This window comes from Seonamhaeicola aphaedonensis (assembly GCF_003386195.1).
In the GTDB taxonomy this organism is placed as follows: domain Bacteria; phylum Bacteroidota; class Bacteroidia; order Flavobacteriales; family Flavobacteriaceae; genus Seonamhaeicola; species Seonamhaeicola aphaedonensis.
Genome location: NZ_QRDX01000001.1, coordinates 576715 through 634385, shown reverse-complemented (window position 1 = coordinate 634385; position 57671 = coordinate 576715). Strand labels below are relative to the sequence as shown.

General features: G+C 34.2%; 45 protein-coding genes and 1 tRNA gene (2 of these 46 only partly in view). 22 read left to right on the top strand and 24 right to left on the bottom strand.

The genetic code is table 11. The features are described 5' to 3' along the window. The 11 genes from DFQ02_RS02755 to DFQ02_RS02705 form a co-directional block, all read right to left on the bottom strand. Nucleotides 1-1608: the 5' portion of an efflux RND transporter permease subunit gene (locus DFQ02_RS02755; RefSeq protein ID WP_116039441.1), read on the bottom strand. Its footprint begins 780 nt before the window's first position; the window shows 1608 of its 2388 coding nt (coding positions 1-1608); the start codon lies at nt 1606-1608; its stop codon lies off the left edge, out of view. A gap of 47 nt (nt 1609-1655) precedes the next feature. Next, entirely contained in the window at nt 1656-2927 is a 1272-nt protein-coding gene (locus DFQ02_RS02750) for a DUF5686 family protein (protein ID WP_220340187.1), read from the bottom strand. A 62-nt stretch (nt 2928-2989) separates the two neighbouring features. After that, on the bottom strand, nt 2990-3547 hold the full coding sequence (frr, locus tag DFQ02_RS02745; protein ID WP_116039440.1) for a ribosome recycling factor: 558 nt from the start codon (nt 3545-3547) through the stop codon (nt 2990-2992). A gap of 48 nt (nt 3548-3595) precedes the next feature. Then, entirely contained in the window at nt 3596-4303 is a 708-nt protein-coding gene (gene pyrH / locus DFQ02_RS02740) for a UMP kinase (protein ID WP_116039439.1), read from the bottom strand. Nucleotides 4304-4473: 170 nt separating this feature from the next. Further along, nucleotides 4474-5448 carry a translation elongation factor Ts gene (gene tsf / locus DFQ02_RS02735; RefSeq protein WP_116039438.1) on the bottom strand — a complete coding sequence of 325 codons (975 nt, stop codon included), beginning with the start codon at nt 5446-5448 and terminating at the stop codon, nt 4474-4476. Nucleotides 5449-5537: 89 nt separating this feature from the next. After that, nucleotides 5538-6311 (bottom strand): 30S ribosomal protein S2, encoded by a 774-nt coding sequence (gene rpsB / locus DFQ02_RS02730; RefSeq protein WP_116039437.1) that lies wholly within the window; start codon nt 6309-6311, stop codon nt 5538-5540. 230 nt (nt 6312-6541) lie between these two features. Continuing rightward, nucleotides 6542-6928 (bottom strand): 30S ribosomal protein S9, encoded by a 387-nt coding sequence (gene rpsI / locus DFQ02_RS02725; protein WP_116039436.1) that lies wholly within the window; start codon nt 6926-6928, stop codon nt 6542-6544. After that, nucleotides 6928-7383 carry a 50S ribosomal protein L13 gene (rplM, locus tag DFQ02_RS02720; RefSeq protein ID WP_116039435.1) on the bottom strand — a complete coding sequence of 152 codons (456 nt, stop codon included), beginning with the start codon at nt 7381-7383 and terminating at the stop codon, nt 6928-6930. The genes rpsI and rplM overlap by 1 nt, the downstream gene beginning before the upstream one ends. Nucleotides 7384-7535: 152 nt before the next feature. Further along, nucleotides 7536-8591: a DUF3179 domain-containing protein gene (locus DFQ02_RS02715; RefSeq protein WP_116039434.1), complete on the bottom strand. Its 1056-nt coding sequence runs from the start codon at nt 8589-8591 to the stop codon at nt 7536-7538. Nucleotides 8592-8597: 6 nt separating this feature from the next. After that, nucleotides 8598-9569: a transporter gene (locus tag DFQ02_RS02710; RefSeq protein ID WP_116039433.1), complete on the bottom strand. Its 972-nt coding sequence runs from the start codon at nt 9567-9569 to the stop codon at nt 8598-8600. A gap of 109 nt (nt 9570-9678) precedes the next feature. Then, on the bottom strand, nt 9679-10641 hold the full coding sequence (locus DFQ02_RS02705) for an L-threonylcarbamoyladenylate synthase (RefSeq protein ID WP_116039432.1): 963 nt from the start codon (nt 10639-10641) through the stop codon (nt 9679-9681). Between the two features lie 130 nt (nt 10642-10771). Between DFQ02_RS02705 and DFQ02_RS02700 the strand changes: the two genes are divergently transcribed. Next, complete coding sequence (locus DFQ02_RS02700) at nt 10772-12715, top strand: YgiQ family radical SAM protein (RefSeq protein WP_116039431.1); 1944 nt, start codon at nt 10772-10774, stop codon at nt 12713-12715. Between the two features lie 182 nt (nt 12716-12897). Here DFQ02_RS02700 and polA read toward each other — a convergent pair whose 3' ends face one another. Continuing rightward, nucleotides 12898-15750: a DNA polymerase I gene (polA, locus tag DFQ02_RS02695; protein WP_116039430.1), complete on the bottom strand. Its 2853-nt coding sequence runs from the start codon at nt 15748-15750 to the stop codon at nt 12898-12900. A 230-nt stretch (nt 15751-15980) separates the two neighbouring features. Here polA and DFQ02_RS02690 point away from each other — a divergent pair, with 230 nt between their 5' ends. Then, nucleotides 15981-17213 carry a metallophosphoesterase gene (locus DFQ02_RS02690; RefSeq protein ID WP_116039429.1) on the top strand — a complete coding sequence of 411 codons (1233 nt, stop codon included), beginning with the start codon at nt 15981-15983 and terminating at the stop codon, nt 17211-17213. Between the two features lie 155 nt (nt 17214-17368). After that, nucleotides 17369-17665: a thioredoxin family protein gene (locus tag DFQ02_RS02685; RefSeq protein WP_116039428.1), complete on the top strand. Its 297-nt coding sequence runs from the start codon at nt 17369-17371 to the stop codon at nt 17663-17665. Here the strand turns inward: DFQ02_RS02685 and DFQ02_RS02680 are convergent. Together DFQ02_RS02680 and DFQ02_RS02675 are read right to left on the bottom strand one after the other, a co-directional pair. Then, nucleotides 17662-18327: a polysaccharide deacetylase family protein gene (locus tag DFQ02_RS02680; protein ID WP_116039427.1), complete on the bottom strand. Its 666-nt coding sequence runs from the start codon at nt 18325-18327 to the stop codon at nt 17662-17664. The two genes, DFQ02_RS02685 and DFQ02_RS02680, sit on opposite strands and share 4 nt — an antisense overlap. A 3-nt stretch (nt 18328-18330) precedes the next feature. Continuing rightward, complete coding sequence (locus tag DFQ02_RS02675; RefSeq protein WP_116039426.1) at nt 18331-21636, bottom strand: glycosyltransferase family 117 protein; 3306 nt, start codon at nt 21634-21636, stop codon at nt 18331-18333. Between the two features lie 154 nt (nt 21637-21790). Here DFQ02_RS02675 and DFQ02_RS02670 point away from each other — a divergent pair. The 4 genes from DFQ02_RS02670 to infB all read left to right on the top strand — a co-directional run bounded on the left by DFQ02_RS02670 (nt 21791) and on the right by infB (nt 26485). Further along, nucleotides 21791-21863, top strand: a tRNA-Gln gene (locus tag DFQ02_RS02670). A gap of 147 nt (nt 21864-22010) precedes the next feature. Then, entirely contained in the window at nt 22011-22472 is a 462-nt protein-coding gene (gene rimP, locus DFQ02_RS02665) for a ribosome assembly cofactor RimP (RefSeq protein WP_116039425.1), read from the top strand. A 13-nt stretch (nt 22473-22485) separates the two neighbouring features. After that, a complete protein-coding gene (gene nusA / locus DFQ02_RS02660; protein WP_116039424.1) occupies nt 22486-23718 on the top strand; it encodes a transcription termination factor NusA in 1233 nt (410 codons plus the stop codon). A 31-nt stretch (nt 23719-23749) separates the two neighbouring features. Then, entirely contained in the window at nt 23750-26485 is a 2736-nt protein-coding gene (gene infB / locus DFQ02_RS02655; protein WP_116039423.1) for a translation initiation factor IF-2, read from the top strand. Between the two features lie 130 nt (nt 26486-26615). Here the strand turns inward: infB and DFQ02_RS02650 are convergent, their stop codons facing one another. From DFQ02_RS02650 to DFQ02_RS02625, 6 genes are all read right to left on the bottom strand, one after another. Beyond that, entirely contained in the window at nt 26616-26891 is a 276-nt protein-coding gene (locus DFQ02_RS02650; RefSeq protein WP_116039422.1) for a F0F1 ATP synthase subunit epsilon, read from the bottom strand. A 42-nt stretch (nt 26892-26933) separates the two neighbouring features. Further along, entirely contained in the window at nt 26934-28442 is a 1509-nt protein-coding gene (gene atpD / locus DFQ02_RS02645; protein WP_116039421.1) for a F0F1 ATP synthase subunit beta, read from the bottom strand. A gap of 169 nt (nt 28443-28611) precedes the next feature. Beyond that, the gene (locus DFQ02_RS02640; protein ID WP_116039420.1) at nt 28612-31425 is read right to left on the bottom strand and encodes a TonB-dependent receptor; all 2814 of its coding nucleotides are present in this window, start codon (nt 31423-31425) and stop codon (nt 28612-28614) included. Between the two features lie 315 nt (nt 31426-31740). Then, the gene (glmS, locus tag DFQ02_RS02635) at nt 31741-33588 is read right to left on the bottom strand and encodes a glutamine--fructose-6-phosphate transaminase (isomerizing) (RefSeq protein WP_116039419.1); all 1848 of its coding nucleotides are present in this window, start codon (nt 33586-33588) and stop codon (nt 31741-31743) included. A 14-nt stretch (nt 33589-33602) separates the two neighbouring features. Further along, entirely contained in the window at nt 33603-35285 is a 1683-nt protein-coding gene (locus DFQ02_RS02630) for a DUF4270 domain-containing protein (RefSeq protein WP_116039418.1), read from the bottom strand. A gap of 71 nt (nt 35286-35356) precedes the next feature. Beyond that, a complete protein-coding gene (locus DFQ02_RS02625) occupies nt 35357-36166 on the bottom strand; it encodes a glycogen/starch synthase (protein ID WP_116039417.1) in 810 nt (269 codons plus the stop codon). 197 nt (nt 36167-36363) lie between these two features. On the opposite strand from DFQ02_RS02625, the gene panC reads away from it, so the two are divergent. The 8 genes from panC to DFQ02_RS02585 all read left to right on the top strand — a co-directional run bounded on the left by panC (nt 36364) and on the right by DFQ02_RS02585 (nt 45767). Continuing rightward, entirely contained in the window at nt 36364-37215 is an 852-nt protein-coding gene (gene panC, locus DFQ02_RS02620) for a pantoate--beta-alanine ligase (protein ID WP_116039416.1), read from the top strand. Nucleotides 37216-37228: 13 nt separating this feature from the next. Continuing rightward, nucleotides 37229-37579 carry an aspartate 1-decarboxylase gene (gene panD, locus DFQ02_RS02615; protein WP_116039415.1) on the top strand — a complete coding sequence of 117 codons (351 nt, stop codon included), beginning with the start codon at nt 37229-37231 and terminating at the stop codon, nt 37577-37579. Between the two features lie 3 nt (nt 37580-37582). Beyond that, nucleotides 37583-38542 (top strand): lysylphosphatidylglycerol synthase transmembrane domain-containing protein, encoded by a 960-nt coding sequence (locus DFQ02_RS02610; protein ID WP_116039414.1) that lies wholly within the window; start codon nt 37583-37585, stop codon nt 38540-38542. Between the two features lie 86 nt (nt 38543-38628). Continuing rightward, nucleotides 38629-39774 (top strand): alpha/beta hydrolase, encoded by a 1146-nt coding sequence (locus tag DFQ02_RS02605; RefSeq protein ID WP_116039413.1) that lies wholly within the window; start codon nt 38629-38631, stop codon nt 39772-39774. After that, complete coding sequence (gene radA, locus DFQ02_RS02600) at nt 39775-41133, top strand: DNA repair protein RadA (protein WP_116039412.1); 1359 nt, start codon at nt 39775-39777, stop codon at nt 41131-41133. A 71-nt stretch (nt 41134-41204) separates the two neighbouring features. Then, a complete protein-coding gene (ileS, locus tag DFQ02_RS02595) occupies nt 41205-44609 on the top strand; it encodes an isoleucine--tRNA ligase (protein WP_116039411.1) in 3405 nt (1134 codons plus the stop codon). A 4-nt stretch (nt 44610-44613) separates the two neighbouring features. Then, nucleotides 44614-44994, top strand: a complete 381-nt coding sequence (locus DFQ02_RS02590) for a TraR/DksA family transcriptional regulator (protein ID WP_116039673.1) — start codon at nt 44614-44616, stop codon at nt 44992-44994. A 140-nt stretch (nt 44995-45134) separates the two neighbouring features. Next, the gene (locus tag DFQ02_RS02585) at nt 45135-45767 is read left to right on the top strand and encodes a lipoprotein signal peptidase (RefSeq protein ID WP_116039410.1); all 633 of its coding nucleotides are present in this window, start codon (nt 45135-45137) and stop codon (nt 45765-45767) included. Here DFQ02_RS02585 and DFQ02_RS02580 read toward each other — a convergent pair. Genes DFQ02_RS02580 through DFQ02_RS02565 form a run of 4 tightly spaced genes read right to left on the bottom strand, consistent with a single transcriptional unit; the run spans nt 45764 to nt 48605 of the window. Continuing rightward, the gene (locus DFQ02_RS02580; RefSeq protein ID WP_116039409.1) at nt 45764-46327 is read right to left on the bottom strand and encodes a 5-formyltetrahydrofolate cyclo-ligase; all 564 of its coding nucleotides are present in this window, start codon (nt 46325-46327) and stop codon (nt 45764-45766) included. The genes DFQ02_RS02585 and DFQ02_RS02580 overlap by 4 nt on opposite strands. After that, nucleotides 46314-47291: a succinylglutamate desuccinylase/aspartoacylase family protein gene (locus DFQ02_RS02575; protein ID WP_116039672.1), complete on the bottom strand. Its 978-nt coding sequence runs from the start codon at nt 47289-47291 to the stop codon at nt 46314-46316. The genes DFQ02_RS02580 and DFQ02_RS02575 overlap by 14 nt, the downstream gene beginning before the upstream one ends. A 16-nt stretch (nt 47292-47307) precedes the next feature. Beyond that, nucleotides 47308-48183 (bottom strand): 30S ribosomal protein S6--L-glutamate ligase, encoded by an 876-nt coding sequence (rimK, locus tag DFQ02_RS02570; protein ID WP_116039408.1) that lies wholly within the window; start codon nt 48181-48183, stop codon nt 47308-47310. Then, nucleotides 48180-48605: an ATP-dependent zinc protease family protein gene (locus DFQ02_RS02565; RefSeq protein WP_116039407.1), complete on the bottom strand. Its 426-nt coding sequence runs from the start codon at nt 48603-48605 to the stop codon at nt 48180-48182. Before DFQ02_RS02565 ends, rimK begins: the two co-directional genes overlap by 4 nt. Nucleotides 48606-48706: 101 nt before the next feature. Here DFQ02_RS02565 and uvrC point away from each other — a divergent pair, with 101 nt between their 5' ends. The 7 genes from uvrC to DFQ02_RS02530 all read left to right on the top strand — a co-directional run. After that, nucleotides 48707-50497, top strand: a complete 1791-nt coding sequence (gene uvrC, locus DFQ02_RS02560) for an excinuclease ABC subunit UvrC (RefSeq protein ID WP_116039406.1) — start codon at nt 48707-48709, stop codon at nt 50495-50497. A 96-nt stretch (nt 50498-50593) separates the two neighbouring features. Continuing rightward, complete coding sequence (locus tag DFQ02_RS02555) at nt 50594-52762, top strand: patatin-like phospholipase family protein (protein ID WP_245940191.1); 2169 nt, start codon at nt 50594-50596, stop codon at nt 52760-52762. 220 nt (nt 52763-52982) lie between these two features. Next, nucleotides 52983-54137: a homogentisate 1,2-dioxygenase gene (locus tag DFQ02_RS02550; protein ID WP_116039404.1), complete on the top strand. Its 1155-nt coding sequence runs from the start codon at nt 52983-52985 to the stop codon at nt 54135-54137. Nucleotides 54138-54254: 117 nt separating this feature from the next. Beyond that, nucleotides 54255-55412 (top strand): 4-hydroxyphenylpyruvate dioxygenase, encoded by a 1158-nt coding sequence (gene hppD / locus DFQ02_RS02545; protein ID WP_116039403.1) that lies wholly within the window; start codon nt 54255-54257, stop codon nt 55410-55412. A gap of 187 nt (nt 55413-55599) precedes the next feature. Further along, nucleotides 55600-56385, top strand: coding sequence for a DUF3108 domain-containing protein (locus DFQ02_RS02540; protein WP_116039402.1), 786 nt, complete (start codon nt 55600-55602; stop codon nt 56383-56385). Then, on the top strand, nt 56385-57308 hold the full coding sequence (locus tag DFQ02_RS02535; protein ID WP_116039401.1) for a tryptophan 2,3-dioxygenase family protein: 924 nt from the start codon (nt 56385-56387) through the stop codon (nt 57306-57308). Before DFQ02_RS02540 ends, DFQ02_RS02535 begins: the two co-directional genes overlap by 1 nt. Beyond that, nucleotides 57266-57671, top strand: the beginning of a protein-coding gene (locus DFQ02_RS02530; RefSeq protein ID WP_116039400.1) for a peptidoglycan DD-metalloendopeptidase family protein. The gene runs 914 nt beyond the window's last position; only the first 406 of its 1320 coding nucleotides appear in the window; the start codon lies at nt 57266-57268; its stop codon lies off the right edge, out of view. The genes DFQ02_RS02535 and DFQ02_RS02530 overlap by 43 nt, the downstream gene beginning before the upstream one ends.

Here is a 57671-nt window from a genome sequence, read left to right as displayed (position 1 = left end):
AATGAAGTTGTTTTCTTGCGATGTAGGTAGTTGATAATATTTAGGGTTTCCGTTATAGTAAGCTTGTTTTGAATATTTAACTAGACTAACTACTGAAATAGGCTTTGATAGTTCAGGGATTTCAATAATGAGATCTTCTAACTCATCCATACGTTTGAGCGTGGCGAGTTTCATAACCCCCTTTTTGCGCTTTGTATCTACAATAAATTCTAAAGGCATGATACCGTTAAACTCTTCTTCAAAAAAGCGGATATCTTTAAAAAAATCTGCTTCTTTGGGCATGTCTTCAACTAAACTACCAGAGATTTTAATCTGATAAATCCCTATAATACTTACAATAAGCAAAACAACCGATGTGGTATATATGGCAATTCGTTTTTGCTTAACCATGCGTTCCATCCAATCTACAAAACCACCAATCCAACGCTTGTTTAAATGCTCTAAGTGTCGGTCTTTAGGGTGAGGTAAGAAGGTATAGATAATTGGGATTATAAGTAGACATAAAATAAAAATAGCTAAAATACTTAAGGATGCTACTACCCCAAATTCTTTTAAGAGTTGACTTTCAGTAAGTATAAAAGTAGCAAACCCAGAAGCAGTGGTTACGTTAGTCATTAAGGTAGCATTACCAATTTTGGTAATAACACGTTGTAATGATTTTACTTTATTACCATGAAGTTTTACCTCATGTTGGTACTTGTTAATTAAAAAGATACAATTAGGGATACCAATAACTATAATTAAAGGAGGGATTAATGCTGTTAAAACAGTTATTTCGTAATTAAATAATCCAATAATGCCAAGCGTCCACATGACCCCAATACAAACTACAATAAGCGAAATGAAAGTAGCTCTAAATGACCTAAAAAAGAAAAAGAAAATAATAGATGTAACCAGTAATGCAGCAATCACAAAAAGGTTAATTTCATCAATGATGTTTTGAGAATTTAGGGTGCGTATGTATGGCATCCCAGATACCCTAATATCTAGATCATGGGCTTTCTCAAAAGACTCTATTTTATCTGTTAAGATATCAATTACAAAATCTTTTCTTGCCGATGTATTTACAATATCCTTTTTTAAATAAATAGCAGTCCTAACCGTTTGAGTTTCTTTGTTAAACAAAAAGTTATCATAAAACGGATACTTGTGAAACAATTCGTTTTGTAAAGTTTCAATTTGTTGAACTGTTGCAATAGAATCCTTAATAAAAGGTTCTAAATCAAACTTTTCATTGCTTGTGTCTTTTACAAGTTTTTGGAGGTCTTTAATAGAAACTACCGTCTCAACTTCTTTGTAGTTTTTAAAACTATTAGAAAGTTTATTCCAAGCGTTAAGTTTTTCAATAGTAAATAAAGAACTGTCTCTTACTCCTAAAACAATAAGATTTCCTTCTTCACCAAAGGTTTTTAAGAAGTTATTGTAGGTAATATTAACCTCGTGTTCATCTGGTAATAAGTTCGCTTCGGTATAGGTAAAGCGCATGTTGTCCCACTGTTTGCTAAATAACAACGTAGTAACAATAATACCAATAAGAATAATGATTTTATTACGTAAAATCAATCTTGCGGTAACATCCCAAAAGTCTTTGCTAAACAGTTTAAACATACCTTTTATGAAAGCAGCGCAAAGGTAGAAAAAACCCTTGTATTACCTCATAAAGTCACGTTAAATGTAAACTTTAAAGCAAGATTGTCTGTAAATTCAGGTAAATGATATCCGCCGTAACGGTAGGTGAAGCTTAAACCAAAACCAAAGAGTAGTTTATTAATTTCGAATCCAGATTCTGTGTATCCTTTTTTTAGAGTTTTGAAACTAATATTTTCATGTTGTTCTGGAGATTCCATATCACCAATGGCGAATCTTGAAATTAAAACTAATTGTGGTTTGAGACGTTCTGAAATATTAAAAGGTTTAAAAAAATGTTTCGCTTGAATGGTTGTAAACTTATCAGAAAAGAACTCGTTAAAATACATGGTTTCAAAACTATTTAACCCAGCTACAGAGAAGCGTTGCATAACCGTTTCTTTTGTTATGTTATTTGGGTAAGCATGATACAAATGTGTTATGGGAGTATCACCGATTGCTAGACCAGAAACCAATGTTAATTCAGAATAACTGTCTTTGTTAACAATGATTTTGTGAATGGTTCTAAAATCAATTTTAGAAAAATTGAAATCACTTTTAAAGACATTTTTAATACTTTTTGAGTACTGAAGTGTGAATTTGGGATATCCTTGTTTAGTTTCTTTTACACCGTTTTCAGTTAGATTAAACTCACTAAAAGGATTCCATTGAAAAGCCATTTTAGCTACGCTTAGTCTAAAGTTATTTAATGATGTACTATTAGTATTGAAACTATATTGGTAAGTTGGGTTAATATTGCTAACTGAAAATTCAGTTTTGGTATTTAACTCATCAAATAATTGATGCTCTATTCCAATAGATTTTGTAATATGTCGATGAAACAAATCGATATTCAATAATCTGGGTTCAAAAAAGTGAAAGAACCTACCGTCTGTTAGAAATTTAGTGCTTCCAGTTTCTTGTAAATCATCGGTATAAGAAAGACTTAACCAGGTATTGGTTTTAGGCGCTAACCTGAACGCTCCACCTAAACTAAATTTGAATTCATCATCTCTAAAGCCATAAACTGTATACCCATTAACTTTGAATTTTTTTGAGAAGTTTTCATTGGTGGTACCACCAATACCAGTACGGATGCCTTCGTATTGATTGAATTTTATTAAATACCTTAAATCGAAATTGAAATATTTGCTAGGTAAATAACCATTCCCTAAATGCTTAATGAAGGTTTCTTTTTTAACAGAATCTCTTGTGATTTCCTTAAAGCTACTAAAAGAAGCCTGACTGTTTAATAAGTTAAAACAAAAAATAATTACAAAAAGAAGACAATGCTTAAGCATATTATTAAACAGAACTAATTGTTGAAAAAAAAAGCGACATAATCGTCGCTTTAGTTAAATTTTTAAACGGTCATAATTTCCTTTTCTTTTATATGGAAAATATCATCTGCTTTCTTAACGTAAGAATCTGTCATTTCTTGTATGTCTATTTCTGCGTTACCCTTAAGGTCTTCAGAAGCATCATCTAATTTTTTAATATCATTCATGGCATCTTTACGAGCATTTCTAATACCAATTTTGGCATCTTCACCTTCTGCTTTAGCTTGTTTGGAAAGATCTCGTCTGCGTTCCTCTGTTAAAGGAGGAACATTAATAATAATACTTTCACCATTATTCATTGGGTTAAAACCTAAGTTAGCTATCATAATAGCACGTTCAATTTCTTGAAGCATAGACTTTTCCCATGGCTGAACGGTGATAGTTCTTCCGTCAGGTGTATTAACATTGGCTACTTGGTTAAGTGGTGTTTGAGAGCCGTAATAATCTACCATGACACTCCCTAGCATCGCAGGACTTGCTTTTCCTGCTCTAATATTAGAAAGTTGTTTTTCTAAATGCTTAATGGCATTATCCATAGCTTCTTTTGCTGTATCTAATATAAATTGTATGTCTTCGTTCATAGTTTTAAAATTTTACTTGGTATTGAGAATCAAAAATTACACCAAATTTTATACGTTAACTACAGTTCCAATTTCTTCACCAGAAACTACTTTAAGCAAATTACCTTTTTTATTCATATCGAAAACAATGATTGGTAATTCATTTTCTTGACTTAAAGTGAACGCTGTAGTATCCATAACTTTGAGTCCCTTACTTAAAACTTCATCAAATGAAATATGATTAAACTTAATAGCCTTTTTGTCTTTTTCTGGATCTGCGGTGTAAATACCATCTACACGCGTTCCTTTTAAAATAACATCAGCTTCAATTTCAATAGCTCTTAATACCGCAGCTGAATCTGTTGTAAAATAAGGATTTCCAGTACCACCTCCAAAAATAACTACACGGCCTTTTTCTAGATGTCGCATGGCTCTTCTTCTAATAAATGGTTCTGCAACTTCATTAATTTTAATTGCGGTTTGAAGTCTGGTTTCAATATTTGCATCTTCCAAGGCTCCTTGTAAAGCCAAACCATTAATAACGGTTGCAAGCATTCCCATATGATCTCCCTGTACTCTGTCCATGCCTTTACTAGCACCTGCAACACCTCTAAAAATGTTGCCACCACCAATAACAATGGCAACTTCAACACCTTTATCTGTAATCTCTTTTATGTCTTTTGCATATTCTGATAATCGATCAGGGTCTATGCCATATTGACGATTTCCCATTAGAGCTTCGCCTGATAGTTTGAGGAGTATTCTTTTATATTTCATTAGTTGTTAATACTGAAGTTGTGCAAAACTACGCAAAATTTTATTCTATATAATGATTAAATTAATGCAATTACTATATATGATTTGGATTAAGGAAACAAAAAAACCACCACTCCAAAGTAGAGCGGTGGTTTATAAATATTTAAAATTCCCTTGTTAAAGACTTCTGATTACCCTAAGGTAACTCTCTTAAATCCTGTGATTTCAACTTCACCATATGAAGCAACATACTGTTCAACAGTTTTCTTCTCATCCTTGATGAAGTTTTGATTTAATAAGCACTGCTCTTGATCTAGCGTCGTGTTATCAGAAATAAAACGTTGCATTTTACCTGGTAAAATTCTGTCCCAAATTTGCTCTGGCTTACCTTCAGCTTTTAATTCAGCTTTTGCAGCTTCTTCAGCTTCGGCAATCACTTCAGGAGTTAATTGCGCTTGTGAAATGTATTTAGGAACATTTTTAAGAGTTTTACCTAAACGTGCTAGTTCTTCGTTGTCTTTTTCTATGGCAGCTATTCTAGCTTCAGTTTCAGAAGCTACATAAGCAGGATCAAAATCTTTGTAAGATAGTGTAGTAGCTCCCATAGAAGCGATTTGCATTGCTACATCTTTAGCTAAAGTTTCAACATTATTTACAACACTAGAAAAACCTACTATTGCTGCAATTTTGTTAATATGAACGTAAGAACCAACATAAGCGGCTTCTACTTTTTCAAATGCTTTAATGTCTAGTTTTTCACCAATTACGCCTGTTTGCTCAACTAACTTATCGGCAACAGTCATCCCACCAAAATCCGCAGCTAAAAATTCTTCTTTAGAAGACGTGTTTAATGCAATTTCTCCAAGCTCACTAGCTAGCGCTAAAAAGTTTTCGTTTTTACCAACAAAATCTGTTTCGCAGCCCAGTACAATTGCTACACCAACAGTGTTGTCTGCATTTACTTTTGCCACAGCCGCACCTTCAGTAGATTCTCTGTCGGCTCTTTTTGCCGCTACTTTTTGTCCCTTTTTACGTAAAACTTCAATAGCTTTATCAAAATCTCCTTCTGCTTCAACTAAAGCTTTTTTGCAGTCCATCATACCTGCACCAGTAGCTTGTCTTAGTTTGTTAACCTCTTGGGCTGTTATTTTTACTGTAGTACTCATTGTATTTTTAATTTAAAAAAGCCGTTCAATTTGTTTTACAAGAAAAGAATTAAACGACTTATAAATATTACTTAATTATTATATAAATTTTATTCTTCTTCTTCAGCAACTGCTACTTTTTTTGAAGTTTTTGCCTTTTTTGGAGCATCTTTTTCATCTTTAGTAGCATCTTTTTCAGCTTTACGTTCTGCTAAACCACCTGCAATAGCATCAGTTACGTATGATAAAATTTTATCTATTGATTTAGAAGCATCATCATTTGAAGGTATTACATAATCAACTTGACGTGGGTCTGAGTTGGTATCTACCATTGCAAAAATAGGAATGTTTAATTTTTGAGCTTCTTTAATAGCAATGTGCTCACGCTTAATATCAACTACAAATAAAGCTCCTGGTAAGCGAGTCATATCAGAGATTGAACCTAAGTTTTTCTCTAATTTCGCTCTCAAACGATCTACTTGTAAACGTTCTTTTTTAGAAAGTGTGTTAAAGGTACCATCTTTCTTCATTCTATCAATTGAAGCCATTTTTTTAACAGCTTTTCTAATAGTAACAAAGTTTGTTAACATACCACCTGGCCATCTTTCAGTGATGTAAGGCATGTTGATAGCTCCTGCTTTTTCAGCAACAATATCTTTTGCTTGTTTTTTTGTTGCAACAAATAAAATTTTTCTTCCTGATGCTGCAATTTTAGCTAATGCTGCATTTGCTTCATCAATTTTTGCTGCTGTTTTGTAAAGGTTGATAATATGGATGCCGTTACGCTCCATGTAAACGTAAGGAGCCATGTTTGGATCCCACTTACGTGTTAGGTGACCAAAGTGTACACCTGCTTCAAGTAATTCTTTTACTTCTACTGCCATTTTTGTAATAGTTTACGTTCTGTTGAATTAGCAATGATTAAGTGGTCATTTATAAAAATTGCCTTAATCATTTAGATGCTAAACTGTTTACACCCTGAACTCGTTTCAGGGCCTTTATAATTATTTAATTTGATGATGAAATGCTTTGACTACGCTCAACATGACATCGAAAAAAATTTTGAACTTGTTTCAAGGTCTTTTTCAAAATTTGAAACAAGTTCAAAAAGGTTCTAACGTTTAGAGAACTGGAATTTTTTACGCGCTTTCTTCTGACCGAATTTTTTACGCTCTACCATTCTTGGATCTCTGGTTAATAAACCTTCAGGTTTTAAGATAGCTCTGTTTTCAGCATCCACCTCGCATAAAGCACGAGAAATTGCTAAACGAACAGCTTCAGCTTGACCAGTAATGCCACCTCCATATACATTTACTGTAATATCAAAGTTGCCATCATTGTTAGTCAAAGCTAATGGTTGCTTTACTTTGTACTGTAAAGTAGCTGTAGTAAAGTAATCCGCTAAGTCTTTTTTGTTAATCGTAATGTTTCCCTTTCCTTGGGCAACATATACACGTGCAACAGCCGTCTTTCTACGGCCAATTTTGTGAATTACGTCCATTAATTGAATTCGTTTAAGTTAATTGCTTTAGGTTTTTGAGCTTCATGTTTGTGCTCAGGACCTACAACAACTGTTAGATTACGGAATAAAGTTGCTCCTAATTTGTTTTTAGGCAACATTCCTTTTACTGATTTTTCTACTATTCTTGCAGGATCTTTTCCATACAATTCTGTAGCAGATAAACTTCTTTGACCACCAGGGTAACCTGTGTGACGGATATATGATTTATCTGTCCACTTGTTTCCTGTTAAGTTGATTTTTTCTGCGTTTATAATAACAACGTTATCTCCGCAATCAACGTGTGGTGTGAAGTTTGGCTTGTGTTTACCTCTTAAAAGTTTCGCAACTTTAGAAGCTAAACGACCAAGCGTCTGACCTTCAGCATCAACTAAAACCCACTGCTTGTTTACAGTAGCTTTGTTTGCTGAAATCGTTTTGTAGCTTAATGTGTCCACACTAATTAATTTTATTTATTAAACATTCCTCTTCAAAAAAGAGTTTGCAAATTTACGATTAAATATTTGATTAACAAACAGTGATGTAAGATAATTTTTTGTTGAATTTTAATATATGTAATTCGTTAATCTTCATGAAATTAATTAGAAAATTACTGGGTAGAATAAATTTCTGGGTTTGGGTAAAAAACAGCAATAGCAAACCAGTAACTCATAACAGATTTTACAGATTCTAGAGATTCACCAGTTCTTGGGCCTTCAATGGCTGTACCGAATATAGACCACTTGTTGCCTTCATTATCTTTAAAGAAAGACTCTGAGTCATTAAAATCATATTCAAAGGTTAGGTTGGCTTGGTCGTTATTTAGGCCAAAACCATAAATTATATCATTGTTGCCAACAATTAAATAGTCTTTACCTTCAAAAGAATCTTTTATAATTTTACCATTTGTAAAGTCTGAAAATTGGTATACTTTCGATTTTGTGTCATCTATTATCGCATACACTCTTTCTTTATTTGGTAGAGCAGGATTTGTAATTTCGGGTCTAAAAATAAAGCGATTATTATTAGTTGCATAATCTCCATAAGGTGAAGTTCCATAATTTCTAGAAAAGCCTGTTTGCGTATTTAAAACTTGAGAGTCAGGATAAAGTGCTTTCCATGTTTTCCAGTTGGTTTCAACAACGTTGTACAATTTTGGCTTGTCGTTAATAAGCTCACCATTAACACATTGTAATTGAAGTTGAGACCAATTACTATCAGTATTTCTATCATATAATATAAGGTTAGCATTATATAATAAACCAGAGACACCAAAAGTAGTTTTAGTGTTATTGGTTTTACTTTCCCAGGCAAATGCTGTACCAGTTAGGGGACAATAATTTAAAGTAAAAAATGAACCATCAATTTCATCGTTTACTACTTCATGCCAATCTAGAATAACATGTGGGTATGCCTTAGTTTCATTACCTTTAATTATGCCTACCACTAAATCGTCATCTGCTAAAAATGAAACTGATGTAACTTCAGTAAATTGAGGGTTGTCAATGGACGGAATACCATCTTTCCCTGGGCCGCCATCTAGAATTTGATTGATAGGTATTAACCATTCAGAAAACTCATTAGAAATACTGTTTTCCACACTTTCACTGGTGGTGCTACATGACGTTAATAGAACTAATAATGCCAATAAGATGTAATTTTTCATAGCTGTTTATCTTAAGTTTAATAATTTTGATTTTGGTTTAATTTTAAATAGGAAGCCAGTTGTAATTCTATAGGTAGGTGTTAATTGTGTGCCATCAACATTACTGTATAAAGGTAATTCTGCTCTGGTAGAAAACACCAAATTTGGTTTTATATTAATTGAAAAATCTGGAATTATAAATAACCAATTCCCACCTGTATTGTCTAAGTTAAATCCGTCTATTTCATCCTGTTTAGCATCTCTATATTTTAAACTGATACTTGGAGTTGCTAATGTTTTTAAGATTGAAAATTGATCTGAAATACCCAAAAAGGTTTGAATTTCGTTTCCAAATTTATAACTTGAATTTTCAAAATAAGAATTATTAGTCCCTGTACTTCTGTAAATAATTCTTCCAGAAAAAGTAAGTGAGGGCCTAAAATTAGCTTGCTTTGATGCAGAGAGAAAATAAACAATATCCCAAGCATTACTCCCTGGCTGTAAATCGGCGTTTAGAGTAATACCTTGATTATTTGTTTCTGTTGAAGAGCCAAAAGGAATTTTAGCTCCTAAACCTAATTCGATATTACTGTTTTTTCCAAGCCCATTTTTAAAGTTATATTTTACTAATAATAGACCATCTCCAATCCCAGAAGTTTGGTCTAAATTTTCATTTCCAAATTGAGAAATAGCCCTGCGTTGGTTAACCCAAGTAAATAAACCTTCTACAGATAGTCTGTTAGTTATAGCATAACTTAAGTTAAAAAGTATTGAGTGGGTGATTCGTAATCTTGAATCGTCATTTAATTTTTCTGTTCCGTTATTTAAAGTATTCAGGTTATTGTAATCATAATTAAGACTAAGTTGTAATGTCCCTTTTTCTTCAACAGACATGCCAATATTATTAGAAAGCGGAATTCCGCCAGAACAACACGTTTGAGCATACATAGTTGATGCACAAATAATAAAAACGATAGAAATCGATTTTTTTATTAGCATAGCTTTTTTTAAACGACTACTTAAAGTGTCGATAAAGCTTTTGTTTTCTTACTTATTTTAAAATTTAAGGTTAAAAAAGGGAAATATTGACAAGAGAGTAGCTTGTTTTTCAAGAAGAATAGGTAGCTCGTTGCAATCTGTCGTTTATAGATTTTCCAAGTCCAAAATCAGGAAACCGTTCGGCAATGATTATATCTAAATTTTGAAGGTCTAGGTTGTGCATTGAGGCATAAAGTTTAGACATAGCTTCAGCCAAATCACCCTTTTCTGAGAGAATGATTTGATATGTAACACGGTCATCTTCAAATCTCGTTTTAAAAGATAGGATACCAATTCGTTTTCCTTGATGTTTTTCAATTTCCTCTAATATAGAATCGCATAAATAAGTTGTTGTATTGGGAGCATAATGACGAGCCAGCATCCCTGGAGCATCAGGCTTTATTTCTTTTTTATTTTTTAAAGTCACGGGGCCAACTACCTTTTCAATGTCTTCTAATGCCAAAGCCCCAAGTCTATAAATAACAGGTTCATCATTTTCAAAACCAATGATAGTAGATTCGATACCATTTTCACAAGAGCCACCATCCAAAACTTGTTCAATAGCATTTTCAAAATAAGTAGCAACATGTTCTGCTTTAGTAGGGCTGATACTTCCAAAAGGATTGGCGCTGGGAGCGGCTAAAGGGAAAGGTAGCTGTTTTAAAAGCTTTAAGGTAATAGGGTGATTAGGTACTCTTACGGCTACAGTATCTTTGCCAGCTGTTACTAAATCTGGAATAGCCGGTTGTTTTTTCAATACCAGTGTCATAGATCCCGGCCAGAAGGTTTCAGCTAATTTTTGAGCTTTAGACGGAACATAACTAGCTATATCCTTTAGATTTTCAATTGAAGGAATATGAACTATAAGTGGATTAAAGAAGGGTCTTTTTTTGGTTTCAAAAATACTTTTAATAGCATTTTCGCTAAAAATGTTTCCTGCAAGTCCGTAAACCGTTTCCGTAGGAATGGCAACAAGCTTTTCAGCGCTTAAAATAGCTACAGCCTTTTTAATATCTTTTGAAATAATACCCATATAGTTCTTAAACAAGGTGCAAAAATACACTCTTTTTTTATTTTCTAATACTTCTTTAATTTGGATGCATATATGAATCAAGACCATATAAAACAACTACGAATGATTTTTTAGTTATTTTTGCAGTTCTATGGAGGAGTTAAGGCTATCAAATTGGTTACCTACCACAAACAAAGAGGTTAAAATTCGTGGTTGGGATGCACTAGATGTTATTTTGTTTAGTGGTGATGCCTATGTTGACCATCCATCGTTTGGACCTGCTGTTATTGGGCGCATTTTGGAAAGTTATGGCTTGCGAGTGGCTATTGTGCCACAACCCAATGTGAATGACAATCTTCAAGATTTTGTAAAATTGGGGGCGCCAAAATTGTTTTTTGGGGTTACAGGAGGATGTATGGATCCCATGGTGAGCAACTACACCGCCAGCAAAAAACGTCGCGATAAAGATGCCTACACACCCAATGGCAATATTGGTTTTAGACCCGATTATGCCACTACGGTTTATTCTAAAATTTTAAAAGAAAAATGGCCTGATGTTCCCGTATTAATAGGTGGTATTGAAGCCTCATTACGTCGTGTTACGCATTACGATTATTGGAGCGACCAACTAATGCCAACCATTTTAGAAAGCTCAAAAGCTGACATGTTGGTGTACGGAATGGGCGAACAGCCCTTACGAGAGATTGTACGACTGCTTCAAAAAGGTGTGCCATTTTCAAATATCAATACGGTAAATCAAACGGCTGTTTTAGTGATTTCGGAAGACGATATTCCGAAGAATAAAAACTGGGAAGATGTTGAAATTGCATCACACGAAACCTGTTTAAAGGATAAGAAAGCATACGCATCCAATTTTAAAATTATAGAACAAGAAAGTAATAAGTTGTATGCAAGACGTATTTTTCAGAAAGTAGGTAATAAAACCTTGATGATTAATCCGCCTTATCCAACTATGACAGAGGAAGAAATTGATGCCTCCTTTGAGTTGCCATATACGAGATTACCGCATCCCAAATACAACAAACGTGGGCCTATTCCTGCGTATGAAATGATTAAATTTTCTATCAACATTCATCGTGGATGCTTTGGCGGTTGTAGTTTCTGTACCATTTCGGCACATCAGGGTAAATTTATAGCATCTCGTAGTCAGGAATCTGTTTTAAGAGAGGTGGATGTTGTGGCCAATATGCCAGATTTTAAAGGTTACTTATCTGATATTGGAGGCCCTAGTGCCAACATGTATAAAATGAAAGGCAAGGTACAGGAAATATGCGATAGGTGTGTAGCACCATCTTGTATTTCACCTGTTATTTGCAGTAATTTAGATACCTCACATAAACCTTTAACACGATTATATCAAGCTGTTGATAGTCATCCAAAGGTTAAAAAATCATTTATTGGAAGTGGTATTCGGCATGATATGTTGGTGCCAGAATTCAATAAAAATGCAGATGCAAAAGAACTAGACGATTACACTGAGGAGGTAATGACCAAACATGTTTCTGGACGGTTAAAAGTAGCACCAGAACATACCAGCGACCCCGTTTTAAAATTGATGCGCAAACCATCATTCAAGTATTTTCACAAGTTCAAGGAACGTTTTGATAAAATAAATAATACTAAAAAATTAAAACTTCAGCTTATACCTTATTTTATTTCGAATCACCCGGCATGTGAGGCCGAGGATATGGCAGATTTAGCAGCCGAAACTAAAGATATGGGTTTTCAGTTAGAGCAGGTGCAAGGCTTTACCCCAACACCAATGACCGTAGCTACAGTAATTTATTATAGTGGCTATCATCCCTATACCCTTGAGAAGGTTAATACACCCAAAACTCAAAAAGAGAAAGACGAACAACATCGGTTTTTCTTTTGGTATAAACATGAAAACAAGGCTTGGATTAAAAATACATTAAACAAGCTTGGGCGCACAGATTTGTTAAAGGTATTGTTGCCTGAGAATGATAAATGGCGAAAAAATAAACCCGGAAAACCTAAACACACGTTTAATGATGCTGTGCCTTTTAATCAGCGGAAAAATAAGGTGGAGTTTAGGAGTAAAAAGAGAAAATAACTTTTGATTTACTCTCTTGTAGTTTGCTTAATGGAATATTGGCTTATATTTATGATTTTACAGTATTTTTAAAAACAAAAAAGGTTTTATCTTACTTTTTATTAGTTTTAAGAATATGAGTGGTATCCCCTCAAGGAGACTCTTCCTCAATATCGAATGTCTTTTTAGTGGGTTTAAAGTGTTTAATGCGCTTCCAACCAATTATCTCCCGTATCTAAATCAACATCCAAAGGTACTTCTAACGTATATGCATTTTCCATTTCGGTTTTAACCAAAGATTTGATGGTTTCTAATTCTGGTTTATAAACATCAAAAACTAATTCATCATGTACTTGAAGTAACATTTTAGTTTTAAAATTACCTTCTTTCAATTTTTGATGAATTTTTATCATGGCAATTTTTATAATATCTGCAGCACTGCCTTGAATGGGCGCGTTTACGGCATTACGTTCAGCAGCGCCTCGAACTACAGCATTTCTAGAATTAATATCTTTTAAGTAACGCCGCCGCCCCAAAACCGTTTGCACATAGCCATTATCTCTTGCAAAATCTACTTGCTCAGTTACAAAATTTCTAAGTTTAGGATACGTAGCGTAGTAAGTGTCAATGAGCTCTTTCGCCTCAGTTCTACTTAGGCTTGTTTGATTACTCAGTCCAAAAGCAGAAACCCCATAAATAATTCCAAAGTTTACGGTTTTGGCATTGCTACGTTGTTCTCGAGTTACTTCGTTAATTGGAACATGAAAAACTTTTGAAGCTGTTGAGGCATGAATGTCTTCTCCGTTTTTAAAGGCTTCTATCATAGTTTCCTCTTGACTTAAAGCAGCTATGACGCGTAATTCTATTTGTGAGTAATCAGCAGCTAAAAGTGTATAATCTTCGCTTCGCGGAATGAACGCTTTTCTAACTTGACGACCTCTTTCAGTGCGAATTGGGATATTTTGAAGGTTTGGATTATTACTACTTAAGCGCCCTGTAGCTGCTACGGTTTGCATGTAATCTGTGTGAACGCGTCCTGTAGTTTCTTCAACTTGGTTTGGTAAAGCGTCTACATAAGTGCTCTTTAATTTTGAAAGTCCTCTAAACTCTAATATGTTCTGAATGATTTGATGGTCTTTTGCCAAGTAACTAAGTACATCTTCTGAGGTAGAATATTGCCCCGTTTTAGTTTTTTTAGGTTTGTCTACTAATTTTAATTTTTCAAATAAAATGATACCCAGTTGTTTTGGTGAAGCAATATTGAATTCTTCTCCAGCGTTTTCATAAATTTTCGATTCTAAATCTGCAATATCTTTTTCTAGCTGGCCTGATAAACTGTTAAGAAAACCTTTATCTAAGTTAATGCCTTCCAATTCCATATCGGCTAAAACTTTAAGCAAAGGCACTTCAATGTCATCAAACAGTTTTTGGGTATTTGCTTCTCCTAATTCATTCTGAAAATGTTCTTTAAGCTGAAGGGTAATATCGGCATCTTCAACAGCATATTCCGATTGTTTTTCCAAATCAACCTCACGCATCGATAATTGGTTTTTGCCTTTTTTACCAATTAATGTTTCAATAGAAATAGGCGTGTAATTCAAATAAGTTTCAGCTAGAACATCCATATTGTGTCGCATATCTGGATTGATCAGATAATGTGCCAGCATGGTGTCAAATAATTGACCTTTTACATCAACATGGTATTTAGCCAAAACTTTGATGTCATATTTAAGATTCTGACCAATTTTTTCAATGTTTTCATTTTCAAAAAAGGGTCTTAATTCTTCAATGAGGTTTTGTGCTTCTTTCTTTTTTTCAGGGAAGGGTAAATAAAATCCTTTTCCTGCTTCCCAAGAAAATGCAATACCAACTAGTTCTGCCGTTAGTGGATTAATACTTGTAGTTTCTGTATCAAAACATACACTTGATTGTTGAAGTAATTTTTCAATGAATAACTTTTTGGAAGTAGCTGTGTTTATATATTGATAAAAATGCGATGTAGTTTCTGCCGTTTTTCTTGTATATGCAGAACTTGTTTCAGTTTTAACGGGATTAGAGCCTTCTGAGTCAAATAGTGAAAATTGTCCTGCACCAGCGGAAGCTTTTGGCTTTGAGATAGTTGTTTTTGCTTCAACAGTTTGAGCTGAGGTTTCGGTTGTATTTGTCTCCCCATTATCGGCAAACGTTTTTAAGAAGTTTTCAGTTAATCTTCTAAATTCTAATTCCTGAAATATATGTTTTACTTTTTCAATGTCAGGATGGTCTAGCTCAAAATCTTTAGCATCAAAAGTCACTGGAACATCTAGCATTATAGTAGCCAATTGTTTTGAAAGCAAACCTAACTCACCATTAGCTTCTACTTTCTCTTTCATTTTACCTTTTAACTGGTCTATATTGGCTAGCAACCCTTCCATAGAGCCAAATTGCTTGATAAATTTCTTGGCTGTTTTTTCGCCAACCCCAGGAAGTCCAGGTATATTATCACTGGAATCTCCCATCATACCTAAAAAGTCTATGACTTGTAGTGGGTTTTCTACTTCAAATTTAGCCTTTACCTCTGGAATACCCCAAGTTTCATAACCGCCACCAAATACGGGTCTATACATGAATACATTTTCGGTAACCAATTGTGCAAAATCTTTATCTGGGGTTACCATATAGGTTTTATAACCTTCTTTTTCGGCTTGACGTGATAAGGTGCCAATAACATCATCTGCCTCATACCCCTCCTTTACCATTATGGGTATATGCATAGCTTTTAAAATTTCGTAAATATGGGGTATTGCAGTTTTTATACCTTCTGGTGTTTCATCTCGGTTAGCTTTATAGGCTTCAAACATTTCAATGCGGTCTGTACTGCCCCCTTTATCAAAACATACGGCTAAATGGTCTGGACGTTCACGTTTAATGACATCTAAAAGAGAGTTCATAAATCCCATAATAGCAGAGGTGTCTTGTCCCTTAGAATTGATCCTTGGGTTTTTAATAAAGGCGTAATATCCACGGAAAATAAGGGCGTAAGCATCTACTAAAAAAAGACGTTTTTGTTCAGACATTGATTTTGTTTTTGATAGGAAATCAAATGTACATGAAATTTTTCATTTAAAAATTCGCAAGAACTGAATGAAATAATATTTGAGAACATGTTTTTAAAATGTGAACTGCAAAATCATTGTAACTTATTATGTGTATATCCGACAAATAATGAGCTCTTAACTATAAGTTAAATAAACTAAGGTTTCAGAATTGTAATTTAGATTACCGCTATATTTGTTAAAAAAAGAACATGCTACGCTTAATATTGTTTATTCTTATCTTATTGCTTTTAGATTTTTATACACTTCAATCCTTTAAAGCTATTTTTAAAAGTAGCGTAGTTACTTATGTCTATATTTTTGTTTCCCTTGCGATTTTAGGGAATTTTTTTATTCAAGTCTATACATTTGACAGGTCTAATGGAATTCCTTTTCGGTTTTCACTTGCACTTATTTTATTAGTACTATTTTATGTACCTAAAATTATTGTGGGTATAACCTTGTTTGCTGAAGATGTATTTAGGGGTTTTGCATTTGTTTTTGAAAAGATTAGTAGTGAAACCAATAATTCGGTTGCCTTAAATAGCAGACGTAAATTTATTTCTCAATTAGCTTTGGGGATTGCAGCAATACCGTTCACATCTATTTTGTACGGTGTGATTAAAGGGAAATACAACTTTAAAGTTTTAAAATATACACTACACTTTGAAGATTTACCAACAGCGTTTGATGGTTATAGAATTACTCAAATAAGTGATATTCACTCTGGAAGTTTTGATAATAAAGACAAAGTAAGTTATGCGATTGATTTAATTAATGAGCAGGAGAGTGATGTGATTTTGTTTACGGGTGATATGGTAAATAATAAAGCCGACGAAATGAAACCATACATACCTGTTTTTAGTAAACTGCATGCTAAGGATGGGAAGTATTCGGTTTTAGGGAATCATGATTATGGCGATTATGTGCATTGGGATTCTAAGGAAGCTAAACACCAAAACTTAGAAGATTTAAAATTGATTCAAAAAGAAATTGGGTTTGATTTATTATTAAATGAACATCGATTTATTAAGAAAAACGACGCACGTTTAGCATTGGTAGGTGTTGAAAATTGGGGAGCAGGAGGTTTTAAAAAAGCAGGAGACTTAAAAAAGGCATCAAAAGGAATTGATAAAGATGATTTTAAAATATTGATGAGTCACGATCCATCGCATTGGGAAAATGAGGTAATTCAAGATGATTATCATTATCATTTAACATTAAGCGGACATACGCATGGGATGCAGTTTGGTATTGAAATTCCGGGGTGGTTTAAATGGAGTCCTGTGAAATGGCGCTATAAATATTGGGCCGGTATCTATGAGGAGTTTGGACAGTTTATTAATGTGAACCGAGGCTTTGGCTATTTGGCATTTCCTGGACGTGTTGGTATATGGCCAGAAATAACCGTAATAGAGCTTAAAAAAGGCTTAAAGCCGGTATAGAAATTTCAGTATTTAAATTGTGTTATATCACCCTTTTTTAATACATTAGACGTTAGGAGAACCTACTTTTACGGTTGATTTTTAAGGAATTAACGCATTACAAAAAAAATGATTAGGTTTGTAATACATCATAATACCAATTAATACTAAAAAGTATGTCGAAATTTGGGGAACTCATAGATGTTGAAATTCCGGTATTGTTAGAGTTCTACACAGACTGGAATGAACAATCCACCGCAATGCATCTGGTTTTAAGAGATGTAGCTGCGGCACTAGGAGACAAAGCTAAGGTTATTAAAATTGATGTTGAGAAGAATGAAGAATTGGCAGAGGCTTTAAGGGTTAAGACACTTCCAACGCTAATTATCTACAAAAACGGTGAAATGAAATGGCGCCAAAGTGGGGAGTTAGATGCTAATACCCTTATAAATATTATACAAGAGTACGCCTAGTCTAGTACATCAAAATTATAACCTTTTTTTGTAAAATAATCTAATACTTTTGGGAGGGTAAACATCATATTTTTTGATGCTTTCAAACTATCGTGAAATACAACAATGCTTCCAGATTTAGCTTTTGAAATAACGTTACTCAAACAAATTTCTTCACTAACCTTTTTATCCCAATCAAAAGAAAGTACATCCCACATTATAATTTTATACCCATGTTCCATAAGCTTTTTACCTTGTTTGGGTTTTATTTGCCCATAGGGGGGACGAAACAGATGAACGTTTTGATAGTTTTTGGCTGATAATTCGCTATGTATGATTTGTGACTTAATAACTTCATCGCAAATTTGTACATTCTTAAGATAGACTTCTGTACTAGAGTTCCATCCTTTAATATGGCTTTGCGTATGGTTACCCACATGGTGACCATCTACCAAAATCCTTTCAAAAATTTCAGGATACTTTTCTACATTTTTCCCAATGCAGAAAAAAGTAGCTTTGGCGTTATAATCTTTCAAGGTATTTAAAACCCAACTCGTAATTTCTGGGGTTGGTCCATCATCAAAAGTTAAGTAAATAGATTTGCTTGCAGAGGGTACATCCCAAACATAATTAGGAAAGATACTTTTAGCAATTAAAGGTGTTTTTACGGGCTTGTAAATCATGCCTTAGTCTACAGAGTCTGTTGTGGTTTCAATGCCAATGCTATCATTTTGTGAAGGGAGATCTTCGTCACTATCATCATCACCATAAAAATATTTAAACAATCTTAAGTAATCATTAAAAATATCTCCTTCTGTAGTTGCAAATTCAACATCATGCTGAATCAAAATATCTATCAATGCCATGTAACGCTGAATGTCAGTATTAATTTCCTCAAATAAGCGCTCTTGGTTATTAATTTTAAGGGTGCTGTAATATTTTAAATTCTCTTGATATTTAATAGCTACATCCTTAAACAGTTGTCGCGCTTTTTCTTGGTTGCCAACTTCATAATAGGCGCTAATGTATGGCTCTAATAACGTGTAATATCCAAAGTAATCAACAGGCATATTAGTTAAGGCAATATCTGCAATTTCTTCGGCCTTTTTAAGTTTACCTTCATTAATAAGTTGTTCAATTAACCTAGCTAAGTTACCTCTGTATGTAATAGAGTTTTTTCGAGTTTCTGGGTCGTGATAAATGTTACTACTTCCGCTATTACCCCAATCCCAAGTTATCACTTTTTCATACATTAAATCGGCATCTACACGTCCCATATCAAAAGGATTGGCTCTGTTAATAGGAGTTTTTATAGGCACCAATTTATAACACATACCGTCTAGTTGCAGGTAGTCTTTCATCCAGAGATAATCGTCATCGCCAAAACTACCACCTGTAAAATAGATGGGGCGTTTCCATTCATTATTTGCAACAATGTCTAGCATTAATAGGCGATTTTTATAAAGGGCACCCCCTGTAACTTCAATATCAATATGAGGTACTATTTTATCTGCATCTGTTGCTTTTACAATACCATGTTGTAATACATTGTCTTTATTAACTGGTATTCTGAAAAATTGAGTTGGTATGTATCTTGAATTAAGTTGTTGAGAAGGATACCTATTAACATCTGCATCTGTGAAACTTTCCAAATAATATCTAAACCTCGTTTTAGGGCTATCACTAGTGATGAAATTTAAAGCTTCTTTTATGGTAATAGTATCTTTTGAAATTGGTGCTATGGTTACATAGTCATTGGTGCCCCACTTGTAATGCTCATGTGTTAGTTGAGATGGAACAGGGTCACTCTCATAAGCTTTTCGTTTCATTTGGTCTATATACCAATCGGTTTGGAATAAACTGGTGTTTACAATACGAACATCTGTTCGATACCCTTCAATTTCTTGAGCATACCAAAGGGCAAACGTATCATTATCTCCAATGGTAAACAATATGGCATTTTCTGCACAAGAATCTAAATATTTTTTGGCCATGGCTCGAGCGGTATATTTCCCAGAGCGATTATGGTCATCCCAATTGTTGGCAGCTAAAATACCTGGAACTAAAATTAAGCAAACCATGGTGATTATAGGAGCCGCTAATTTTTTTGGAAGTTGATTTTTTAATGTATCATAAATAGCATAAACCCCAAAACCAATCCAAAGTGCAAATACATAAAATGAGCCAACTACAGAGTAATCACGTTCACGCGGTTCAAACGGACGTACATTGGTATACACTTGAATGGCTAATCCTGTAAAAAGGAAAAACACCAACATGACCCAAAATAATTTTTTGTCTTTGTTAAACAAAAAGAAAAAACCAACCAGACCTAAAATAAGTGGAAGTAAATAATAAGTGTTTCTGGCTTTGTTGTTTTTAACATCACTGGGTAAATTGTCTTGTGAGTAACCTAAGTGCCACTCATCAAGTGGTTTTATGCCACTTAGCCAGTTACCATGATTATCATATTTCCCTTGAATATCATCTTGTCTTCCGGCAAAATTCCACATGAAATAGCGCCAGTACATGTATCCTAATTGGTATTCGAACAAATACCTTAAATTGTCACCTAAACTTGGTTTTTCAATATCAAAATACTCTCTGCCATATTGCTTGAGAAATTTGTCAAAGCCTTCGTAATCAATATTACCTTGGTTAACCTCTTTAATAAAATTGCTAACCAGAGAGCGTAATTCATTTTGCATTTGGTACTCTGGTTTCAGTTTAAAATCTAAAAACCCAGTGAACATCATATAATTTTCGGCATGTTCACTGCTCCACATTCTTGGTAAGATTGAAGCATGGTCTGAGTTATAGTTTTGTCTGGCGTTCTTGTAATCGTTTACAATGATGTACTTACCTTTTTCTTCGTCTTTTTCGTATTTAGGTTTGTCGTCTTTGTATGGATTGTTTTTATCTAAAGGGGCATAAATATCAGTAAACTGAGGTCCATAAAACAAGTGTGTTTCAGGGTACTGTTCTAAGTTATAATAGGCTAATAACTCCCTTGCATTAGATGGATTATTTTCATTCACTACCACATTGGCGTTGGCTCTTATGGGTAGCATCAACCAGGTGGAAAACCCAATAATGACAAAAGTTAAACAAAGAATAGCGATGTTTAAATGGGTGTATTGTTTTTTTCTGGTATACTTTAAACCATAAAAAATTATGGCTACCAGTAAAATCGCAGCAATTATGGAACCAGAGTTAAAAGGTAAACCAACAGTGTTTACGAAAAAGATTTCTGAAACACTGAATATTTTTAGAATATTGGGTGCTAATAGTTTAAAAATGAATAGTAACACCGCAACCGAAACTACATTAGCGATGATAAAGTTTTTAACTGTAATCATTTTGTAGTTTTTAAAATAGTAAATAAGTCCAATAGCAGGAATGGTTAGTAATCCCATAAAGTGTACTCCAAAGGATAAACCAATAACAAAAGCGATTAAAACTAACCAGCGGTTTCCTCGTGGTTTATTCATGTCTTGCTCCCAGCGTAACCCTAACCAAAATAACACAGACATAATTAAGGTGGCCATGGCGTATACTTCAGTTTCAACCGCATTAAACCAGAATGAATCTGTAAAGGCAAATGCTAAACTACCCACAAGACCGCTACCAAGAATGGCTATAGATTTAGGTTGGCTATCTTCACCACTTCCTGTTATTTTTTTAAGAAGTAAAGTAATGGTCCAAAACATAAATAGAATAGCAAAAGCACTAGAAACCGCACTCATCATATTCATCATAAAACCTACTTGTGAGGGCTCTAAGGCAAACATTGAGAAAAAGGCTCCAAGCATTTGAAATAATGGCGCTCCTGGAGGGTGACCAACCTGTAATTTAGCCGAAGTTAATATGTACTCGCCAGCATCCCAAAAGCTTACCGTAGGTTCAACGGTTAGGCTGTAGGTTATAAGTGCAATTAAAAAAGAGAACCACCCCAAAATGGTATTCCATTTTTTAAAGTTCAAATTGGTCATAAAATATCTGTGTTTGTTCGCTGTGGCGAATTTAAGAATAATTACGTTACGTCAAATTTTTTTAAGTAAACGTTAAGGTTTCGGAATTATTTTTTTCAAAAAAATGTTTGTGTAGAAAAAACTTTGTACTAAATTTGCACCCTTAATTACACAATGGCCTATGGTGTAACTGGCAACACGTCTGGTTTTGGTCCAGAAGAGTCTAGGTTCGAGCCCTAGTAGGCCAACAAATAATTTTAAAAGTCCTTACGTTTAAGTAAGGACTTTTTCTTTTTTATGGTTTATAAATTAAATTAAAAATCATATATTTGCAGCGTTGAAAGACAAAATTAAGATAATGAGGGGACGGAAAGTCCCCTCTTTTTATACTAAAAATGTTTAAAACCACGGTTGAAAATTTATTGAACGATGCTTTAGAGGAAAGACCTGATTTATTTCTAATCGATTTTTCTATCCAAGGTGATAATCAAATTAAGGTCGTTATAGATGGTGATCATGGTGTCTTGGTTGACGATTGTATTTTTATTAGTAGAGCTATAGAACACAATCTAGATAGAGAAGAGCAAGACTTTTCACTTGATGTTATGTCTGCTGGTGCTACAACACCATTGGTTAAGCAACGTCAGTATAAAAAAAATATCAACAGAACGCTTAAAGTAAAAACCGAGTCTGAAAATTTTGAAGGTATCCTTTCTAATACCTCAGACAGTGATATTACTTTACGGTGGAAAGTTAGAGAGCCTAAGCCAGTTGGTAAAGGTAAAGTAACAGTGACAAAAGAAGCGAATATCGCTTACACAGATATTGTAGAAGCAAAAGTTATGATTAAATTTTAATTCAGTAAGAGTTATGGAAAATATCGCGTTAATTGAATCTTTTTCAGAATTCAAAGACGATAAGCTGATTGACAGAGTAACGTTAATGGCCATTTTAGAAGATGTGTTTAGAAGCGCCTTAAAAAAGAAATTTGGTGATGATGACAATTTCGATATTATTGTAAATCCAGACAAAGGTGATTTAGAAATTTGGAGAAATAGAGTGGTAGTTGCTGATGGAGAAGTAGAAGATCCCAATCAGGAAATTTCATTATCTGAAGCTAGAAAAATTGAGCCAGATTTTGAAGTTGGTGAAGACGTGTCTGAGGAAGTTAAATTAGCAGATTTAGGCAGAAGGGCTATTTTGGCATTGCGTCAAAACCTTATTTCAAAAATCCATGAGCATGACAATACCATCATTTACAAGCAATTTAAAGATCTTGTAGGTGAACTTTACACTGCTGAGGTTCATCATATACGACACAGAGCTGTTATTTTGTTAGACGATGAGGGTAATGAAATTATATTACCAAAAGACAAACAAATACCATCAGATTTTTTTAGAAAAGGGGATAATGTAAGAGGTGTTATAGAGTCTGTTGAACTTAAAGGAGCTAAACCTACTATATTGATGTCTAGAAGTTCCCCAGTATTTCTAGAGAAGTTGTTTGAACAGGAAATACCAGAGGTTTTTGATGGGTTAATTACTATTAAAAAAGTGGTGAGAATTCCTGGAGAAAAAGCTAAAGTAGCCGTAGATTCTTATGATGATAGAATAGATCCTGTAGGAGCTTGTGTGGGTATGAAGGGTTCTAGAATTCATGGTATTGTTCGTGAATTAGGAAACGAAAATATTGATGTAATCAACTACACCAATAACTTACAATTGTTTATAACAAGAGCGCTAAGCCCTGCGAGAGTAACATCAATAAAAATTGATGAAGAGAACAAACGTGCTGAAGTTATATTAAAGCCAGAGGAAGTTAGTAAAGCTATTGGTAGAGGAGGTCATAACATTCGTTTGGCAGGTCAATTAACGGGTTATGAGATTGATGTGTTTAGAGAAGGCGCTGAAGAAGATGTCGAATTAAGTGAGTTCTCTGATGAAATAGATGAGTGGATCATCCAAGAGTTTAGTAAAGCAGGTTTAGATACCGCTAAGAGTATTCTAGAACAAGATATAGATGATCTTGTAAAGAGAACAGATTTAGAAGAAGAAACAATTTACGACGTTATTAGAATTCTAAAAGAAGAATTTGAAGAATAACACATATATTTGAGTATTTTAAAGGCAATTTATGGCTGAAACAATAAGATTAAATAAAGTATTACGCGAGCTTAACATCTCTTTAGATCGTGCTGTAGAATTTTTAGATTCTAAAGGTATAGAGATTGAAAAGCGCCCAACAACAAAAATTTCTGAAGAGGTTTATGAAATTCTATCGGATGAGTTTGAAACAGATGCTAACAAAAAAGTAGCTTCTAAAGAAGTTAGTGAAGCTAAACAAAAAGAAAAAGATGAACTAAGGGAGCAACGCGAGCGTGAACTTGAAGCAAAGCAAAAAGAAACAGCCAAACAAGAGGAAGTTGTAAAAGCTTCCGCTACCGTTTCAGGTCTAAAAACTGTAGGTAAGATTGATCTATCTCCTAAAAAACCTGAACCTAAAAAAGAAGAAGCACGAATAAAAGAAGAAGCTCCGGTAAAAGAGGAAAAGCCAATAAAAGAAAAATTAGTGGCTAATAACGAGGATGTTGAAGTTCCAAAAGAAGAAGCTCCGAAAAAGGAAATATCCAAAAAAGAAGTTAAAAAAGAAGCCCCTACAGGAGTAGAAGAACTTCCTGTTAAAGAGGAGAAGGTTAAAACTCAATATCAAAAACTTACGGGACCAAAAATTGCTGGCGATAAAATTGATTTGTCGCAGTTCAATAAGCCTAAGAAAAAGAAGGAGGATAAAAAGGAAGGAGCCTCTGCTGCTGATACTTCAAATAAGAAGAAACGTCGTAGAATTAGTAAAGTTGGTGGCGCACAACCTGCTGGAAACCAAAGAGGGGATCAAAACAGAGGAAATGATCGTTTTAAGGGCAAAGGAAAAGGAAGAAGAAATACCACCATTGTTAAAGAAGAACCTAGTGATGAGGATGTAAAACGTCAAGTAAGAGAAACACTAGAAAAACTTCAAGGTAAAGGAGCCAAAGGTAAAGGTGCTAAATATCGTAGGGAGAAAAGAGATCAGCATAGAGATCAAACCGAAAGAGAGTTACAAGCAGAAGCAGCAGAAAGCAAGATACTTAAAGTGACCGAGTTTGTTACAGCCAGTGAGGTTGCTACTATGATGGATGTTAGTGTTACCGAAATTATATCGGCATGTATGTCACTTGGTATGATGGTAACTATGAATCAGCGTTTAGATGCCGAAACCTTATCTATTGTAGCTGAAGAGTTTGGTTATCAGGTAGAATTTGTGACTGCTGATATTGAGGAATCTATTGAAGAGGTAGAAGATACACCAGATGACTTAAAACCAAGAGCGCCAATTGTAACGGTTATGGGACACGTTGATCACGGTAAGACATCACTTCTGGATTACATCCGTGAAGAGAATGTAATTGCTGGAGAATCAGGTGGTATTACGCAACACATCGGAGCCTATGGAGTTACATTAGATAGTGGACAAAAAATAGCATTTTTAGATACGCCTGGTCACGAAGCGTTTACAGCAATGCGTGCTCGTGGAGCTCAGGTGACTGATATTGCCATAGTTGTTGCAGCAGCAGATGATGATATCATGCCGCAAACCAAAGAGGCTATATCCCATGCTCAGGCGGCTGGCGTTCCAATTGTTTTCGCCATAAACAAAATAGATAAACCAGATGCCAACCCTGAAAAAATCAAGGAAGGATTAGCTAATATGAATTTATTGGTGGAAGATTGGGGTGGAAAAATTCAGTCTCATGATATTTCTGCAAAATTTGGAACAGGTGTAAAAGAATTACTCGAAAAAGTACTTTTAGAAGCAGAATTATTAGAATTAAAAGCAAATCCAGACAAACCAGCAGTAGGCACCGTTGTAGAAGCATTTTTAGATAAAGGACGAGGCTATGTGTCTACTATTTTAGTTCAGGCAGGTACCTTGCGTGTAGGAGACTATGTTTTAGCGGGTCAGCATAGTGGTAAGGTAAAAGCTATGCATGATGAACGCGGTAAAGATTTAAAAGAGGCGGGGCCTTCAACGCCAGTGTCTATTTTAGGTTTGGATGGTGCTCCGCAAGCAGGAGATAAGTTCAATGTGTTTGAGGATGAGCGTGAAGCTAAAGCTATTGCTGCTAAACGCTCGCAATTACAACGTGAACAATCTGTTAGAACGCAACGCCATATTACGCTTGATGAAATTGGAAGACGTATTGCCCTTGGAGACTTTAAAGAGCTTAACATTATCCTTAAAGGAGATGTGGATGGTTCTGTTGAAGCACTTACAGATTCGTTCCAAAAACTTTCAACAGAAGAGATTCAAGTTAATATCCTTCATAAAGGTGTTGGAGCTATTACTGAAAGTGATGTGCTTTTGGCCTCGGCATCTGACGCCATTATCATTGGATTTAATGTGAGACCAATGGGTAATGCACGTACCATTGCAGATAAGGAAGAAATAGATATCAGAACATACTCCATCATCTATGATGCAATCAATGATTTAAAAGATGCTATGGAAGGTATGTTGTCGCCAGAGTTTAAAGAAGAGATTACTGGTACAGCAGAAATCAGACAAACGTTCAAAATTTCAAAAGTTGGAACCATTGCTGGTTGTATGGTAACTAACGGAAAGATTTTTAGAAATTCTGGAGTGAGATTAATTAGAGAAGGTGTTGTCATATTTACAGGTGAATTAGCCACATTAAAACGCTTTAAAGACGATGTAAAAGAAGTCTCTAAAGGATACGATTGTGGTATACAGGTGAAGAATTACAACGATATTAAAGAAGGTGATATCATTGAAGCCTTCCAAGAAGTGGCCGTTAAGAAAAAGTTGAAATAGTAATTTTCATAATAAGTCTATTGTCAACTGTACTCGTTTTCAAGGTCTCAACACAATATAAATCCAAATTATAAAAACAGAAAAGCGAACCAAATGGTTCGCTTTTCTGTTTTTATATGTGATATTTTATTTAGTCAGCTAAAACGATAACTTTGTTATCTTTCATTTCAATGGTACCTGAGTTTATTTTCAAAGTAAAGCCTTTATCAGATTTAGTAAACTTAGATTCTACTTCTTCGTCTATGCTAATATTGCCAAAGATTTTAACCTGTCCCTCTTTTAATAAAGATACAATAGGAGCGTGGTCTTTAAGCATTTGAAACTCTCCATTTACTCCCGGAACAGCAACTGATTCTACTTCTCCGCTAAATAAAGTGGCTTCTGGTGATACAATTTCTAAATACATAATTTTTTAATTAATAATTAATAATTGTCAATTATTAATTCATTACGCTTCTGCAAGCATTTTCTCTCCAGCTTCAATAGCATCTTCAATAGTACCCTTAAGGTTGAAAGCAGCTTCAGGTAGGTGATCTAACTCACCATCCATGATCATATTAAATCCTTTAATGGTGTCTTTAATATCGACTAAAACACCTGGTATACCAGTAAACTGCTCTGCAACGTGGAATGGTTGAGATAAGAAACGTTGCACACGACGCGCACGAGATACTGCTAATTTATCTTCTTCTGAAAGTTCTTCCATACCAAGAATAGCTATAATATCTTGTAATTCTTTATAACGTTGTAATAACTCTTTTACTCTTTGTGCACAAGCATAGTGGTCATTTCCTAAAATATCAGCAGTTAAGATTCTTGAGGTAGAATCTAATGGATCTACCGCTGGGTAAATACCTAACTCAGCAATCTTACGAGATAATACTGTTGTTGCATCTAAGTGGGCAAAGGTTGTTGCAGGCGCAGGGTCAGTTAAATCATCCGCAGGTACATAAACCGCTTGTACAGATGTAATAGATCCCTTTTTAGTTGAAGTAATACGCTCTTGCATCGCACCCATCTCAGTGGCCAATGTTGGTTGGTAACCTACCGCTGATGGCATACGTCCTAATAAGGCTGATACCTCAGAACCAGCTTGTGTAAAACGGAAGATGTTATCTACGAAGAAAAGTACGTCTTTTCCTTGTCCGTCTCCAGCACCATCACGGAAATACTCAGCTATAGTTAAACCAGATAGAGCAACACGTGCACGAGCCCCTGGAGGCTCATTCATTTGTCCAAAAACGAAAGTTGCTTTAGATTCTTTCATAGCCTTTTTGTCAACCTTTGCTAAATCCCATCCACCTTCTTCCATAGAATGTAAGAAGTCATCACCATATTTAATAATACCAGACTCTAACATCTCTCTCAAAAGGTCATTTCCTTCACGAGTTCTTTCACCTACACCAGCAAAAACAGATAAACCACCGTGACCTTTTGCAATATTGTTAATTAACTCCTGAATCAATACTGTTTTACCTACACCAGCACCACCAAATAAACCAATTTTACCTCCTTTTGCGTAAGGCTCAATTAAATCGATAACTTTAATACCTGTAAATAATACTTCAGTAGACGTTGATAAATCTTCAAACTTAGGAGCTTGACGGTGAATTGGTAATCCATCTTTATTTGCTTTAGGCAAATCACCTAAACCATCAATGGCATCTCCAATTACGTTAAATAAACGTCCGTAAACATCTTCACCAATTGGCATTTGAATAGGAGCACCAGTAGCAAGAACTTCAGTTCCTCTACTTAAACCATCAGATGAATCCATGGCGATAGTACGCACGGTGTCCTCACCAATGTGAGACTGTACTTCTAGCACCAATGTAGAACCATCAGGTCTTTTAATTTCTAATGAATCATAAATTTTTGGAAGCTCTGCCCCAGCAGCGAATTCAACATCGATTACCGGACCTACTATTTGTGCAACTTTACCTGTAACTTTTGACATTACTTATCTGTTTAATATTATGCGATTTAATTGTTAGAAAACATGGTTTTGTTTTCGGCTGCAAATATATGGGTTTTAATTTAAAAAGAAAGCTGTTTTTTTAAGCTTTTTTATAATAGCAAAAACACCCTCTAAAAGAAGGTGTTTTTGATTGATTACTAAGTAGTAATTATAGATTATTAATTGTCCAAGAGACATAATACATTGAGCCAATAAAACCAGTTCCAAAGGCTTGTGTATATTCATCTCCTAACAGGTTTGTAGCACCCGCTTTAAATGTTGATTTGAAACTAGGTACTTTTAAATTAATCTGAGCATCTAATACATGATATGCCGGTACAGCACCAGTACCAAAAGATGATTCCCAGAAGTAATTATCACTCCATCGCCACGCTACGTTAAAGCCAAAGTTTTTAAATACATTGGTGTTTCCAAAAGATGCTTTAACTCTATGTTCTGGTGTGTTAAAATTGGTTGTTAAATTTGGGTTAGCTTCTTGATCGAAGTCTAACTTAGCATAAGTGTAATTTCCACTTAAATCAAAATTTCCAAAAACTTTAGTCGACAGACCTAATGACGCACCATATGAATTGACATCAGCTGAAGAGTTGGTATAAGTGCTATATATTTGGAAATCTCCATTAGCAATAGCAGCCACAGACAAGGAGTTATCTCCAACAGTGCCATAAAAAGGAGATACAACTAGAGGTTGTGTCAAGAAATTTTTATAAGAGTTGTAGTAAGCACTAAAATCTACAGTGAAATTATTTAATTTACCGCGGTATCCTACTTCATAAGAGGTGATTTGCTCAGGTTTAACAACGTCTGGATTGGCTATAGCATTAGGTGACGCTAAGACAGAAGGGTCTCCTGTGGCTAATAATTGTAAGAGAGAATTAACTGTATATGAGTTTTCATAGGCTACTCGCCCAGTTTGTGTAATTGTGGATGGTTGTCCAAATCCTAATTGTCCAGCTAAACTAACAGGGTAATTATTGGTATATCTATCTAAATTGTCAGGAGCAGACCCTATTAAAATAGCTCTTCCAGAATTTAATCCAATAAATAAATCTTGGGTAGTTGGGTTTCTAAACCCAGTTTGTACAGAAGCCCTAATATTATGATTTTCATTAACCGTTAAACCTGCAGAAAATCTAGGGGAAAAGAAGCCATCGAAAAACTCTGATTTATCATAACGAATAGATCCTGTGAGTTTTAAATCCATAGTTTCATTGAGCTCCATATTCTTTTGAATCTGAGTATATAATCCATATTCCGAATAGTCTATAGGCCCATCGGTATCAGTATAAATGGTTCCAAATGAATTTAAGCTATATTGTCTGTATGATCCGCCAATTTGAACCTCAGCAAACTCCCATAAATGACCAAAATTATAATTAGCATCGGCATGGTAATACTTTGATTGGTCTTGAAATTTAGATCCGGTTGCTAAGTCTGGATCATTTATACTTCTGTTAAATGCCGCTTCAAATTCAGGAGTTCCAGGTTCAAAACGTCCCATGTCTGCTATTTGTCTTGCAATAGCATGAGCAGCATCAACATTCCCAGCAGGAACATTGGGGATCAGTCCAGCAAATGCTTGAGCATAAGTTCCAACATATTCACCATGCCAAACTAAATCATCTTTCCAAGCTCTATTAATATTTCTACCCGTAAAACTCATGTCATAAGAGTCTCCGGCCTTATCGGTTACAACGTACCCTCTTAGAAAGAAATTATTATTTCTAAATTCTAATTTATGTTGCTGTTGAAAAAAGCCGTTTATATTGTATCTATTGGCGCCTTGATATATGGTTGTGCCAACCCCAACCTTACCAACATACTGTATTTCAAAGTCATTAGCCCATGGTCTAAAATAGAGACCCCAATCCGCTTTTACACTTTCGGCATTGTAATCAGTTAAGTAACGTTCGTTATAACCAGTTCTACTTACATCTTGAGAAGGTACCAAATCGGCTAAAGCTTGTGGTAGTAACCCAGCAGCAACAAGTCCGTCTGCAACAAGGGTCATATTAAGGCTCTCGTCATCTCCATAAATATTAATACCATCGTAATCTGGGTTAGTTCTGTCAAACCCTCTATTAAGTTTGTCTTCTTCACTAGTGGCCATCCAGTCGGTTCCTTGCAAATACCCAAAGTTAACCTTAGCCGCAAACTTATCACTAAACTTGTGAGCTGCTCTAATTCCAAAATCTTTGTAGTCATTATCTCCAGCAGATTCTTGTGATGTTATGCCTTGTTTGTAGTAGGCACTTATACCATGGTGATCAAATGGGTTTTTGCTACGCATAAATAAAATCCCATTAAACGCATTAGCACCATAAAGTGCTGACGCAGCTCCAGGTAAAATTTCTACGCTTTGAACATCTATATCTATCATCCCAACTAAATTCCCGATAGGGAAGTTAAGTGCTGGTGTAGAGTTATCCATACCATCTACTAACTGCATAAACCTATTATTAGCAAAGGTGGCAAAACCTCTTGTATTTACAGATTTAAAGGTTAAACTATTAACGTTTACATCTACACCCTTAAGGTTTTCCAATCCGTCATAAAAATCAGCTGAGGCCGTATTCTTAATTTCATTAATACCAAAACGCTCTACAGTAACTGGAGATTCAAAAATGCGTTCTGGAGTTCTGGATGCCGAAATAACAACTTCATCGAGTGAAGTACCTTCATTTAGAACAAAATTCAATGTTTGATTATTTGAGGTTACTTCTTGTGTATCAGTTTCAAATCCAACACTACTAGCTTGAACTGTAAATGGTGGGTTTTGTGAGTAAGTTAATGTAAAATTACCATCAAAATCGGTTACTGTTCCGGAAGAAGTTCCAATAATAAGGATATTAGCTCCTGGTAAGGGCTGACCATTATTGTCTTTTACAGAGCCTGAAATAGTTGTTTGAGAATGAATTGAAAAACAAAACAACAACAACAGAAGAGGGATAATTGTTTTCATTTGGAGTGAATTAGTTTAAATTATTAAAGCAATATAAAAATAAAATCATAAAAATTATGCACGCATAATAAAAATCTTTTAAATAGAAGCCGCTAAAAATGAGTAATTCATAAAATTTAATTATTTAAACTGAAAATAACAACGACTTCATGTTAAAATAATTTTTTAGTTTCGGTTTAAAGATCTGAATATATAATTATGAAACGTCCGAAATTATCTTTGGGAAATAAATCAGGATAATTATATCTGCAAAAAATCTGTTTTAGTTCGTTTTAATAAACTACAATAATGAGACTTAATAAATTGTAAAACAAATTATTCTACAGTAACCGATTTTGCTAAATTTCTTGGCTGGTCTACATTTTTTCCAAGCATTACAGCAATATGATAAGATAAGAGCTGAAGCGGAATGGTGGTTAATAATGGTGAAAGTGATTCTAGAGTCTCTGGTACTTCAATAACATGGTCAGCTAATTCCCTAACCTGCTCATCGCCCTGGGTTACAATACCTATGATCTTACCTTTTCTTGATTTTATTTCCTGAATATTACTGACAACCTTTTCATAATGTCCTTTTTTGGTAGCAATTACAATAACAGGCATATTTTCATCAATCAAAGCAATAGGACCATGTTTCATTTCGGCAGCTGGATAGCCTTCAGCATGAATATAAGATATCTCTTTTAGCTTTAAGGCGCCTTCTAAAGCGACAGGAAAATTGTAACCTCTGCCTAAGTATAGGCAGTTAGTTGCATCTTTATATATGTCTGCAATTGTTTTTATGTGATTGTCATACTCTAAAGCCTTTTTTACTTTATTAGGAATCATTTCCAATTCCAATAAATGGTGATGGTAATCTGAACTAGTAATTGTTCCTTTAGCTCTAGCTAATCTTAAAGCCATTAATGTTAACACAGTAATCTGAGTTGTAAATGCTTTTGTGGAAGCTACACCTATTTCAGGACCAGCATGAGTATATGCACCAGCATGGGTTTCTCTAGCTATGGATGAACCAACTACATTACAAATACCAAATACAAATGCCCCTTTAGATTTCGCTAATTTAATTGCGGCCAAGGTGTCGGCCGTTTCACCAGATTGAGAAATGGCAATTAATATATCATCTTCATTAATGACTGGGTTTCTATACCTAAACTCTGAAGCATATTCAACCTCAACGGGAATTCTTGCTAAATCTTCAAAAATATATTCAGCCACTAAACCAGCATGCCATGAGGTACCGCAAGCTACAATAATAACTCTATTAGCATTGAGAAACTTTTTTATATTGTCCTCAACACCAGACATTTTTATGATAGCTTGGTCTCTTAAAAGTCTTCCTCTATAAGTATCTGTAATGGCTTTAGGTTGCTCATAAATTTCTTTGAGCATGAAATGGTCGTAACCGGCTTTTTCAATTTCTTCAAGGTTCAATTGGAGTTTTTGAATGTAAGGGGCTACCAAAGAGTCATCTTTTATTTTTCTTATTTTGATTCCTTTGTTTTTTCTAATGATAGCCATTTCTTCATCTTCCAAATAAATAGCATCTTTGGTATATTCAATGAAAGGTGAGGCGTCTGATGCTATGAAAAACTCGTCTACTCCAATGCCAATTGCAAGTGGACTACCTAAGCGAGCTACCACAATTTCTTCAGGTTTATTTTTATCAAAAACGGTAATAGCATAAGCGCCAATTACCTGATTCAAAGCAACCTGAACCGCTTTTCCTAGTTTGACGTCTTCCTGATTTTGTACATCTTCTATTAAATTGACTAATACTTCTGTATCGGTATCAGATTTAAACGTGTATCCTCTCGATATGAGTTCTTGTTTTAAAGAATCATAATTTTCAATAATTCCATTGTGAATTATCACTAAGTTTCCAGAATTGGAAAGATGGGGGTGTGAATTTATATTGTTAGGGACTCCATGAGTTGCCCAACGCGTGTGGCCTATGCCAACATTACCATGTTTAGTAATTTCTTTTTCTGAAAGATTTTCTAAATCGACTACTTTACCTTTAGTTTTCGAAACCTTTAAATCAGTGCCGTCAAAAAGCGCTATTCCAGCACTATCGTATCCTCTATATTCCAGGCGCTTAAGTCCTTCAACTATAATGGGGTAAGCTTCTCTGTGTCCCAAATATCCAACTATGCCACACATACTATTTTTATAATTTATTTTGGGTCAGTAAAAAACAACCTTAACTTCATTCGTTTGTCTGAATCTGAGCTATTGGTTCCATGAATTATTGTTCCTCTGGGAGCAATTACACTAGCAGCTGGAATTTCGGTTACAACGTCGTTACTTTGTAAAATTTCTGCATTACTCGTAATATTTACATTATTAGATAAAACCAAGCCTATTTTGGTATTGGCAGAATCTTTTAATAAAATATTGTTCAAGTGTTCTGTAATTCTAATTTTATACCTGTAGTTGCCTTCATCATCTTCTTGTCTTAATCCTAAGTTAATAACTTTAGACCTATTTGGGTTTCCAGGATTTTCAGTTGGATCAACAAAATAATCAATAGTTGGAGTGTTGTTTTTTAGGTCATAAGCATAAATCCTGTCATAATAGTGTAAGCTATCATTTGTTCCTGTGTTGATAGTTTCATCTTCATAAATCACCAAGTGAGCTTGATTGATAAGTTTCTTTAAAACAAAATCTCCTGTAGAATTATCAATTATGTACTCACCTTCACTATCTAAAGCTCTAAAAGACCTTTTAAAAGCTTCTAATGCTGGTAAATTAGATGTATTATTGTTGTCATCTGTATATTCTACAAGACCATGAAACAAATCTACTATAGCCATACCTCCCTGAGCACCTTTAAGATAAAGTTTTTCATCGCCATTGGTTCTGTCTCCGTCAGGTATTGGGTAATTGAAATTATTTATAAAGGTGTTAAGTCTTTTGCCATCAAAGTTAAAAACATACGTAGCTTTTATTCTGCTATCACCACTCCTTCTTGTATAGTGAATAGTTATTTGAGCATCAGACGACCCAAAATTTAAAAGAGCCATATTGCCATCACCAGCAACATTTTCAGCTTTGAAGTAAAGCCCCCTAAAGTAGTTCTTAAAGTTATTAGCATTACTTAAGTCAGCACTACCTTGTTTGTCAATAATGGTTGTTTTCCAAAATAGAGAATCTAACTTTAATCTAAGTGCAGGGGTTCTTAATGACTTAGTTGTGTCTGTTCCTGAAATCTCCCAAAGTTCAATAGCTTCACTGCTAGGTGTGAAAGTTGTATCCTTTATTAAAGTACCTTTAAAATTGTCAAAATTGATTATGCTGTTATCTGTTCTGGCAAAATTATCGGTTGAACCACTGCTGGAATAAGAAAAATAGTTTTGAGGTTGACTTAAATTATCGGGATTAAAATCTCTTAAAAAGTATTCATTTTGATAAATAGATAGTTTTATTTGAGCTTTTTCATTGCCAAATAAAGAATCGCTTATAGAATATATAGAGTTGCCAGTAATCTCATTCGTACCAATTATTCTACTATAGTAAGGAATGCTCAAAACTACAGAGTCTATTATTGGATCTTCTCCAAAATCTGGATTGAAAGCTGTTGGTAATATCTGTGTTACAATACTTGCAATTGTAATTCCAAACTCTGGGTCTTTATAAAATCCCAATAGATTAGAGGGTAAATTATTAATTTGAACGGAGTCTAATCTCTTATTATATGATAGAATAGAAAGTGTGTTTTCACCCGTATCAAAATTAGCATTGTCTTTACCTAGTACGTCACTATCTAAAACATAGAATTCTTTATCGCAAGCAATAAATGATGATACAAACAGTAAAATTATGGTAGGTATTTTAAGGACTTTTATTTTCTTTTTCATCTGGGATATGGATTCTTATAGATGTGTTTTTGTTTAGATATACTTCATTAAATTTTCTAGAGAAGTACAACTTAACTTAAAACGTTTTCATTAAAGAATGTAGTATAAGCTTCGCCAAATTCATCTCTATCAACGTACTCTAGAATAGGTTTGTTGGATGCTTTAGCGTAAGCATTTAAATCTTCAGGAACATTTTCAGATCCTATTATAAGGGCATCAGAATAATCAATAGCTACCTTCATCAAATTAGTGTAAGATGGTTCTTCGAGCACCTTAATAGCATCATCTTCAATGCTGTCAAATTTAATCTTATTAACCAAGTCTTTATTTAAAGTATTGTTAAAACTTTGGTTATACACCGAAGTCACTATTTTGCTTTCAGTAAACAACGGTTCGTCTTTGTAGTATTCTTTTAAATAAAGGGGTAGTAAAGAAGCCAACCAGCCATGAACGTGGATAACATCTGGAGACCAGTTTAATTTTTTTACGGTTTCTATCACACCTTTTGCAAAAAATATAGCACGTTCATCATTGTCGGAAAACAATTCACCATCCTCGTCTGTCAAGGTTGCTTTTCTTTTAAAATATTCATCGTTGTCAATAAAATAAACCTGGATACGCTCTTTTGGTATAGACGCCACTTTTATAATTAATGGCATATCTAAATCGTTAATTACTAAATTAATTCCAGAGAGCCTAATAACTTCATGTAATTGATGTCTGCGCTCATTAATGTTACCGTATCTAGGCATAAAAATACGAATTTGTCCACCCTGTTGGTTAACAAGTCTAGGAGCTTCGAATGACATGGATGAAATTTCGGTTTCTGGTAAATAAGGCACTACTTCAGATGATACATACAATATCCTCTTATCTTTCATATGTTTGTTTTTGTGGGCTTTCGAAAGCCTTTTTAACTAGCGATTAACGATTTCTATTTTGTGAGAAATTTTGAAAAGCTCGTTTTCAAACAAGTCTCACGTCATTAATTCAAAATAAAAAACACGCAAAAGTACAAAAATTTATGCAAATTGACTGTAAAATCTTAAGTTTGCAGGCGTTAATTTTTTATTAAAAGGTGCAAGTTTACTCAGAAAAACAACAAATCATAACTGCTATTGCAGCTCTTAGAGCCCAAAACCAATTAATTGGTTTGGTTCCTACTATGGGAGCTCTACACCAAGGTCATTTGGCCTTGGTAGAAAGGGCTTTAGAAAATAATGATTATGTTGTGGTTAGTATTTTTGTAAATCCTACCCAGTTTGATAATAGTACTGATTTAGAAAAATACCCAAGAACATTGAAAAAAGATGTGGCGTTACTTAGTATGCTCTCAAAAGATAATATCATAGCGTATGCGCCTACTGTTGATGATGTATACGAAGGTAATACGGTTTCTGAAAAGTTTGATTTTGACGGATTGGAATTTGAAATGGAGGGCAGGTTTAGACATGGGCATTTTGACGGTGTCGGTACCATTGTAAAACGTCTTTTTGAAATCACTACACCACAAAATGCGTACTTTGGTGAAAAAGATTTTCAGCAGTTGCTGATAATTAAAAAATTGGTTGAAAAGCATCATATTCCTGTAAATATAGTTGGGTGTCCCATATATAGAGAAAAGACTGGGTTAGCTATGAGTTCTCGAAATACCAGACTAAAACCAGAATATTTAGAGGCTTCCCCTTTTATCTATAATACATTAAAAACGGCCAAAAAACTTTTCGGCACAAAAAGTGCTGGTAAAGTTTCTGAATGGGTTGAAGATCAGTTTTCAAAACAAAATTTATTGGAACTAGAATATTTCATTATTGCAGATACAGAAACTTTAAAACCTGTAAAACGAAAATCAAAGAAAAAGGCTTATCGAGCTTTTATAGCTGCTTATGCAGACGATATCAGATTGATTGATAATATCGCATTAAATTAATTATCTTTGCCGCATGCAAATTCAAGTAGTAAAATCCAAAATTCACAGGGTTAAATGCACGGGTGCAGACCTTAACTACATAGGCAGTATTACTATTGATGAAGATTTAATGGAGGCTGCCAACATTATACAAGGCGAAAAAGTTCAGATTGTAAATAATGACAATGGTGAGCGCTTAGAAACCTATTGTATACCTGGTCCACGTAATAGTGGAGAGATAACACTTAACGGAGCTGCCGCAAGAAAAGTTTCGGTAGGAGATACTTTAATTCTCATCACCTATGCCATTATGGATATAGAAGAAGCTAAAGTGTTTAAGCCCTCGTTAGTGTTTCCAGACGAAGCCACTAACCTATTAAAGTAAACATTGAAACCTAAAATAAAAAGAATACTAAAAATTGTACTCCCATTATTATTGGGAGTTTTTTTAGTCTGGTATTCTTTAAAGGCAGTTCCCTTACCCAAAATTTATGAATACTGGAAAACAGCAAATAAAGAATGGGTTTTGGCTGGTGTTTTTTTAGGTTTTTTGAGCCATTTATCAAGAGCCTATCGTTGGCGTTTTCAGTTAGAACCTATGGGTTATAATATTAAGTTGGGCAATAGTATAATGTCTGTTATGGCTGCTTACCTTATTAATTATTCAATCCCAAGGGCGGGTGAGGTTGCTAGAGCATCTATTTTAACCAATTATGAAGAGGTGCCTTTTGAAAAAGGTTTTGGAACTATAGTAGCTGAACGAATAGCCGATATGCTGGTTATGCTTGGAATCATAGTGGTTACGCTTTTTCTACAATTTGATTTTATTTATGGATTTTTAGCTGAAAATTTTAATCCGTTAAAAATCATAATAGGATTATTGGGGTTACTAGTTTTAGTATTCATATTTACAAGGTTAGTTAAAAGAAGTTCGTCTAAAATAGCCTTAAAAATCAGGACGTTTGTTAGTGGTTTAGTTGAGGGTGCTATAAGTGTTTTCAAAATGAAACAGAAGTGGGCCTATATTTTCCATACCTTATTCATTTGGGCTATGTACATACTTATGTTTTATGTGACATCTTTTGCAATGGAAGACATTAGAGACATCACTTTTTCTGCTATTCTAATAGGTTTTATTGCGGCTAGTTTTAGTATTGCAGCAACTAACGGAGGCATTGGCGCATATCCGTTAGCGGTGTATTTGGGATTTTCACTATTTGGAATAGCCGAAGAACCCAGTATAGCTTTTGGTTATATTATGTGGGCATCTCAAACACTTTTAATTATTATTTTTGGAGGCTTATCTTTAATTTATCTGCCAATTTATAATAGAATAAAAGTGAAATAAAGGCTTATAAACTAAAAACAGTGTTTTTAACCTGTTAGTTTATTTATTACCTTGCCGTTTAATAAAACTCAAATCATTCTACCAAAATGAAACAATTACTTATAGTGTTGCTTTTTTTTACTGTAAATTTTACAACTTCCCAAGTTAAATACGAAACTTTTCAATCTTCAAAATTAGGAGATGAGCGTCAAATAAAAATTCAATTACCTAGAGGTTATGATTCTAATCAAGAAAAAGTATATCCATTGTTTATAGTTTTTGATGGTGATTATATGTTTGAAGCTGTAGCAGGCAATGTTGATTATTATTCATATTGGGAGGATATGCCCGAAGCTATTGTAGTTGGTGTTAATCAACTTGGTAAACGTTATGATGATTGTATGTATTCTGAACAAAATTCTTTACCTATTGAAACGGGTGCTGCTTTTTTTGAATTTGTTGGCATGGAGCTTATGCCTCATCTAGAGTATAATTATAGGATAACTAATTTTAAAGTAGCGGTAGGGCATGGAGAAACAGCTAATTTTATCAATTATTTTCTGTTAAAGTCAAGCCCATTATTTCAAGCATATATTTCAATTAGTCCTGAGTTAGCTCCAGATATGATAGAGTATGTTCCAGAACGTCTCGGTAAATTACAATCTAAAGCGTTTTACTATTTGGCATATACTGATAACGACTCAAAATCTATTAAACAGATGTCGGAGGCTTTAAATAAAGATATCTCATCATTAGAAAATGAAAAATTACAGTACACTTTTAAAAGTTTTGAAGAACCATCACATTATTCGCTGCCTGCACATGTTATACCTAGTGCTCTAGAAAAAATTTTTAAAGTCTATCAACCCATTACCAAACAAGAGTATAAAGAAGTTATTTTAAAATTAGAAACATCTCCTGTAGAGTATTTAGCCGAAAAATATCAAACTATATTAGATTTGTTTGCCATAGACAAGCAAATACTTGTGAACGATTTTAAAGCCATAGCAGCTGCCATAGAAAAAAATGAAGATTATGAGCAATATGAATCTTTGGGTAAGATGGCGAGAAAACACTATCCAAAAGCACTGTTAGGAAATTACTATTTAGCACGGTTTTATGAAGAAACCGGAGAGCCAAAAAAGGCTATGCGAACCTACCAATCGGCTTATATACTAGATGAAATAGCAGGTTTAACTAAAGATTTGATGTTAGAAAAAGCAGATTTAATAAAAGCAGATTTTGGTTACTAAATGGCTAAGGTAAAAACAACGTTTTTTTGTCAGAAATGTGGGGTGCAATATGCTAAATGGCAAGGGCAATGTAACGCTTGTAAAGCTTGGAACACTATTACAGAAGAGGTTATTCAAAAGCCAGAAAAGAGTGATTGGAAAACAACAACCTCAACTATAAAACATGTTTCTAAACCGCTTAAAATAAATGAGATTGATCTTTCAGAAGATGCAAGATTAAACACGCTTGATTCTGAATTTAATAGAGTTTTAGGGGGAGGTTTGGTTCCTGGTTCATTAACATTATTAGGGGGTGAACCCGGAATAGGAAAAAGTACACTTTTATTACAGATTTCATTAAAATTACCTTATAGGGTGTTATACGTTTCTGGTGAAGAAAGTCAGAAACAAATAAAAATGCGTGCAGAACGCATAAATCCTAACAACAGTAATTGTTACATTTTAACAGAAACCAAAACCCAAAATATTTTCAAGCAAGTTGAAGATTTAGAGCCTGAGATTGTTATTATAGATTCTATTCAAACACTTCATAGCGATTATATAGAGTCGTCTTCGGGTAGTATTTCACAAATAAAGGAATGTACTACAGAGCTTATCAAGTTTTCCAAAGAAACGGCTACCCCAGTTATTCTCATTGGTCATATTACAAAAGATGGTCATATAGCTGGCCCTAAAATTTTAGAGCACATGGTGGATACGGTACTACAGTTTGAAGGTGATCGTAATCATGTGTTTAGAATTTTAAGAGCTAATAAAAACAGATTTGGGTCTACGAATGAATTGGGTATATATGAAATGCAAGGTTCCGGATTGAGAGAGGTGTCAAATCCTTCAGAGATTCTAATTTCAAAAAAAGATGAAGAGTTATCGGGAAATGCAATAGCTGCAACTCTAGAAGGTATGCGCCCGTTAATGATTGAAGTTCAAGCTTTGGTAAGTACAGCCGTCTATGGTACGCCGCAACGCTCTGCCACTGGTTTTAATGCAAAACGACTTAACATGTTGTTAGCTGTTTTAGAAAAACGCGCTGGATTTAGGTTGGGAGCTAAAGATGTTTTTTTGAACATTACTGGAGGTATTAATGTTGATGACCCAGCTATTGATTTAGCAGTTGTTGCAGCTATTTTATCATCAAATGAAGATGTAGCGCTACAACAGGATTTTTGTTTTGCCTCAGAGGTTGGTCTGTCAGGTGAAATTCGTCCTATACAACGCGTTGAGCAACGCATTCTAGAAGCCGAAAAATTAGGCTTTTCTACTATTTTTATATCTAAATACAATAAAATTTCTCTCAAAAGCTCTTCTATTAGAATTCAAATGATTTCCAAAATTGAGGATTTGATTGGATTTATCGTCTAAAATAGTGTAAATCAGTACTTCGTTTTTCTCAAAATTCCTTAAATTCGCACCCTTATAAGATTTAAGCGTAAATGAGTAGCAAATTTCCTGAATATAAAGGACTTGACTTACCAAAGGTGGCCGAAGAAATTCTAAACTATTGGCAAGAAAATAACATATTTGAAAAGAGTATAACCTCCAGAGAGGGGCAAGAATCTTTTGTGTTTTTTGAAGGGCCTCCATCTGCTAATGGATTACCGGGTATTCATCATGTTATGGCTCGTGCTATTAAAGATATTTTTTGTCGTTATAAAACTCAAAAAGGCTATCAAGTTAAACGTAAAGCAGGCTGGGATACACATGGGTTGCCCATTGAGCTTGGTGTTGAAAAAGAGTTGGGTATTACCAAAGAAGATATTGGCAAAAGTATTTCAGTTGAAGATTATAACAAGGCTTGTAGAAAAGCGGTGATGCGTTACACTGGGGTTTGGAACAACTTAACTGAAAAAATGGGTTATTGGGTTGATATGGATGATCCTTATATCACCTACGAACCCAAATATATGGAAAGCGTTTGGTGGCTTTTAAAACAAATCTATAACAAAGATTTGCTTTACAAGGGTTACACCATTCAGCCATATTCTCCTAAGGCAGGAACGGGTTTAAGTTCACACGAGTTAAATCAACCAGGCACGTATCAAGATGTTACAGACACTACAGTTGTTGCCCAGTTTAAAGCAAATACAGATTCGTTACCAAACTTTTTACAAAATGAAGGCGACATTCATTTTCTAGCATGGACCACCACACCTTGGACACTGCCAAGTAATACGGCGCTTACTGTAGGTCCCAAAATAGATTATGTGTTGGTTGAAACATTTAACCAGTACACTTATGAGTCTGTAAAAGTAATTTTGGGAAAACCATTAGTAGCTAAACAATTTGTGGGTAAGTTTTATCAAGTTGATAGTGCAGATGAAATAACTTCATTTAAATCTTCTGATAAAAAAATACCGTATCGCATAATTTCAGAATGTAAAGGCTCCGATTTAGTCGGTATTAAATACGAGCAATTATTACCATATACCTTGCCAAACGACAATCCTGAAAATGCTTTTAGAGTTATTTCGGGTGATTTCGTTACTACTGAAGACGGTACGGGTATTGTGCATACAGCACCTACGTTTGGAGCTGATGATGCCTTGGTTGCTAAACAAGCGATTCCCGAAGTACCACCTATGTTGGTAAAAGATGAAAATGGTAACCTAGTGCCGTTAGTCGATTTACAAGGGCGTTTCCGTCCTGAAATGAAGGAGTTAGCAGGTAAGTATGTGAAAAACGAATACTATGAGGAAAATGAGGCTCCGGAACGTTCTGTGGATGTTGAAATTGCTATCAAACTAAAAGAAGAAAATAAAGCCTTTAAGGTTGAAAAATATAAACACAGTTACCCAAACTGTTGGCGTACCGATAAACCCATACTTTACTACCCACTAGATTCTTGGTTTATAAAAGTTACAGATGTTAAAGACAGAATGTTTGAACTAAATGAAACTATAAACTGGAAACCAAAAGCTACAGGAACAGGACGCTTTGGAAACTGGTTGGCCAATGCTAACGATTGGAACTTATCACGTTCCCGTTATTGGGGTATTCCATTGCCAATTTGGAGAACTGAAGATGGTAAAGAAGCATTATGTATTGGTTCTGTTGAAGAATTAAAAGCTGAAATGCAAAAAGCCATAAAAGCAGGTGTTTTAAAAGCTGATATTTTTGTGGACTTTCAGGTTGGCAACATGAGTGATGAAAATTATGCCAAAATTGATTTGCATAAAAATATTGTAGATCAAATTACTTTAGTGTCACCGTCAGGAAAACCAATGAAACGTGAGAGTGATTTAATTGATGTTTGGTTCGATTCTGGCTCTATGCCCTATGCACAATGGCACTATCCATTTGAAAATTCAGATTTAATTGACGAGGGTACAACATATCCAGCCAATTTTATAGCAGAAGGGGTTGATCAAACCCGTGGGTGGTTCTACACTTTGCATGCTATTGGTACTATGGTTTTTGACTCTGTAGCTTACAAAAACGTGGTATCTAATGGATTAGTTCTTGATAAGAGCGGACAAAAAATGTCTAAACGCTTAGGAAATGCTGTTGACCCATTTGAAACTTTAGGGAATTATGGAGCCGATGCTACTCGCTGGTATATGATCTCTAATGCTAACCCTTGGGATAACCTGAAATTCGATATAGAAGGCGTTGAGGAAGTAAAACGAAAATTCTTTGGAACACTTTATAATACATACTCTTTCTTTAGTCTATATACTAATTTAGATAAATTTAGTTATGCTGAAACCGATATACCATTAGAAGAGAGGCCTGAGTTAGACCGTTGGATACTTTCAGAATTACACACGCTTATTAAGAAAGTAGATGACTATTATGCCGATTACGAACCTACAAAAGCAGCTAGATCTATATCAGATTTTACACAAGATTATTTGAGTAACTGGTTTGTACGCTTAAGTAGAAGGCGTTTTTGGAAAGGTGATTATCAAGCCGATAAAATTTCGGCATACCAAACCTTATACACTTGTATGGTTAACATTGCGAAATTGGGGGCGCCAATTGCACCATTTTACATGGATAAACTATATCAAGATTTAAATTCGGTTACTAAAAAAGAACCTTTTGAAAGTGTGCATTTGGCTAACTTTCCGGTTTATGATGAAAGTTATGTAGATAAGGCTTTAGAACGTAAAATGGAAAGTGCACAAACCATATCATCTTTAGTATTATCGTTAAGAGCAAAGGAAAAGATAAAGGTGCGTCAACCGCTTCAAAAAATAATGATTCCTATTGATGGGAAACAACAAAAGGAAGAGATTTTAGCGGTGTCTGATTTGATAAAGCACGAAGTAAACGTTAAGGAAGTTGAGCTTATAGAAGATGCCTCAGATATTTTAGTAAAACAAATAAAACCTAATTTTAAGGCATTGGGTCCAAGATTTGGAAAAGATATGAAGCTCATCGCTAATGCCGTTAGACAGTTTAATGTAGAGGATATTAAAAAAATTGAACAAACTGGTGAAATTGAGGTTGACATTAACGGAAAAAATATTACTTTAGGGCTTGCAGATGTCGAAATTACATCGCAAGACATAGAAGGCTGGTTAGTTGCCAATGAAGGTACATTAACAGTCGCCCTAGATGTTACCATTTCTGAGGATTTGCGAAGTGAAGGAATTGCGAGAGAACTTATCAACCGTATTCAAAATTTACGTAAGGATTCAGGGTTTGAAGTTACAGACAGAATTGATGTTAAACTTCAAAAAGACGAGAATATAGTAAATGCTATAGATTCAAATATGGCATATATTAAAACGGAAACGTTAGCAGAAGGACTTGAAATAATTGAGAATTTAGACAACGGTATAGATATTGCTTTTGATGATATTAATACGAAGTTGTTTATCCAAAAACATTAAAACTATGGGAGCAACAAGTGCAAGATATTCAGATGCAGAGTTAGCAGAATTTAAAAAGTTGATTCAAGAAAAAATTGACAAGGCGCAACATGATTTAGAACTCATAAAAAGTGCCTATATGAATGATCATAATAACGGTACAGATGATACATCGCCTACCTTTAAAGCGTTTGACGAGGGTAGTGAAGTAATGAGTAAAGAGTCTAATTCTCAGTTAGCTATCCGTCAAGAAAAATTTATTCGCGATCTTAAGAATGCTTTAATTAGAATAGAAAACAAAACTTATGGTATTTGCAGAGTTACTGGTAAGTTAATTAATAAAAAGCGTTTAGAATTAGTGCCTCATGCTACCTTAAGTATTGAAGCCAAAAACATGCAGAAATAGTTAATCTCTTTGAAAAGAGGGCTCATGAATAATACAGAAGCGTCATCATTTTTTAATGAAAGACGCTTTTTTTGTGCCTTAAAATTCTGGTTTGAATGGTTATTGAGGTTAGGAACATTTTTAAGGTAGTATATTAAGTCATGTCATTAAAAAAATCTATCATACTAATTATTGTTATTTTGCTAATTGACCAAATAAGCAAAATATACATTAAAACGCATTTTGAACTTCAGGAAACCGTTGAGGTTTTTAGTTGGTTTAAAATTTTCTTTATTGAAAATGACGGGATGGCATGGGGTACAAAAATTAGTGATTTTATTCCTTTTATGAATGAAAGAACTGCCAAAGTATGTTTAACAGTTTTTAGAATGGTAGCCATTTGCGGAATTGGTTATTGGCTTTATGATGTTACTAAAAAGCATAAACCAAAAGTACTTATTTTAGCCATTGCCTTTATTTTTGCTGGTGCTCTTGGTAATATTATAGATTCTGTTTTTTATGGAATTCTTTTTAGCGATAGCTATGGGCAAATGGCTGTTTTTATGCCAGGTACTGGTGGTTATGATAGTTTACTACATGGTAAGGTAGTAGATATGCTATACTTTCCATTAATTGAAATAGATTTACCTAATTGGGTTCCCTTTTACGGAGGCAAACGATTTAATTTTTTTGAACCCATTTTTAATATAGCCGACGTTGCCATAAGCACGGGTTTTATAATGCTCATTGTGTTTAATAAAAGGGCGTTTTCAAAGAAAGATATAGAAGCCTAAAATGTGTGGACTTGCTTTGGTGTCACACAATAATTGAGTTTAATATCGCCTTCAAAAATATCGGTTATTACTTCTTCGGCATCAAAAAAGGATAATCCTATTTTAATAGTTTTAGGTTTGCAGTTAGCCAAAAATAAATCATAAAAACCTTTGCCATAACCAACACGGTTACCTCGTTTATCGAAAGCCAAAAGAGGTATAAACACCGCGTCTATGTTTTGGTTTGAAATCTCAATTCCATCAATAGGCTCTGGAATGTTATAATGATTCTTTTTAATTTTAGTATTGTCTGTTAATAAAAAGTGTGTCATTTGCCTATTTTCAAAATCACTTTTAGAAACCACTATATTTTTGTCTTTTCCAGACAGGATACTTAAAATATATTCTGTATTTACTTCTTTTTGTTCTTCTATAGATAAGAAAATATGATAAAAAGAATAATCCCAAATGGGAAGTTTTAAGAGCTGATTTGCAATAAGCATACTCCTTTCATCTACATCATTTAATGATAAATTATTGCGTAAAGCCTTATATTTTTTACGTAGTTCAGCTTTTGTCATTTAGTTTGGTGCTTATATGAAAAAGTGCATCGCCTTGATATACAATGGGTGATTCGTTTACATTAATGATAAAACCAGAATTTTGGGCCTTTACAAAGTAATTGAGTTTGCCATAAGGGTCTGTAATGTTCCCTAATAAATCCCCTTTTTGAACTTTTGAGTTTATTTTAATCTGTGCTTTAAACATCCCAGATAATTTAGCTCGTACCCATTTGCTGTCTTTAATAAAAACGCATTCTTTTTGTGGTATAGAAGCTTTAAACTTTGGATTAAGCATATCCAAATGCTTTAGTATCCGTTTAGAGCCGTTTACTCCAGAATTTGTTACTGTATTATCAATATGAAAAGACTTACCACCTTCAAAAAGTATGAGAGGTTTATTAAGTTTATAGCAGGTGTTTCTAAACGATTTATTCAGGTTTTTGGAATAAAGAACAAATGGAGCGCCAAAAATTTTAGCCAGTTGTTTGAGTTCAATATCACCATCAATAATACGTATTTGAGGAGCATTAAAACGCCCTGAGCCACCGGTGTGGAAATCAATGATGTAATCTACGTGAGGAATCACTTCATTTACTAATTTATAAGCTACTCTACTGGCTAAAGAACCCTTTAGGCTACCAGGGAACACACGGTTTAAATCCCTGCCATCAGGAAATTCTCTTCTCAAATTAATGAATCCAAAAATATTGATAACAGGTATACAAATAATGGTGCCCCGTTTAGGTTTATTGATACCCTTAGCAATGAGCTGTCTTACAATTTCTACACCATTAACTTCATCACCATGAATACCGGCAGTAAATAAAACTGTTGGGCCTGGCTTTTTAGAACGCTCAATAATTACAGGTACATTTACAGAAGTTGAGGTATGAAGGTTGGCTACATCAAAGTTTACTTCTTTACTTTCTCCGGGAGCAATAGTTTCTTTAAGAATAGTTAAGACTTGTTTTTCAGTACCCATATTGGTTTTAAAATAATTAGCGTCTGTTTCTTTCAATATAAGTTATAATGCTTCTAGCTATATTTCTTCCCGTAGCCTTTTCTATGCCCTCTAAACCAGGTGTTGAATTTACTTCCAAAAGTAAAGGCCCTCTGGCAGATTGCAACATATCTACACCACAAACCGGTAGTTTTAATGCTCTTGCAGCATTCATGGCTACCTTTATTTCAGCCTCATTAAGTTTAATGATTTCTGCGCTGCCACCTCTATGTAGGTTAGAGCGAAATTCACCTTCTTTTCCTTGACGTTTCATAGCACCAACCACATGTCCGTCAACTACTAAAGCTCTTAAATCGGCACCTTTAGCTTCGGCAATATATTCTTGCACCAGTGCTCTTGCTTGTAAGCCATTAAAAGCCTCCAGAACAGATTCGGCGGCATTTTTAGTTTCGGCTAAAACCACACCTAAACCTTGAGTACCTTCCAATAGTTTAATAATTACAGGAGCGCCTCCAACATGGTCTAATACTTTTACAATATCACGGGAGTAGTTAGTGAAGACTGTTTTTGGCATACCAATACCAGCTTTAGACAAACGTTGGAAACTACGTAATTTATCTCTTGATCTTATAATGGCATCAGAAGTAACCGAAGTAAACACATTCATCATTTCAAATTGGCGTACTACGGCACAACCAAAAAACGTAACTGATGTTCCTATTCTTGGAATAATAGCATCAACATAATCTAAATAGCGGTCTTTGTAATAAATGGTGGGTTTTTCCTTTTCAATAATAAGGTCGCATTTTAGGGGATCAATGACTTCAACTTGATGCCCTCTATTTTCGCCTTCTTCAATAAGTCTTCCGGTAGAATAAAGGTGTTCGTTTCTTGAAAGAATAACTATGTTCATGGTGTTTTTTTGTAATACGAAACGTTTTCTAAATCTACGTCAACTATAAACTTTTTGCTTAAAAATTGCCTGCCAATTAACACTGGAAATTTCATGTCGTCTCTAGTGCTTAAAGTTAAGTTAATCTTATACGTTTTTCCAAAAAATATAACTTCTGATTTTACTTTGTATCTGTTTACCTTATAGCCGTTGCTGCTTTTAACATTGGTTAAGGAATATGAATCAAAAATCATCTCTGTTTTGCCAAAGTTTTGATGTACGTTACTATTGAAAATACAAAGTAATGTTTTATCAATTTCAATAATTTCAGAACAGTGTATTGCAGAAGTATAAGCTCCTGTATCTATTTTAACATCAATATTGTAGAGTTCTAATTTTGGAAAATCTACCTTATCTATTCTACCAATAATTGTTTTGCTCATTAGTTTTTTTAGAAAGTGGCGTAATGTAGTAAATTAGTAAATACAAATATTTAGTTAACCAAAAAATAATCATAAGATATTTAATAATTACCTTTGAGATAATGGATGTACCTACTTTAGAGATACAGTTAAAAACCTTACCCAACCAACCTGGAGTTTATCAATACTTTGATAAAGAAGGAGCCATTATTTATGTTGGTAAAGCCAAAAACTTAAAAAAAAGGGTTAATTCTTATTTTACAAAAACGCATGATAACGGTAAAACCAGAGTACTAGTAAAGAAGATAGCTAGAATAAAACACATTGTGGTTGAAACCGAAACCGATGCTTTGCTGCTAGAAAACAATCTTATTAAAAAACATCAACCACGTTATAATGTGATGTTGAAAGATGATAAATCCTATCCGTGGATTTGTGTAAAAAATGAACGTTTTCCTAGAGTGTTTTCTACCAGACGCATTTTTAAAGGAGGTGGTGAGTATTTTGGTCCATATACCAGTGGAAAAACGTTACATACCTTGCTAGACTTAATAAAAGGGTTGTATCCATTACGAACTTGTAATTATGATTTAACCAAATCAAAAATTGATGCAGGTAAATACAAAGTTTGTTTAGAGTATCATCTAGGAAATTGTAAAGGTGCTTGTGAAGGCAAAGAAACAGAAGCGGCCTACAATGAAAATATTAAGGCCATTCGTCAAATTTTAAAAGGAAATTTTAAGGACTCTTTACATCAGTTTAAAAAGCAAATGAACCAATATGCTCAGGACATGATGTTTGAAGAAGCACAAAAAATTAAGGAGAAAATTGAAGTTTTAGAAAACTACCAAGCGCGGTCAACTATTGTAAATCCCAAAATCAGTAATGTAGACGTGTTTTCTATTATGAGCGATGAAACCTACGGTTATGTAAATTTTTTACAATTATCATATGGGGCAATCATTAGGTCGCATACCCTAGAAATTAAAAAGAAATTGGATGAAACCGATAAAGAATTACTAGAATTAGCAATTACCGAAATAAGGCAAAGGTTTCATTCTAAATCTAAAGAAGTTTATGTGCCTTTTAAGGTTGATTTAGGAGGCCATATTAAGGTAACCATTCCTAAACTAGGTGATAAAAAGCATATTTTGGATTTGTCACTTCGTAATGCGAAGTATTACAGAATGGAGCGTTTTAAGCAAGACAAGATTGTAGATCCAGATAGACATGCTAACCGTATCATGGCACAAATGAAAGCCGATTTAAGACTGAATGAAGAACCAAGACATATTGAATGTTTTGATAATTCAAACATTCAAGGAACAAATCCAGTAGCGGCTTGTGTTGTTTTTAAAAATGGCAAGCCAAGTAAAAAAGATTACCGCCATTTTAATATCAAAACGGTAGAAGGTCCCGATGATTTTGCATCTATGGAAGAAGTGGTTTTAAGGCGTTATAAACGTTTATTAGATGAAGACCAGCCATTACCACAGCTCATAATAATTGATGGTGGTAAAGGCCAATTATCATCGGCGCTAAAAAGCTTAGACCTATTAGGTTTACGTGGTAAAGTAGCTATTGTAGGTATTGCAAAACGTTTAGAAGAATTATACTATCCAAATGATCCAATTCCCTTATATTTAGATAAGAAAAGCGAAACCTTAAAAATCATTCAGCAATTACGTAATGAGGCACATCGTTTTGGGATAGAACATCACAGGAATAAACGTAGTAAAAGTGCGCTAAATACAGAATTGGAGACCATACCAGGCATTGGAGAAAGAACGGTTGTGGAGCTATTGAAACATTTTAAATCGGCTAAACGAGTTGCCAATGCCAAATTAGATGAATTGGAAGCGGTTATAGGAAATTCTAGAGCTGAAAAAGTTTATAATTATTATCATGAATAAAACAATTTTTCAAGATTTTAAAATTTGAAAAAATCAGTTATCATATCACTCCTAATTCTTTTTGTCTTCATTTCCGCGAAAGCGCAAAATGATTCATTGCAAATTAAAAACCCAAAAGTGGGTTTGGTTTTAAGTGGTGGTGGCGCTAAAGGATTGGCGCATATTGGTACACTCAAAGTAATTGACAGTTTAGGCATAAAAGTAGATTATGTTGCAGGAACTAGTATGGGTGCTATTGTTGGGGCATTATATGCCTCAGGTTATTCAGGAAAGCAGTTAGATTCAATTTTCAGGAATGCTGATTTTGACAACATCATCATCGATAATTTACCTCGAGCCTCAAAAGGTTTTTTCGAACGAAATAATGACGAGAAATATGCTTTAAAATTACCTTTTGATGATTTTAAATTAACATTACCTTCAGCCCTTTCAAAAGGTCAAAATGCGTATAGTTATTTACTTAAATTATTACTTCATGTTAATGAAATAGAAAATTTTAGTGAGCTACCTATTCCGTTTTTTTGTGTAGCAACCAATATGGAAACTGGTAAACAAGTCATTTTAGAAAAAGGCAATCTTACTCAAAGTATTATGGCTAGTGGGGCATTGCCCTCCTTGTTTCAACCTGTAATGCTAAATAATCAAGTACTTATTGACGGCGGCGTAGTTAATAATTACCCAATAGATGAACTAAGAGCTAAGGGCATGAAAATTATTATTGGGGTTGATGTGCAAGACGGACTAATGAATAGAGATGAATTAACTTCGGCTCCTGATGTATTGCTTCAAATTAACAACTTCAGAACCATTAAGGATATGGAGGTGAAGTCCAAAAAGACGGATATTTACATAAAGCCAGATATAAAAGATTACACGGTAGTATCTTTTAATGATGCAAACACAATTGTAGATTTAGGTGAAATAGCTGGTTTAGAAAAAGTTGAAGAATTACATATGCTACCAAAAAAATCTAGTAACTCTAACCTTAAATTAACTCCTTACCAGCAGGATAGTGTTACTATCAATCAAATTTTAGTAAAAGGCCTAGAAAAGTACACAAGAGCTTACGTTTTAGGTAAATTAAAATTTAAGAGTGGCGAAAAAATAGCTTATAATAAGCTAATGGAAGGAATCAATAGCTTAGTAGCTACTAATAATTTTGATTCATTTGAATATGAATTAAAGACTTCAAAAAATAAAGAAGGGTTTGATTTTTATGCTAATTTAAAAGAAGCCGAAACAACTACATTTTTAAAATTTGGTGTGCATTACGACGATTTATACAAAAGTGGTCTTTTAGTTAACATTACAAAAAAACGATTGTTGTTTGATAGTGATATGGCTTCTTTAGATGTGGTTCTGGGAGATAATGTGCGTTATGATTTTGAGTATTTAATTGATAAGGGTTTTTATTGGAGTGTGGGGCTACGATCTAGATTTAATAATTTCTACAAAAATATAAATGCCGAATTGCTATTGGATGATGCTGAAATAAATGCCACAGGTTTAAATAAAATTGAAGTTGAATTACAAGACCAAACCAATCAGTTTTATTTACAAACCTTATTTAGAAAAGATTTTGCCTTAAGTATTGGTGCAGAACACAAGCGATTAGAAATTTCATCAGAAACCTTGGCAACCAATAACGAAAATGAGGATTTCATTTTTGAAAATACAGATTATTTAAGCGTTTTTGGATGGCTAAATTTAGACACCTATGATGATAAATATTTCCCTAAAAAAGGAATTCTTTTTAATGGTGACATTCACACCTATGTTTATGCATCTCATTTTAATACTGATTTTGAGCCATTTACATTGGCAAAAGCTAATATGGGTTACGCTTTTACAATATCTGACAAACTAGCAATTAATTTACAAACGAGCGGTGGTTTTAAATTAGGCGATAAGTCAACACAAACCTTAGATTTTGCGCTGGGTGGTTTTGGCAATGATTTAATAAATAATTATATTCCCTTTTTAGGTTATGATTTTATTTCAATCACTGGGAATAGTTTTGTGAAAGCATATGCAGGTTTAGATTTTGAGGTGCTTAAAAATCATCACCTTACTTTAGAGGGGAATTGGGCTAATGTTGATGACGATATTTTTGATTCAGGCGAATGGTTTACACTACCTGATTACAGAGGCTATGCTTTTGGTTATGCCATTGATACATTTTTAGGGCCAATTCAAGCGAAATATAGCTTCTCACCAGAACAAAACCAAGGTGTTTTATTTGTTAATTTAGGGTTTTGGTTTTAACTAAATCTTAAGAATAGGGTTTATGAATTTTCTCGATATTTGTATCGTTATGAGGGTTTTATTTAAAGACTTATTGCAATTTCTACATTATCTTATTAAGAGAAATCCTGAATAAGCAGGCAACATTATTATTGCTTAATTCGTAGGAATCTTATAAATTTCTTATCTTTAATACAACGCTATTAGCCATATTATCAGGCTAGTATCTAATTTTAAAAAAATGCCATTTTATCATAAATTAGGAAATATTCCACCTAAACGTCATACGCAGTTTAGAAAACCAGATGGTAGTTTATACTATGAGCAGTTGTTTGGTACTATTGGTTTTGATGGGATGTCAACCAATAGCTACCATGAACAGCGTCCCACTCAGGTTAAGGAAATAAGAAAGCAATTCAATGTGGCACCAAAAATTGCTTTAAAAAATAATATTAAATCGTATCGCTTCAAAGGATTTCAAGTAAAACCGGAAGATGATTATTTAGAAAGCAGAAAAACAGTTTTGGTAAATAAAGATTGCGCCATTGTATTGGCAGCTCCAAAACAATCAACCCAGAACTATTTTTATAAAAACACCGATGCCGATGAATTGATTTTCGTTCATAAAGGAACTGGAACTTTAAGAACCATGTTGGGGAATCTCGATTTCAAATACGGAGATTATCTATTGGTACCGCGTGGCATCATCTATAAAATAGATTTTGATACAGCAGATAACCGACTTTTCATTGTTGAATCTCATCGGCCCATTTACACGCCTAAGAGGTATCGCAATTGGTTTGGACAGTTATTAGAGCATGCGCCGTTTTGTGAACGCGACATCAGGCAACCACAAGAATTAGAAACTTACAACGAAAACGGTGATTTTCTTATTAAAGTAAAAAAACAAGGCGATATTATAGAAATGGTATATGCCTCACATCCGTTTGATGTTGTTGGGTATGATGGTTACAACTATCCTTACGCCTTTTCAATTCACGATTTTGAACCTATTACAGGACGTGTGCATCAACCGCCGCCAGTACATCAAACTTTTGAGACAGATGCCTTTGTAGTGTGCAGTTTTGTGCCGCGTTTGTATGATTATCATCCACAGGCAATACCAGCTCCCTATAATCACAGTAATATTGATTCTGATGAGGTTCTGTATTATGTTGATGGCGATTTTATGAGTCGCAACGATATTGAAGCAGGACATATCTCACTGCATCCAGCGGGTATTCCGCATGGCCCGCATCCTGGAGCTACAGAGCGTAGCATTGGGCAGGTAAAAACAAATGAGTTGGCAGTAATGGTAGATACATTCAAACCACTTATGGTTACAGAAGAAGCTATGAAAATTGCCGATGAAGGTTACCATAAATCTTGGATGTAAGCCCCTAAATCCCCGAAGTGGACTTTTTAATACGTTCATTAAAAAAACATAATAATAAACTCCCAACGTCCAGTTTAGAGTTCCTTCCCTTTGGGAGGGTTAGGGTGGGCTTTTGATATGAAAGACATAAAATCAGTAAACTACGGTTTAGAAAAAATATTTGAGGGCGCACAAGATTTTTTGCCACTTTTAGGGACAGACTACATAGAACTTTACGTGGGTAATGCTAAACAAGCGGCACACTTTTATAAAACCGCATTTGGGTTTCAATCTTATGCCTATAAAGGTTTGGAAACGGGAAGTAAAGACATGGTTTCCTATGTGCTTAAGCAAGATAAAATTAAATTAGTGCTTACCACACCATTAAACTCTAAAAATCCAATAAATGAACATATTGTTAAACACGGTGATGGTGTAAAAGTTATTGCGCTTTGGGTTGAAGATGCAAGAAAAGCTTACAAGGAAACAACAAGTAGAGGCGCCAAATCATATTTGGAGCCTTTTATAGAGTCTGATGAACATGGTGAAGTGATTCGCGCTGGAATTTATACTTACGGCGAAACTATACACATGTTTGTAGAACGTAAAAATTACAATGGAGTGTTTATGCCTAAATTCGAAAAGTGGGAGTCAGACTACAACCCAGAACCGCTTGGTTTAAAATATGTAGATCACATGGTTGGAAATGTTGGTTGGGGACAAATGAATACCTGGGTAAAATGGTATGAAGATGTGATGGGTTTTGAAAACTTTTTGTCGTTCGATGATAAACAAATTCATACAGAATACTCGGCATTAATGAGTAAAGTAATGAGTAATGGTAATGGGCGTATAAAATTCCCAATAAACGAACCTGCCAAAGGCAAGAAAAAATCTCAAATTGAAGAATATTTAGATTTTTATGAAAGTGCAGGAGTACAGCATATTGCTGTTGCAACCGATGATATTATTTCAACAGTAAAAGGCATGCGCTCTAGAGGCGTAGAGTTTTTATCTATACCACCAAAAACTTATTATGAAGCCGTTCCTGAACGTTTGTTGGCTCATGATCATCAATTGAAAGAAGATATTAAGACTCTTCAAAGCTTGGGTATTATGATAGATGCCGATGAAGAAGGCTATTTACTTCAAATATTTACAAAACCCGTTCAAGACAGACCTACGTTGTTCATTGAAATTATCCAACGTATGGGTGCTCGAGGTTTTGGGGCTGGTAATTTTAAAGCTTTGTTTGAGTCTATTGAGAGAGAACAAGCTAAACGAGGTACGCTCTAGCGAAAATTTCGATTAAAATGATGTTATAACTAGCATTTAATAGAGTTTTTGTGACAAATAATTGTTAAGAACTTCTTATAAGAAAAGGCACTCCGAAGTTTTTTTATATTTTTGGAATAGTAATTGTATTTCTAAGCTAAAACAATAAAATGTATAGCTAGAAGTTAATTACATAACCCAAAGAAGAATGCGTAAATTACTACTTATATTATTACTTATAATAGGCTTCTCACAAGTGTCTTTTGCTCAGGAAGAAAAAGCATTTCAGGATGGCGAGTGGTTTAAATTTAAAATGAGCTACAGCGGCTTCTTAAAAGCAGGTAATGCAACACTTGCTGTCAAACATGCTACATTAAATAACAAAGAAGTATATCATGTGAAGGGAAAAGGTTGGACAACTGGCATGATAAAATGGTTTTTTAAAGTAGAAGATCGATACGAAAGTTACTTTGATAAAAAGACCAATATACCCTATAAATTTATAAGAGACATTGATGAGGGAGGGTATACTAAAAACCTTGAAATTGATTTTGATCATATCAATAAAAAAGCCCATGTAAATGATAAAAAGAATAAAACCAAAACCGTTGTAAATATAAAACCCAACATACATGATATGGTGTCTACGTTTTATTACTTACGCAATAATATTATAATTGATACTTTAAAAATTGGCGATGAAGTTCTGGTAGATATGTATTATGATAAAGAAAGCTACAGGTTTAAGTTAGAATACCTTGGCGAGGAGACTATTAATACAGATTTTGGTGATGTAGAAACCCTAAAATTCAGACCATATGTTTTGGCTGGACGCGTATTTAAAGAAGAAGAAAGTTTAACGGTTTGGGTAACTAAAGATAAAAATAAAGTACCTTTGCGCATCAAAGCAGATTTGGCTGTGGGCTCTTTAAGGGCAGATTTAGAAGCTTTTAGGGGTCTAAAACATCCCTTCCAAATAGTAGTTAAACGATAATGGGTTTAGATTCTAATATTACTAAACAACTTAAAGACAAATACAACGCCATAGACCAAGATTTAGAAGATCACCTGGAAGGCTTGTTGTACAGTAAACCTATTTCTTATTGGGATTATATACAGACCGATGCCTTATTAAATCTTCAATTGCCCAGAACTCATTTTCCTGATGAAATGGTATTTATTATTTACCATCAGGTTACAGAGCTTTTGTTTAAAATGATACTTACCGAAATTGAACAGCTTGCAAAAGCTGAAAATTTAGAAACAGAGACTTTTACAGATAAAATAATGCGTATAAGTCGTTATTTTGATGTATTGACATCCTCTTTTAGTATTATGAAAGATGGTATGAATATAGAGCAGTATAACAAGTTTAGGCAAACTTTAATACCTGCAAGCGGATTTCAGAGTGCACAGTACAGAAAAATAGAGTTTGCCTCAACAGCACTAATTAATCTAATAGATAAAAGATTCAGAGATACTATTGATAGGAATTCGTCTTATGAAAATGCTTTTGAGCATTTGTATTGGCAAGCAGCGGGTAAAGATTACAAAACAGGAAAAAAGAGTTATACTTTAACAGCATTTGAAGAACGATATAAAGAAGAGTTTATTAGATTTACCAAATTTTATTATAAAAATAATCTTTGGGCAAAATTTAAAAGTTTACCACAAAAGGCACAACAAAACAAAGCACTGATTAAAGCAATGCGACACTATGATTTTACTGTGAATATTAAATGGGTCATGGCTCATTATAATACGGCTAATCACTATTTAAACATTGGAGGTAAAACAGCTGAGGCTACTGGAGGTAGTGAGTGGGTTAAATATATGCATCCAAAGTATCAGAAAAGAATATTTTTTCCAGAATTATGGACAACAAAAGAGATAGAAGCGTGGGGAACAAATATTTAATTATATTAATGTTTTTAATGCTTCTTTTCAATGCATGCAAAGAAGATAAAAAAGAAGACAGTGTAAAAGAAGAAATTACTGTTGTCAATGCTCCCAAAGATATTTTTGAATTTGGTTTCAACTTAAATAATTATGTAGTAAAGCGAGATACGGTAAAGTCAGGAGAAAGTTTTGGGCAAATTTTAGAACAGAATAAAATAGGGTATCCTAAAATATTCCACATAGCCGAAAAAACGAAAGAAACCTATAACATTGCTAGATTTTTTCAAAAAGGGAAGCCTTACACAATTTTATGTTCAAAAGATTCTTTAGAATTGCCAGAGTCTTTTATCTATCAGCCTAATAAGGAAGAATACATTGTAA

Coding starts and splice junctions, on each gene's coding strand:
- DFQ02_RS02640 (WP_116039420.1), bottom strand. CDS start 31,425: ATGAAAACAATTATCCCTCTTCTGTTGTTGTTGTTTTGTTTTTCAATT.
- DFQ02_RS02680 (WP_116039427.1), bottom strand. CDS start 18,327: ATGATTTACAAGCCCGTAAAAACACCTTTAATTGCTAAAAGTATCTTT.
- panD (WP_116039415.1), top strand. CDS start 37,229: ATGCAAATTCAAGTAGTAAAATCCAAAATTCACAGGGTTAAATGCACG.
- DFQ02_RS02750 (WP_220340187.1), bottom strand. CDS start 2,927: ATGCTTAAGCATTGTCTTCTTTTTGTAATTATTTTTTGTTTTAACTTA.
- DFQ02_RS02605 (WP_116039413.1), top strand. CDS start 38,629: ATGAAACAATTACTTATAGTGTTGCTTTTTTTTACTGTAAATTTTACA.
- DFQ02_RS02685 (WP_116039428.1), top strand. CDS start 17,369: ATGTCGAAATTTGGGGAACTCATAGATGTTGAAATTCCGGTATTGTTA.
- DFQ02_RS02700 (WP_116039431.1), top strand. CDS start 10,772: ATGGAGGAGTTAAGGCTATCAAATTGGTTACCTACCACAAACAAAGAG.
- glmS (WP_116039419.1), bottom strand. CDS start 33,588: ATGTGTGGCATAGTTGGATATTTGGGACACAGAGAAGCTTACCCCATT.
- DFQ02_RS02590 (WP_116039673.1), top strand. CDS start 44,614: ATGGGAGCAACAAGTGCAAGATATTCAGATGCAGAGTTAGCAGAATTT.
- radA (WP_116039412.1), top strand. CDS start 39,775: ATGGCTAAGGTAAAAACAACGTTTTTTTGTCAGAAATGTGGGGTGCAA.
- polA (WP_116039430.1), bottom strand. CDS start 15,750: ATGTCTGAACAAAAACGTCTTTTTTTAGTAGATGCTTACGCCCTTATT.
- rpsI (WP_116039436.1), bottom strand. CDS start 6,928: ATGGACGTAATTCACAAAATTGGCCGTAGAAAGACGGCTGTTGCACGT.
- DFQ02_RS02625 (WP_116039417.1), bottom strand. CDS start 36,166: ATGAAAGATAAGAGGATATTGTATGTATCATCTGAAGTAGTGCCTTAT.
- DFQ02_RS02675 (WP_116039426.1), bottom strand. CDS start 21,636: ATGACCAATTTGAACTTTAAAAAATGGAATACCATTTTGGGGTGGTTC.
- atpD (WP_116039421.1), bottom strand. CDS start 28,442: ATGTCAAAAGTTACAGGTAAAGTTGCACAAATAGTAGGTCCGGTAATC.
- DFQ02_RS02705 (WP_116039432.1), bottom strand. CDS start 10,641: ATGGGTATTATTTCAAAAGATATTAAAAAGGCTGTAGCTATTTTAAGC.
- DFQ02_RS02540 (WP_116039402.1), top strand. CDS start 55,600: ATGCGTAAATTACTACTTATATTATTACTTATAATAGGCTTCTCACAA.
- pyrH (WP_116039439.1), bottom strand. CDS start 4,303: ATGAAATATAAAAGAATACTCCTCAAACTATCAGGCGAAGCTCTAATG.
- rimK (WP_116039408.1), bottom strand. CDS start 48,183: ATGAACATAGTTATTCTTTCAAGAAACGAACACCTTTATTCTACCGGA.
- rimP (WP_116039425.1), top strand. CDS start 22,011: ATGTTTAAAACCACGGTTGAAAATTTATTGAACGATGCTTTAGAGGAA.
- frr (WP_116039440.1), bottom strand. CDS start 3,547: ATGAACGAAGACATACAATTTATATTAGATACAGCAAAAGAAGCTATG.
- nusA (WP_116039424.1), top strand. CDS start 22,486: ATGGAAAATATCGCGTTAATTGAATCTTTTTCAGAATTCAAAGACGAT.
- DFQ02_RS02710 (WP_116039433.1), bottom strand. CDS start 9,569: ATGCTAATAAAAAAATCGATTTCTATCGTTTTTATTATTTGTGCATCA.
- DFQ02_RS02575 (WP_116039672.1), bottom strand. CDS start 47,291: ATGGGTACTGAAAAACAAGTCTTAACTATTCTTAAAGAAACTATTGCT.
- tsf (WP_116039438.1), bottom strand. CDS start 5,448: ATGAGTACTACAGTAAAAATAACAGCCCAAGAGGTTAACAAACTAAGA.
- hppD (WP_116039403.1), top strand. CDS start 54,255: ATGAAAGACATAAAATCAGTAAACTACGGTTTAGAAAAAATATTTGAG.
- uvrC (WP_116039406.1), top strand. CDS start 48,707: ATGGATGTACCTACTTTAGAGATACAGTTAAAAACCTTACCCAACCAA.
- DFQ02_RS02550 (WP_116039404.1), top strand. CDS start 52,983: ATGCCATTTTATCATAAATTAGGAAATATTCCACCTAAACGTCATACG.
- infB (WP_116039423.1), top strand. CDS start 23,750: ATGGCTGAAACAATAAGATTAAATAAAGTATTACGCGAGCTTAACATC.
- DFQ02_RS02630 (WP_116039418.1), bottom strand. CDS start 35,285: ATGAAAAAGAAAATAAAAGTCCTTAAAATACCTACCATAATTTTACTG.
- rpsB (WP_116039437.1), bottom strand. CDS start 6,311: ATGGCAGTAGAAGTAAAAGAATTACTTGAAGCAGGTGTACACTTTGGT.
- DFQ02_RS02580 (WP_116039409.1), bottom strand. CDS start 46,327: ATGACAAAAGCTGAACTACGTAAAAAATATAAGGCTTTACGCAATAAT.
- DFQ02_RS02715 (WP_116039434.1), bottom strand. CDS start 8,591: ATGAAAAATTACATCTTATTGGCATTATTAGTTCTATTAACGTCATGT.
- ileS (WP_116039411.1), top strand. CDS start 41,205: ATGAGTAGCAAATTTCCTGAATATAAAGGACTTGACTTACCAAAGGTG.
- DFQ02_RS02535 (WP_116039401.1), top strand. CDS start 56,385: ATGGGTTTAGATTCTAATATTACTAAACAACTTAAAGACAAATACAAC.
- DFQ02_RS02690 (WP_116039429.1), top strand. CDS start 15,981: ATGCTACGCTTAATATTGTTTATTCTTATCTTATTGCTTTTAGATTTT.
- DFQ02_RS02565 (WP_116039407.1), bottom strand. CDS start 48,605: ATGAGCAAAACAATTATTGGTAGAATAGATAAGGTAGATTTTCCAAAA.
- DFQ02_RS02650 (WP_116039422.1), bottom strand. CDS start 26,891: ATGTATTTAGAAATTGTATCACCAGAAGCCACTTTATTTAGCGGAGAA.
- DFQ02_RS02585 (WP_116039410.1), top strand. CDS start 45,135: ATGTCATTAAAAAAATCTATCATACTAATTATTGTTATTTTGCTAATT.